The 57,294-nt window shown below is 58.9% G+C and carries 55 protein-coding genes and 1 tRNA gene (1 of these 56 only partly in view); 24 read left to right on the top strand and 32 right to left on the bottom strand.

Annotated elements, in window-relative coordinates; translation table 11 throughout:
• From IE188_RS15320 to IE188_RS15275, 10 genes are all read right to left on the bottom strand, one after another.
• Window positions 1-431 carry the 5' portion of a beta-ketoacyl-ACP synthase III gene (locus tag IE188_RS15320; protein ID WP_191287395.1) on the bottom strand. It extends 697 nt beyond the left edge of the window, so only the first 431 of its 1,128 coding nucleotides appear in the window; its start codon is at window positions 429-431; its stop codon lies off the left edge, out of view.
• 78 nt (window positions 432-509) lie between these two features.
• Window positions 510-1,157 (bottom strand): RluA family pseudouridine synthase, encoded by a 648-nt coding sequence (locus tag IE188_RS15315; protein WP_191287394.1) that lies wholly within the window; start codon window positions 1,155-1,157, stop codon window positions 510-512.
• 38 nt (window positions 1,158-1,195) lie between these two features.
• Window positions 1,196-2,095 (bottom strand): EamA family transporter RarD, encoded by a 900-nt coding sequence (gene rarD, locus IE188_RS15310; protein ID WP_191287393.1) that lies wholly within the window; start codon window positions 2,093-2,095, stop codon window positions 1,196-1,198.
• Between the two features lie 98 nt (window positions 2,096-2,193).
• The gene (locus tag IE188_RS15305) at window positions 2,194-4,641 is read right to left on the bottom strand and encodes a GcvT family protein (protein WP_407648256.1); all 2,448 of its coding nucleotides are present in this window, start codon (window positions 4,639-4,641) and stop codon (window positions 2,194-2,196) included.
• A 117-nt stretch (window positions 4,642-4,758) separates the two neighbouring features.
• On the bottom strand, window positions 4,759-5,721 hold the full coding sequence (locus IE188_RS15300; RefSeq protein ID WP_229836915.1) for a GlxA family transcriptional regulator: 963 nt from the start codon (window positions 5,719-5,721) through the stop codon (window positions 4,759-4,761).
• Window positions 5,718-8,171 (bottom strand): GcvT family protein, encoded by a 2,454-nt coding sequence (locus tag IE188_RS15295; RefSeq protein WP_191287391.1) that lies wholly within the window; start codon window positions 8,169-8,171, stop codon window positions 5,718-5,720. Before IE188_RS15295 ends, IE188_RS15300 begins: the two co-directional genes overlap by 4 nt.
• Window positions 8,172-8,194: 23 nt before the next feature.
• Window positions 8,195-8,569, bottom strand: coding sequence for a GFA family protein (locus tag IE188_RS15290; RefSeq protein ID WP_191287390.1), 375 nt, complete (start codon window positions 8,567-8,569; stop codon window positions 8,195-8,197).
• A 10-nt stretch (window positions 8,570-8,579) separates the two neighbouring features.
• Window positions 8,580-9,152, bottom strand: a complete 573-nt coding sequence (locus tag IE188_RS15285) for a helix-turn-helix domain-containing protein (RefSeq protein WP_229836913.1) — start codon at window positions 9,150-9,152, stop codon at window positions 8,580-8,582.
• A 102-nt stretch (window positions 9,153-9,254) separates the two neighbouring features.
• The gene (locus tag IE188_RS15280; protein ID WP_191287388.1) at window positions 9,255-9,710 is read right to left on the bottom strand and encodes a GAF domain-containing protein; all 456 of its coding nucleotides are present in this window, start codon (window positions 9,708-9,710) and stop codon (window positions 9,255-9,257) included.
• A 60-nt stretch (window positions 9,711-9,770) separates the two neighbouring features.
• Window positions 9,771-10,949, bottom strand: a complete 1,179-nt coding sequence (locus IE188_RS15275; RefSeq protein ID WP_191287387.1) for a thiolase family protein — start codon at window positions 10,947-10,949, stop codon at window positions 9,771-9,773.
• A gap of 100 nt (window positions 10,950-11,049) precedes the next feature.
• Here IE188_RS15275 and IE188_RS15270 point away from each other — a divergent pair, with 100 nt between their 5' ends.
• The 3 genes from IE188_RS15270 (at window position 11,050) to IE188_RS15260 (ending at window position 13,587) form a co-directional block, all read left to right on the top strand.
• Window positions 11,050-11,397 (top strand): STAS domain-containing protein, encoded by a 348-nt coding sequence (locus IE188_RS15270; RefSeq protein WP_191287386.1) that lies wholly within the window; start codon window positions 11,050-11,052, stop codon window positions 11,395-11,397.
• Window positions 11,398-11,464: 67 nt separating this feature from the next.
• Complete coding sequence (locus tag IE188_RS15265; RefSeq protein ID WP_191287385.1) at window positions 11,465-11,893, top strand: ATP-binding protein; 429 nt, start codon at window positions 11,465-11,467, stop codon at window positions 11,891-11,893.
• Window positions 11,894-12,000: 107 nt separating this feature from the next.
• Window positions 12,001-13,587, top strand: a complete 1,587-nt coding sequence (locus tag IE188_RS15260; protein WP_191287384.1) for a gamma-glutamyltransferase family protein — start codon at window positions 12,001-12,003, stop codon at window positions 13,585-13,587.
• A gap of 21 nt (window positions 13,588-13,608) precedes the next feature.
• On the opposite strand, the gene hspQ is transcribed toward IE188_RS15260, so the two are convergent.
• Window positions 13,609-13,935: a heat shock protein HspQ gene (gene hspQ, locus IE188_RS15255; protein WP_191287383.1), complete on the bottom strand. Its 327-nt coding sequence runs from the start codon at window positions 13,933-13,935 to the stop codon at window positions 13,609-13,611.
• Window positions 13,936-14,156: 221 nt separating this feature from the next.
• Here hspQ and IE188_RS15250 point away from each other — a divergent pair, with 221 nt between their 5' ends.
• The gene (locus IE188_RS15250) at window positions 14,157-14,738 is read left to right on the top strand and encodes a transglycosylase SLT domain-containing protein (protein WP_191287382.1); all 582 of its coding nucleotides are present in this window, start codon (window positions 14,157-14,159) and stop codon (window positions 14,736-14,738) included.
• Window positions 14,739-14,745: 7 nt separating this feature from the next.
• Here IE188_RS15250 and IE188_RS15245 read toward each other — a convergent pair whose 3' ends face one another.
• The 5 genes from IE188_RS15245 to IE188_RS15225 form a co-directional block, all read right to left on the bottom strand.
• Window positions 14,746-15,348: a LolA family protein gene (locus IE188_RS15245; RefSeq protein WP_191287381.1), complete on the bottom strand. Its 603-nt coding sequence runs from the start codon at window positions 15,346-15,348 to the stop codon at window positions 14,746-14,748.
• Window positions 15,349-15,452: 104 nt separating this feature from the next.
• Entirely contained in the window at window positions 15,453-15,800 is a 348-nt protein-coding gene (locus IE188_RS15240; protein ID WP_191287380.1) for a RidA family protein, read from the bottom strand.
• Between the two features lie 55 nt (window positions 15,801-15,855).
• Entirely contained in the window at window positions 15,856-18,744 is a 2,889-nt protein-coding gene (locus IE188_RS15235) for a DNA translocase FtsK (protein ID WP_191287379.1), read from the bottom strand.
• 12 nt (window positions 18,745-18,756) lie between these two features.
• Window positions 18,757-19,941 carry an aminotransferase class I/II-fold pyridoxal phosphate-dependent enzyme gene (locus IE188_RS15230; protein ID WP_191287378.1) on the bottom strand — a complete coding sequence of 395 codons (1,185 nt, stop codon included), beginning with the start codon at window positions 19,939-19,941 and terminating at the stop codon, window positions 18,757-18,759.
• A 130-nt stretch (window positions 19,942-20,071) separates the two neighbouring features.
• Entirely contained in the window at window positions 20,072-21,400 is a 1,329-nt protein-coding gene (locus tag IE188_RS15225) for an amidase (protein ID WP_229836911.1), read from the bottom strand.
• A gap of 85 nt (window positions 21,401-21,485) precedes the next feature.
• Between IE188_RS15225 and IE188_RS15220 the strand changes: the two genes are divergently transcribed.
• Window positions 21,486-22,712: an FAD-dependent monooxygenase gene (locus IE188_RS15220; protein WP_191287377.1), complete on the top strand. Its 1,227-nt coding sequence runs from the start codon at window positions 21,486-21,488 to the stop codon at window positions 22,710-22,712.
• Window positions 22,713-22,716: 4 nt separating this feature from the next.
• Here the strand turns inward: IE188_RS15220 and IE188_RS15215 are convergent, their stop codons facing one another.
• The 5 genes from IE188_RS15215 to IE188_RS15195 all read right to left on the bottom strand — a co-directional run bounded on the left by IE188_RS15215 (window position 22,717) and on the right by IE188_RS15195 (window position 25,793).
• Complete coding sequence (locus tag IE188_RS15215) at window positions 22,717-22,908, bottom strand: Trm112 family protein (protein ID WP_191287376.1); 192 nt, start codon at window positions 22,906-22,908, stop codon at window positions 22,717-22,719.
• A complete protein-coding gene (locus IE188_RS15210; protein WP_191287375.1) occupies window positions 22,905-23,549 on the bottom strand; it encodes an LON peptidase substrate-binding domain-containing protein in 645 nt (214 codons plus the stop codon). Before IE188_RS15210 ends, IE188_RS15215 begins: the two co-directional genes overlap by 4 nt.
• A gap of 27 nt (window positions 23,550-23,576) precedes the next feature.
• Window positions 23,577-24,485, bottom strand: coding sequence for a thioredoxin family protein (locus IE188_RS15205; RefSeq protein ID WP_191287374.1), 909 nt, complete (start codon window positions 24,483-24,485; stop codon window positions 23,577-23,579).
• 54 nt (window positions 24,486-24,539) lie between these two features.
• Window positions 24,540-25,328: an exodeoxyribonuclease III gene (locus IE188_RS15200; RefSeq protein WP_191287373.1), complete on the bottom strand. Its 789-nt coding sequence runs from the start codon at window positions 25,326-25,328 to the stop codon at window positions 24,540-24,542.
• A gap of 87 nt (window positions 25,329-25,415) precedes the next feature.
• On the bottom strand, window positions 25,416-25,793 hold the full coding sequence (locus tag IE188_RS15195; protein ID WP_191287372.1) for a VOC family protein: 378 nt from the start codon (window positions 25,791-25,793) through the stop codon (window positions 25,416-25,418).
• Window positions 25,794-25,876: 83 nt separating this feature from the next.
• On the opposite strand from IE188_RS15195, the gene soxR reads away from it, so the two are divergent.
• From soxR to IE188_RS15180, 3 genes are all read left to right on the top strand, one after another.
• Window positions 25,877-26,341, top strand: a complete 465-nt coding sequence (soxR, locus tag IE188_RS15190) for a redox-sensitive transcriptional activator SoxR (RefSeq protein ID WP_191287371.1) — start codon at window positions 25,877-25,879, stop codon at window positions 26,339-26,341.
• 80 nt (window positions 26,342-26,421) lie between these two features.
• Window positions 26,422-27,132, top strand: a complete 711-nt coding sequence (locus tag IE188_RS15185) for a VIT1/CCC1 transporter family protein (RefSeq protein WP_191287370.1) — start codon at window positions 26,422-26,424, stop codon at window positions 27,130-27,132.
• 151 nt (window positions 27,133-27,283) lie between these two features.
• Complete coding sequence (locus IE188_RS15180; RefSeq protein ID WP_191287369.1) at window positions 27,284-27,655, top strand: 4a-hydroxytetrahydrobiopterin dehydratase; 372 nt, start codon at window positions 27,284-27,286, stop codon at window positions 27,653-27,655.
• A gap of 104 nt (window positions 27,656-27,759) precedes the next feature.
• On the opposite strand, the gene IE188_RS15175 is transcribed toward IE188_RS15180, so the two are convergent.
• A complete protein-coding gene (locus IE188_RS15175; RefSeq protein ID WP_191287368.1) occupies window positions 27,760-28,446 on the bottom strand; it encodes a response regulator transcription factor in 687 nt (228 codons plus the stop codon).
• Between the two features lie 153 nt (window positions 28,447-28,599).
• On the opposite strand from IE188_RS15175, the gene ribA reads away from it, so the two are divergent.
• A complete protein-coding gene (gene ribA / locus IE188_RS15170) occupies window positions 28,600-29,679 on the top strand; it encodes a GTP cyclohydrolase II (protein ID WP_191287367.1) in 1,080 nt (359 codons plus the stop codon).
• Window positions 29,680-29,696: 17 nt separating this feature from the next.
• Entirely contained in the window at window positions 29,697-30,182 is a 486-nt protein-coding gene (locus tag IE188_RS15165; protein WP_191287441.1) for a L,D-transpeptidase family protein, read from the top strand.
• A 58-nt stretch (window positions 30,183-30,240) separates the two neighbouring features.
• Here IE188_RS15165 and IE188_RS15160 read toward each other — a convergent pair whose 3' ends face one another.
• The gene (locus IE188_RS15160) at window positions 30,241-30,894 is read right to left on the bottom strand and encodes a YggS family pyridoxal phosphate-dependent enzyme (protein ID WP_191287366.1); all 654 of its coding nucleotides are present in this window, start codon (window positions 30,892-30,894) and stop codon (window positions 30,241-30,243) included.
• Window positions 30,895-30,989: 95 nt separating this feature from the next.
• On the bottom strand, window positions 30,990-31,829 hold the full coding sequence (locus IE188_RS15155; RefSeq protein WP_191287365.1) for a porin: 840 nt from the start codon (window positions 31,827-31,829) through the stop codon (window positions 30,990-30,992).
• A 295-nt stretch (window positions 31,830-32,124) separates the two neighbouring features.
• Here IE188_RS15155 and IE188_RS15150 point away from each other — a divergent pair, with 295 nt between their 5' ends.
• The 5 genes from IE188_RS15150 (at window position 32,125) to IE188_RS15130 (ending at window position 37,339) form a co-directional block, all read left to right on the top strand.
• Window positions 32,125-32,628, top strand: a complete 504-nt coding sequence (locus IE188_RS15150; protein ID WP_191287364.1) for a DUF3576 domain-containing protein — start codon at window positions 32,125-32,127, stop codon at window positions 32,626-32,628.
• Between the two features lie 74 nt (window positions 32,629-32,702).
• Window positions 32,703-35,246, top strand: coding sequence for a leucine--tRNA ligase (leuS, locus tag IE188_RS15145; protein ID WP_191287363.1), 2,544 nt, complete (start codon window positions 32,703-32,705; stop codon window positions 35,244-35,246).
• Window positions 35,233-35,730, top strand: coding sequence for an LPS assembly lipoprotein LptE (gene lptE / locus IE188_RS15140; RefSeq protein WP_191287362.1), 498 nt, complete (start codon window positions 35,233-35,235; stop codon window positions 35,728-35,730). The genes leuS and lptE overlap by 14 nt, the downstream gene beginning before the upstream one ends.
• On the top strand, window positions 35,727-36,752 hold the full coding sequence (gene holA, locus IE188_RS15135; RefSeq protein WP_191287361.1) for a DNA polymerase III subunit delta: 1,026 nt from the start codon (window positions 35,727-35,729) through the stop codon (window positions 36,750-36,752). The genes lptE and holA overlap by 4 nt, the downstream gene beginning before the upstream one ends.
• A complete protein-coding gene (locus IE188_RS15130; protein WP_191287360.1) occupies window positions 36,749-37,339 on the top strand; it encodes a glutathione S-transferase family protein in 591 nt (196 codons plus the stop codon). Before holA ends, IE188_RS15130 begins: the two co-directional genes overlap by 4 nt.
• On the opposite strand, the gene IE188_RS15125 is transcribed toward IE188_RS15130, so the two are convergent.
• Complete coding sequence (locus tag IE188_RS15125; RefSeq protein ID WP_191287359.1) at window positions 37,315-38,511, bottom strand: TIGR03862 family flavoprotein; 1,197 nt, start codon at window positions 38,509-38,511, stop codon at window positions 37,315-37,317. The two genes, IE188_RS15130 and IE188_RS15125, sit on opposite strands and share 25 nt — an antisense overlap.
• Window positions 38,508-39,833, bottom strand: a complete 1,326-nt coding sequence (locus IE188_RS15120; RefSeq protein WP_191287358.1) for a mechanosensitive ion channel family protein — start codon at window positions 39,831-39,833, stop codon at window positions 38,508-38,510. The genes IE188_RS15125 and IE188_RS15120 overlap by 4 nt, the downstream gene beginning before the upstream one ends.
• Before the next feature lie 45 nt (window positions 39,834-39,878).
• Between IE188_RS15120 and IE188_RS15115 the strand changes: the two genes are divergently transcribed.
• Complete coding sequence (locus IE188_RS15115) at window positions 39,879-40,211, top strand: HNH endonuclease family protein (protein WP_191287357.1); 333 nt, start codon at window positions 39,879-39,881, stop codon at window positions 40,209-40,211.
• On the opposite strand, the gene IE188_RS15110 is transcribed toward IE188_RS15115, so the two are convergent.
• Both IE188_RS15110 and IE188_RS15105 read right to left on the bottom strand, forming a co-directional pair.
• Window positions 40,208-40,840 (bottom strand): enoyl-CoA hydratase/isomerase family protein, encoded by a 633-nt coding sequence (locus tag IE188_RS15110; protein ID WP_191287356.1) that lies wholly within the window; start codon window positions 40,838-40,840, stop codon window positions 40,208-40,210. The two genes, IE188_RS15115 and IE188_RS15110, sit on opposite strands and share 4 nt — an antisense overlap.
• Window positions 40,837-41,592: an SDR family oxidoreductase gene (locus IE188_RS15105; RefSeq protein ID WP_191287355.1), complete on the bottom strand. Its 756-nt coding sequence runs from the start codon at window positions 41,590-41,592 to the stop codon at window positions 40,837-40,839. Before IE188_RS15105 ends, IE188_RS15110 begins: the two co-directional genes overlap by 4 nt.
• 117 nt (window positions 41,593-41,709) lie before the next feature.
• Here IE188_RS15105 and IE188_RS15100 point away from each other — a divergent pair, with 117 nt between their 5' ends.
• The 7 genes from IE188_RS15100 (at window position 41,710) to IE188_RS15070 (ending at window position 48,115) form a co-directional block, all read left to right on the top strand.
• Window positions 41,710-43,056, top strand: coding sequence for a TldD/PmbA family protein (locus tag IE188_RS15100; protein ID WP_191287354.1), 1,347 nt, complete (start codon window positions 41,710-41,712; stop codon window positions 43,054-43,056).
• Complete coding sequence (locus IE188_RS15095) at window positions 43,043-43,822, top strand: inositol monophosphatase family protein (RefSeq protein WP_191287353.1); 780 nt, start codon at window positions 43,043-43,045, stop codon at window positions 43,820-43,822. Before IE188_RS15100 ends, IE188_RS15095 begins: the two co-directional genes overlap by 14 nt.
• 95 nt (window positions 43,823-43,917) lie before the next feature.
• Complete coding sequence (locus tag IE188_RS15090) at window positions 43,918-44,958, top strand: LacI family DNA-binding transcriptional regulator (protein WP_229836908.1); 1,041 nt, start codon at window positions 43,918-43,920, stop codon at window positions 44,956-44,958.
• A gap of 44 nt (window positions 44,959-45,002) precedes the next feature.
• Window positions 45,003-45,079, top strand: a tRNA-Arg gene (locus IE188_RS15085).
• Between the two features lie 155 nt (window positions 45,080-45,234).
• Window positions 45,235-46,092 (top strand): hypothetical protein, encoded by an 858-nt coding sequence (locus IE188_RS15080; protein WP_191287352.1) that lies wholly within the window; start codon window positions 45,235-45,237, stop codon window positions 46,090-46,092.
• Entirely contained in the window at window positions 46,089-46,562 is a 474-nt protein-coding gene (locus tag IE188_RS16795; protein WP_229836906.1) for a plasmid mobilization protein, read from the top strand. Before IE188_RS15080 ends, IE188_RS16795 begins: the two co-directional genes overlap by 4 nt.
• The gene (locus IE188_RS15070) at window positions 46,559-48,115 is read left to right on the top strand and encodes a relaxase family protein (protein WP_191287351.1); all 1,557 of its coding nucleotides are present in this window, start codon (window positions 46,559-46,561) and stop codon (window positions 48,113-48,115) included. Before IE188_RS16795 ends, IE188_RS15070 begins: the two co-directional genes overlap by 4 nt.
• A 60-nt stretch (window positions 48,116-48,175) precedes the next feature.
• On the opposite strand, the gene IE188_RS15065 is transcribed toward IE188_RS15070, so the two are convergent.
• From IE188_RS15065 to IE188_RS15050, 4 genes are all read right to left on the bottom strand, one after another.
• Window positions 48,176-49,702 (bottom strand): hypothetical protein, encoded by a 1,527-nt coding sequence (locus IE188_RS15065; protein ID WP_191287350.1) that lies wholly within the window; start codon window positions 49,700-49,702, stop codon window positions 48,176-48,178.
• Window positions 49,699-54,645 (bottom strand): AAA domain-containing protein, encoded by a 4,947-nt coding sequence (locus IE188_RS15060; RefSeq protein ID WP_191287349.1) that lies wholly within the window; start codon window positions 54,643-54,645, stop codon window positions 49,699-49,701. The genes IE188_RS15065 and IE188_RS15060 overlap by 4 nt, the downstream gene beginning before the upstream one ends.
• Window positions 54,646-54,760: 115 nt before the next feature.
• Window positions 54,761-55,057: a hypothetical protein gene (locus IE188_RS15055; RefSeq protein ID WP_191287348.1), complete on the bottom strand. Its 297-nt coding sequence runs from the start codon at window positions 55,055-55,057 to the stop codon at window positions 54,761-54,763.
• 4 nt (window positions 55,058-55,061) lie between these two features.
• Window positions 55,062-55,484 (bottom strand): helix-turn-helix domain-containing protein, encoded by a 423-nt coding sequence (locus IE188_RS15050; protein ID WP_191287347.1) that lies wholly within the window; start codon window positions 55,482-55,484, stop codon window positions 55,062-55,064.
• A 365-nt stretch (window positions 55,485-55,849) separates the two neighbouring features.
• On the opposite strand from IE188_RS15050, the gene IE188_RS15045 reads away from it, so the two are divergent.
• A complete protein-coding gene (locus tag IE188_RS15045; RefSeq protein WP_191287346.1) occupies window positions 55,850-56,944 on the top strand; it encodes a tyrosine-type recombinase/integrase in 1,095 nt (364 codons plus the stop codon).
• The last annotated feature ends 350 nt before the right edge of the window (window positions 56,945-57,294 follow it).

Here is a 57,294-nt window from a genome sequence, read left to right as displayed (position 1 = left end):
CCCAGCGCCTGCTGTATTTCAATCGCAATCGCCGGGTAGGCGCGTTCATGGTTTGACGCGGCACAGATGACCAGATCAACCTCGCTTGCCTCTCGTCCCGCCTGCGCCAAGGCCTTCTTGCAGGCATCCACGCCCATCTCGGTCATGATGCCCGGTTCATCATCGCTGCGTTCACGCAAGGTTGGATGCATGATATCGGGGTTCAGCACCCCCGACTTGTCCATCACATAACGCTGATGGATGCCCGAGGCCGAGACGATGAACTCTTCACTGGAATGCCCGATCGGTTCCGCCTCGCCCGCAGCAATGGCGTCCGCATTTTTGGCGTTCTGTTTGTCGGCATAGGCGTTGAACGCTTCAACCAGTTCGGCATTGGTGATGGTCTGCGTGGGTGTGAACACCCCGGTGCCAGAGATAACAGGCTGGATCATGTGAGACTCCTCAAACGTTGGGTCAGTCAATCAGGAAGCACTCGGGGCGGCAAGGGGAACTGACCTTTCGTCATCCCGTCAGAACGGGCACTTGGCCTTGAAGGTCAGCCCCTTTCCGCCATCCGGGTGACGCAAACGCAGGCTTTCGGCATGCAGCATCAGGCGCGGGGCATTGCGCGCCTCACCCTCGGCATAGAAAGGATCCCCCAGAATGGGATGCCCGATTTCCTTCATATGCACCCGCAACTGGTGACTGCGTCCGGTTTGCGGCAACAGACGGACACGGGTGGCTTGTTCCTCGTATTTCAGGACTTTCCAGTCGGTGATCGCGGGCTTTCCGTTCTCGTAATCCACATGCTGCTTCGGCCGGTTCGGCCAATCGACGATCAAAGGCAGATCGACAGTGCCTTCGCGGTCGGCCACGCGACCCCAGACGCGGGCGACATAGGCCTTCTTGACCTGCCGTTTTTCAAACTGAAGCCCCAAATGGCGCTGCGCATGGGGGGTCATCGCAAACACCATGATACCCGACGTGTCCCGATCCAGCCGGTGCACCAGAAGCGCGTCGGGAAATACCGCCTGAATGCGAGACAAGAGGCAATCGGCCAGATGCGCGCCCTTGCCCGGCACTGACAAAAGGCCCGCCGGTTTGTCGACCAGCAACAATTCGTGATCCTGATGGACGATCTTCAGCGGATCATCGGGCGGGGTATATTCATCTGACATGGGCGCCAGATAGCCTGTGTGGCGCAGCCGGGCAAGGCTCAGCGGCGGCGCATCCCGCGCAGCATCGAGGTGGTATAGATCACCAGCGCCAGCCAGATCAGCGGAAAGGCAATCAGCTTTGCACCCTCAAACGGTTCGTCAAACACGAACACAGCGACCAAAAAAATCATCGTCGGCGCGATATATTGCAGGATCGCGATGGTCGACAGCCGCAACAGTTTCGCGCCATTGGCATAAAGCATCAACGGCACCGCCGTCACCACGCCACATCCCAGAAGCAATGCCGTATCCATCCCTGTCAGCAGGAAATGGCTTTGCCCCTGTGCCGTCAGCCACGCCGCAAAACCCAAAGCGGGAAGCAGAAGGATCAGGACCTCCAGCATGAACCCCTGATTGGGGCCAATCGGCAGCGACTTCTTGCACAGCGCATAAAGCCCCCAGGTCAGTGTCAGCCCGACAGCAACGACGGGCAACCGGCCTGCGTCGACGGTCAGAATCACGACCGCAGCAAAGGCCAGCGCCACAGCCACCATCTGCGCCCGGGTCATTCGCTCACCCAAAAGGATGGTGCCCAGAAAGATCGAGAACAGCGGGTTGATGTAATAGCCCAGCGCGGCCTCCAACGCCTGTTCATGCGCAATGGCCCAGACATAGATGCCCCAGTTCACGGAAATCAGCGCAGCAGTCAGCACACCCAGAAGCAGAGTTCGCGGATTTGCAAGGGCCTCGCGCAGTGCGCCGGTGCGCCCGGACGCGATCAGGATGACGCCGGCCACCGGCACAGACCAGATGACACGATGGGCGACCACCTCGGCGGCGGGCATGTGAGCCACGGCTTTCATATAGAGCGGCAGGAACCCCCACAGGAAATAGGCCGAAATAGCCAGCGCCAACCCTTGTGGCGTATCTTCATTCTTTGGTTTGCTCATGTCCGTCATCGCGCGCTCCTTATCCCGCCTTTATGGCAGTTGGAGCGGGAAACGGTAGTCAGATTTCCGTGGGCGATCGCATCAAGAAAAGTGATGCTGTGCGCCGGTCACATTCGAACCCGCTCTGATTTCGGATCATACATGGGCTTCAGTGACGCCTCGGCTTTCACCCGTGTGCCCGCCACGTCGATTTCATAGGTCGAGGCCAGAACCTCGGCCGACGTCTCGCCCTTGCACGGCACGTATCCCATGCCGATGGCCGCCCCAAGGTGATGCCCGTAACCGCCGGAGCTCAGGTATCCGACGATTTCACCGTCGCGGATCAATGGCTCGTTGTGATAAAGCTGGGGTTCCGGATCAGTCAGCTTGAACTGCACAAGGCGCTGAGACAGGCCTGCCTCTTTCTTGGCAAGTACCGCATCACGCCCGATGAAGTCCGGTTTGTCGGCTTTCACCGCAAAACCCAGCCCCGCTTCCAGCACGTGATCTTCACAGGTGATGTCGTGGCCGAAATGGCGGAACGCCTTCTCGATCCGGCAACTGTCCATCATATGCATCCCGCAAAGGGTCAGCCCCATGTCCTGTCCCGCTTCAAAGATCGTTTCGAACGCGTGGGCGGCCATGTCTGAGGAGACATAGACCTCCCACCCCAGCTCGCCCACATATGACACGCGATGGGCGCGGGCCAGACCCATGCCCAGTTCGATCTCTTGCGCGGTTCCGAACGGGTTTGCGTCATTGCTGAAATCCGCCGGGCTGACGCGTTGCAACAGCGCGCGGGAATTTGGCCCCATCACGGCCAACACACCCTCGCCCGCCGTGACATCGGTGATCACAACGCGGGCGTCACCCATATGGCGGCGCATCCAAGTCTCATCCGCCAGACGCGTACCTGACGGCGTGACCACCAGATAGGCGGTTTCCGACAGGCGGGTGACGGTCACATCCGCCTCGATCCCGCCGCGGGGGTTCAGGAACTGGGTATAGACGATCTTGCCGACCGGCACCGACATGTCAGCCCCGCAAACCCGGTTCAAAAACGCCTCGGCATCCGGGCCTTCGACGCGGATCTTACCGAAGGATGACATGTCATACATGCCGACATTCTCGCGCACCGCCCCGTGTTCGGCGGCAGCATTTTCGAACCAGTTGGGGCGGCCCCAAGTGTATTCGTATTCCCGCGCCTGCCCCTCATTGGCAAACCAGTTGGCACGTTCCCATCCAGCGGTTTCGCCCATGACGGCGCCCCGGTCCAGCAGGTGCTGGTGGAATGGCGTGCGCCGGACGCCGCGCGCGGTGGCTTTCTGGCGAAACGGGAAGTGGTCGGCATAAAGCAGGCCCAGCGTTTCCTTGGACCGTTCATAAAGATAGGTCTTGTTGCCCTGAAACGGCTGCATCCGATTTATGTCCACATCACCCAGATCAAAGGGTTTCTCGCCCTTATCCATCCACTCGGCCAGCGCCATACCCGCCCCACCGGCGGACTGGATGCCGATCGAGTTGAACCCCGCCGCAACCCAGACATTGTCCATCTCGGGTGACAAGCCAAGGTGATAGGCATCGTCCGGCGTGAAACTTTCCGGGCCGTTGAAGAAGGTGTGAATGCCTGCCTCGGCCAGCATCGGCATCCGGTTGCAGGCGGCTTTCAGAATGGGTTCGAAATGGTCGAAATCCTCGGGAAGCTGGTCAAATTCAAAGCTGTCGGGAATGCCGTCCATCGCCCAGGGCTTGGCGTTCGGTTCAAACGCGCCCAACAGGATCTTGCCGGCGTCTTCCTTGTAATAGGCGCATTCGTCCGGCACCCGCAGCACTGGCATCTGGGTCAGGCCCGTGATCCCCTCGGTCACGATATAGAAATGCTCGCACGCGTGCAGCGGCACGTTCACGCCTGCCATTTTGCCAACCTCGCGACCCCACATGCCCGCGCAATTGACGATCATGTCGCAGGTGATTGAGCCCTGATCCGATCCATCATCCGATGTCCAGTTGACACCCGTGACCCGACGACCATCCCGGACAATGCCCGTCACCTTGGTGCGTTCCTTGATCACCGCGCCGCGTTGCCGTGCCCCTTTTGCCAAAGCCAGCGCGATGTTGGCAGGATCGGCCTGCCCATCGGTGGGCAGCCAGATGCCCCCGGTGACGCCATCCAGGTTGATATGCTGATAACGCTCTTTCACCTCGGCAGGCGACAGTTCTTCGCAGGGGACGCCGAAGGCGCGCGCCATGGCGGCGCTGCGATACAACTCCTCCCGCCGTTCATCCGTCAATGCGACCGAAACCGAACCGACCTGCCGCATCCCGGTCGCCACGCCGGTTTCCGCCTCTAGCCCCAGATACAAATCCGCCGAGTATTTGGCGAGCTTCGTCATGTTCGACGACGACCGCAATTGCCCGATCAGGCCAGCGGCATGCCACGTGGTGCCGGAGGTCAGTTGTTTGCGCTCTAACAGCACAACATCTTTCCAGCCCAGTTTGGTCAGGTGATAGGCGACAGAACATCCGATGACACCGCCGCCGATGATGACGACACGGGCATGATTGGGAAGGCTCATGATCTCTCACTCCATGCAGGTTTGGCCATGTGGGTTTGGCCATGTGGGTTTGATGTGACGGTGGCATGATCTTCAGGAGCGGAACCTTTCTGATCCGTCACATTTGTCGGAAATCTGTCATCCTGCGGGGCCTCGCGCGCGCCTGAGGGCGGTGGGCGTGACCCCGAAATGCCGCCCGAACAAGGTCGAGAACCCGTTGGAAAAGCCGCAGGCCAACCCGACGTCGCGCACGCTCATCGAAGTTTTCAACAGAAGCGTATTGGCTTGGTTGAGCCGTAGCTCGCGATAGTAGGCGTTCGGCGAGGTGCCGAAATGTTTGCGGAACTGACGTTCCAATGACCTTTCGGAAATATTCAGATACCCGGCAAGCTCTGAAATTCGCAAAGGTTCCTCCAGATTGGCCTGCATCAATTCGATACACTGATCGAGCGTACGATTGCCGCTGCGCGACAGCTCCTTTCCCCCGAACGGCTGCAGCGTCGACGAGGTGCGGATGGTTTCATGCAAGAAAATGTCGGTGACCGTCGCCACCGCCGCTGCACTGAGATGGTCGCCCAGGATTCCCAGAACCAGATCATAGGTCGCCCCCATGCCCGCGCTTGTGGTGATCTGCCCGTCATCAGCGGCAAGGGCATTTGACCCCATGCCGGGCGTGCCGCGTTCATTCAACAGCGCCCGGTTTTCCCAGTGGGTGGTGTGGCTCATCAGTTGTTCACCGGTTTCGGAGATATAACGACTGGCGGCTTCCGACAGCAAAATCACACGCGCACCGGCCCATTGATACGCCTTGATCGTCTTGCGCATCGACAGGTCCGGGGCATCGGGGTCCGAGTTGCCCAGCACAAAAACATACTGTGCCGTATGCTTGTTGTCGAAGGGGTGAGTGTCGATGGTGATCCCGGCACGGCAGCCCACCACGCCACCGCGCTTTGACAGCCAGCGCCATCGAAACGCCTCTTTCGCGGTCACGCGGTTGGCAGTGCGCAGAAGTTCGACGATGGCCGTGAACTCGGTCAGGACGAACCCGTCCGCCACCACGATATCCACAAGGATGGGGGATTGACTTGCGCAATCCGTCACGCGCGCAACCGCTCGTTGCGGGGATCCCATAGCGGCTGGTCTGGCTGCACGATGGCGGGACACCGTTCGCCGTAAATCTCGACCTCGACCTTTGTGCCCGGCACGGCCAGATCGGCCCGAACCATGCCCAAGGCGATCGAGGCATCGGCACGATAACCCCACCCGCCCGACGTGGTTTCGCCGACGATCTGGCCGTCATGCCAGATGCAGGACATGTAAGGCGCATCCGCATCACCAGCGTCGATCGTCAAGGTGACAAACCGCTTCTTTGGTCCGGCTTTCGCTTCTGCCTGCAGCGCCGCCTTGCCGGGAAAGTCTTGTAGTTTGTCCAGATGCAGGAACCGCTCAAGACCCAGTTCCAACAACGTGTAATCCGTCGACAGATCGCCCTTCCACGCCTTGTATCCCTTCTCAATTCTCAGCGCGTCCAACGCATACATGCCGAAGGGTTTGACGCCTTCTTCAACAAGCGCGTCCCAGATCGCGGGCATCGCATCGGGGGCAGCATGGATTTCCCATCCAAGTTCGCCGGCAAAGGACACCCGCAGCAATGCCGCCTCTTGCCCCGCGACCTGACCATCGAAACTGGCCGACAACCACGGCAGGGTCAGGTCATGCCCCACGACCAGCTTGCCAAGAATTTCGCGGGATTTCGGGCCTGTCACCAACAGGCATTCAACGTCCTTGGAATGATCGGTTACGGTGATCCCATCCGGCGCCTGCCGCGTGAATATCTCGGCATCATGCCATTGCGCGACCGAGGCAGTGATCAACCCGACCTCATCCGGGCCATGCACCATGACAGACATTTCTGTCAGGCATCGTCCACGCGCATCCGGGAAATAGGCCAGACTGACGCGCCCCTCTTTCGGCAGGCGAGAGGCGGTCAAGCTGTCCACGAAATCACGCGCACCCGGCCCTTTAACTTTCAGCCGCGTGAACCCGGTGATCGGCAGCATCCCGCAATGGTCGCGCACGGCTTCGCACTCTTCGCGGATGCGCGCCTCCCACGGCCCGGATCGGCCCCATGTATGGGTTGCCTCAAGCGATGTGTCATCCCCCGGCTTTGCGAACCAGTTGGCCCGCTCCCACCCGTTATATGCCCCGAACACGGCGCCAGCCTTTTTCAGGCGTGAATGCAAGGGTGAGAGTTTCTTATCGCGCCCCGCAGGCCATTCGTGGCGCGGAAAGTGCATGGCGTACTCGTTGCCATACACCTCCATCCCTTTCTGCACGCAATAGTCGTGATCGGTGTAATCAGTGTAACGGCGCGGGTCGCAGGCCCACATATCCCATTCGGTTTGCCCATCGACGACCCATTCCGCCAGCACCTTGCCCGCGCCACCACCTTGCGCGATGCCGAAGGTGAACACACAGGCCTCGAACGCGTTTTTCACACCCGGCATGGGGCCGATCAAGGGAAGCCCATCGGGAGCATAGGGGATCGGGCCGTTGATCACGCGGCTGACGCCTGCTGTGCCCAGCGCGGGCACACGTTCCATCGCATCCGTGACGATATCCTCGATCCGGTCCAGATCGTCATTCCAAAGCTGGAAGCTGAAATCGTCCGGCATCGGGTCGTCGTCGGTGTGCCAATGGGCGCGGCAATTGGGTTCATAGGGGCCAAGGTTGAACCCGTGTTTCTCCTGCCGCAGGTAATAGGACACATCCACATCGCGCAGCAGGGGCAGCTTCTTGCCCGTTTCCTTGGTGAAGGCCTCAATCTCGGGGATTTCTTCGGACAGCAGATATTGATGGCTCATCACCATCATCGGCACGGTGCGTCCGCCATAGGGCTTGAACCACTCGCCCACCCGCTGTGCGTAATACCCGGCGGCATTGACGACGTAGTCGCAAGCGATGTCACCCTTGGGCGTGTGGACGGTCCAGGTGCCGTCATCGTGTTGCGTGACCCCTTCGGCGGGGCAGAAGCGCAGGACCTTCGCCCCCATGTCTCGCGCGCCCTTGGCAAGCGCCTGCGTCAACTGTGCGGGGTCGATATCTCCGTCATGCGGATCATAAAGCGAGCCAACAATGTCATGGGTTTCAAGAAACGGATAACGCGCCTTGGTTTCTTCGGGCGACAGGATCTCGATATCCATCCCCTGATAACGCCCCATGCTGGCGGCGCGTTGAAACTCCTGCATTCGTTCCCTGGAATGCGCCAGCCGGATCGACCCGGTGACGTGGTAGTTCATCGGGTAATCCACCTCGTCCCCCAACTGCGCGTAAAGCTCGGTCGAATAGCGCTGCATGTTCATCACCGCCCACGAGGTCGAGAAAGTCGGCACATTCCCCGCCGCGTGCCAGGTTGACCCGGCGGTCAGTTCGTTCTTTTCCAGAAGCACGCAATCGGTCCAACCCTTCTTGGCCAGATGATACAGGGACGAGGCACCGACCACACCGCCGCCGATGATGACGACGCGGGCTTTTGTGGGGAAATCGGACATAGCAGGCTCCGTCTTTTTAGGGGTTAGGTGTCGCTTTGCGGAACGCCGTCCGCGATGTCGTAGTAGTCGCCCTTGTCGGCAACGAAGATATGCTTTTCCAAGGTCAGACCTGTCGGCCCATCAATGGCACCCAGCGAGAAGCTGATCGTGTCCTCGTCATGGGCTTTCCAGAACAGAAACGATCCACAGGTCGGGCAGAAGCCCCGCTTCGCGGTTTGGCTTGAGGCAAACCACTTCACCGCACCCTCGATGTGAAGCTCACGCTCCGGCACATAGGCCGACGACCATAAGCCACCGGATTGTTTTCGACACTGGCCGCAATGGCACATCGACACGCCTTTTGGTGGGGCTGCGGTTTCAAATCTGATCGCACCACACAGGCAGCTTCCCTGCAGCATCTCGGCCTCCTCAATACACCGGCGGCGCGATCACCCAGATCGCAACGGCGGGTTCATCATAGGGGTTCGCCCATTCGTGCAACTCGCCCCGGATGCGAAAGCTGTCGCCCTGCGCCACGGTGAACCGGCGGCCCCCGATGGTCAGGTCCAGCCTGCCGGACACCATGTACCCCACCTCCTGCGTTGGTCGGAGCGCCGGGGTCTGCATTTTCGAGCGGGGTTTGAAAGTGGAATGCACCACTTCAAAATCATCGGTCAGGTCAGGGGACAGGAGTTCCTCGATCAACCCTTCGTCACCCGAGCCCATCGGGCGGCGCGCGCCAGCCCGCACCACATACCCTTGTTCGCCCGCCGGGGCCGAAGCATGGGCGAACAGCAGCGACATCGGCACCCCAAGCGCCTGCGCCACCGCGCGCAGGTCAGAGATTGACGGATCGGACATATCCCGCTCGACCTGGCTGAGCCATCCGACCGATCGCCCCAATCCCGCCGCCAGTTCAGACAGCGTCAGCCCGCGCGACTTTCGCAACGCACGAATGTCGGCACCCAGGCTGCGTGGTGAAACCGGATCGCTGTGCAACATACGAGGCATCCCCTGCGTGATATGAAACAGGTCGTGAAATTTTCACGTATAATTTCACGATTGCGCAGAAGCATGATTCGACGCAAGCGCAATCTGTCGGTGCTATTTTACGAAAGTGGCGGACAGGATCACCGCCAGTTGGTCTGCATCGTCCTGCGTGAACGCGTCCGGCTGATCGCTGTCGATGTCAAACACCCCGATCAATGCGCCCTTCCGGTTCCAGACCGGCAAGACAAGCTCGGACCGCGTCGAGGACGCACAGGCGATGTGGCCGGGAAAGGCATCGACATCCGGCACAAGCTGCACCTGCCCCGTGCGTGCCGCCGCCCCGCAGACCCCGCGCGAAAACGGGATCTGCAAACAGCCATGCCCGCCCTGATAAGGACCGATTTTCAAAAGGTCAGGGGCAACGACGCGGTAAAACCCGGTCCAGTCGAAACGGTCATCGGCGTGATGCACCTCGCAGGTGAGCGTGGCCATCAGGGCCACTTCGTCCTGTTCGCCTTCGGTCAGGGATGCGACCACCTGTGCAAGTTCGGCATAATTGACGCGCGCCATGGGGGCTCCGATCGGAAAAGGGCGCGGATGATCCGCGCCCCTCTGTCTATAATCTCAGGCTCAGACGCGTTCAATCGCGATGGCGGTGCCTTCGCCGCCGCCAATGCAGATCGCCGCCACACCGCGTTTTAGCCCACGTTTTTCCAGAGCGTTCAGCAGGGTCACGATGATCCGCGCACCTGATGCGCCGATGGGATGGCCCAGCGCACAGGCGCCACCGTTCACGTTCACCTTGTCGCGCGGCAGACCCAGTTCATGCATGAACGCCATGGGAACGACGGCAAACGCTTCGTTGACTTCCCACAGGTCCACGTCGTCGGTTGTCCAACCCAGCCGGTCCAACAGCTTTTTCGCGGCAGGAACGGGGGCGGTCGGGAACAGGTTGGGTTCCTGTGCGTGACTGGCGTGACCCAGAACGCGGGCCCGGATCTTCAGCCCATTGGCCTTGGCGGCCTCTTCGGATGCGACGACCAGCGCCGCCGCTCCGTCCGAGATGGACGAGCTGTTCGCGGGCGTCACCGTGCCATCCTTGCGGAATGCCGGTTTCAGGGTCGGGATTTTCTCGGGACGCGCATTGCCGGGCTGTTCATCCTCGGACACCACGACATCGCCCTTGCGGGTCTTGATCGTAACCGGTGTGATCTCGCCTTCGAATGCGCCGGACTTCTGCGCATCAAGTGCGTTTGACAGGGATTTCAATGCGTAATCGTCCTGCGCCTCGCGGGTGAATTGGAAGCTTTCGGCGCAATCTTCGGCAAAGGTGCCCATCAGGCGACCCTTGTCATAGGCATCCTCAAGCCCGTCCAGGAACATATGGTCGACCACGGCCCCATGGCCGATGCGCGCACCGCTGCGCATCTTCGGCAACAGGTAAGGCGCTTCGGTCATGCTTTCCATACCGCCCGCGACCATGATGTCCGTGCCGCCAAGGGTCACCTGATCAAAAGCGATCATCGTTGTCTTCATGCCCGATCCGCACATTTTGTTCAGCGTGGTCGCAGGCACTTCCTTGCCCAAACCGGCGGCAAACCCGGCCTGACGCGCCGGGGCCTGACCCTGACCTGCGGGCAGAACGCAGCCCATCAACAGCTCTTCGATCTGGGCAGGTACCGCGCCCGCATCTTCCAGCGCAGCCTTGATCGCGGCCCCCCCAAGATCGGCGGCAGCTACACCCGAAAACGCCCCCTGAAACCCGGCCATCGGCGTGCGCGCCGCGCCTGCGATTACGACATTCTTCATCGTTCTCTCCATCCCTAAGCAATTTCCCGACCACGCTTACCGAATGGTAACGATCGCCGTCTAGACTGTAGTTCTACCAATCGCGGGAAGGAGAATACAGTTGGAACTTGCCCATTTCGACACCGCCGGGGCGCGGGTGATCACAGTGAATGAACACCGGATCGACGCAGCCATCGCAATCAGCTTCAAGGACCGAATGCGCGAACTGACTGACCAGGGGCCAGATCGCATCGTCGTCGACATGACGCAGGTCGATTTCATCGATTCCAGCGGGCTGGGTGCCATCGTGGCGGCCATGAAACAGGTCGGGCCGTCAAAGTCCTTTGAACTGGCCGGGCTTTCCGGCACGGTGCAGAAGGTGTTCAAACTGACCCGCATGGATACCGTGTTCACGATCCACGCCACACTCGAAACCGCGCTGGGCGGCCCCATCGCCGATGCCGGCTGAGGCGTTTTGCTTCATGGGGCAAGCTCACCAGCGGCATAATTCTGCGCTTTCGCCAGAAACGGACGAGATGAGCCTGGTATTCCCCGCCCGCCCGATGGCCGTGCGCCGGGCGTTGCGCGCGTCGATGACTGGATTTTCTCGTCTGAGCCTGACGTCGGACGAAAGCGGCGTCATCGAAATTGTGTTGGCGGAGGTTCTGAACAATGTGGTGGAACATGCCTATGCCCACCACAAGGACGGCGTGGTTGAGCTGCGCGTGAAGCGGCGGAAAGACAGTCTGGAGTTCACCGTGCTTGACGATGGTGTGCCCCTGCCCAATGGCGCCCTGCCGAAAAGGTCAGAGCACTGCTTGAACGTCCCCGTCGAAGACCTGCCCGAAGGCGGTTTTGGCTGGTCGCTTATTCAGGAACTGACGCGGGATCTGCGCTATCACCGCAGCAATGTCCGCAACAAGTTGGAGTTTACCATCAAGTTGGCGGACACGCAGATCATCTGACCTGTGTGGCGCTCGTCACACTTTTGTTCCAGCCTGTCAGGGAACCTGCATGTTGGAAAAATCCGCGTCTACTCGTAGGCTTCGCAAAACCCCGACCGAGAGGGACCATGCGAGACTTTCACCTGCCGGGACGCTCACCGGTTTATGCCACGAACGGGATCTGCGCCACATCTCACCCGCTGGCAGCGCAGGTCGCCGTCCAGATCCTGAACGGGGGTGGGAATGCCGTGGATGCGGCAATTGCCGCTGGCGTCCTGCTTGGGATCTGCGAACCTCACATGACCGGGATCGGCGGCGATTGCTTTGTCCTGCTGGATGCCCCGAACCGGAAAGACATCATCGCCCTGAACGGATCAGGCCGGGCACCTGCCGGGTTGTCCGCAGATGCGTTGCGAAACGATGGCTTCACCCGAATACCGGAACGATCCGTCCACGCCGTGACACTTCCCGGTGCGGTCGATGCGTTCTGCATCTTGTCGGAAGATTGGGGCCGATTGTCCCTGGCCGAAACGCTTGCCCCGGCGATCCACTACGCAGAAACGGGCGTTCCCGTTGCCCCTCGCGTCGCGCTGGATTGGGCCAGTGCTGCGCGTGAAGGGAACCTGTCCGGTGTCGCGCGTGATTTCTATCTGCACAACGGCGCCGCTCCGCAGGTCGGCGATATCTTTCGCGCACCGAAACAGGCCGAGCTCTTGCGCATGATCGCGCAAAAGGGCCGCGCCGGGTTCTATGAAGGCACGGTGGCCGAGGATATGGTCACCAGCCTGAAAGCCATGGGTGGCACCCATGAACGGGATGACCTCGCCCAGCCGCAGGCGTTCTATACAGATCCGATATATGGCACCTACAAGGGGATCGACCTGGTCGAGCATCCACCGAACGGGCAAGGCGCGACGGCCATACTGATGGCAAAGATCCTGTCGCATTTCGACCTGACGGATCTGGACCCGGTGGGGGCTGATCGTACCCATCTTGAAGCCGAAGCGGCCAAGCTGGCCTATGACGCGCGCAACCGGTTCATCGCCGACCCCGATAACACCACGCGACTGTCCCATATGCTGTCGGATGACACTGCCGAGAAACTGGCCACCCTGATCGATCCGCGCCGCGCGAGGGACATACCCAACTGGATCAGCGAAGCGGTGCACCGCGATACGGTCTATCTGACGGTGGTGGATCGTGACCGGATGGCGGTTTCGCTGATCTATTCGATCTTTCATGCCTTTGGATCCGGATTGGCATCGGACAAGTTCGGCATTCTGTTTCAGAACCGGGGCGCCGGGTTCAACCTGACGCCGGGCCACCCGAACGAAGCGGGAGGCAACAAGCGCCCGATGCACACGATCATTCCCGGAATGCTGCGCGAAAACGGGCAGGTTACGATGCCGTTCGGGGTGATGGGCGGGGCATATCAACCCAATGGCCATGTGCGGTTTCTGAGCAATATGGTGGACTTCGGGATCGATGCGCAGACCGCGATCGACACGCCCCGTTGCTTTGCCGATCAGGGCGTGCTGCGACTGGAGCGCGGTTATCATCCCGAGGTACAGGCGCAACTGGCCGCGATGGGGCACAAGATCGTTCTGACCGAGACGCCGATTGGTGGCGGACAGGCGATTCGCATAGATCATGAGCGCGGGATCCTGATCGGGGCGTCGGACCCGCGCAAGGATGGCTGCGCCATCGGATACTGATGCAGAAGGGTCGGGGGTTTGTCAGTTCAGCTGAACATGCAGCGGATACTGGCCATCTTCCAAATCACCGAAAAACTCCGGCAGGTCCGGGTGGCCCACAGGTTCACCGGAATAATCCGCAACCAGATTCTGCTCGGACACATAGGCCACATAGTAGCTTTGGTCGTTCTCGGCCAGCAAATGATAGAACGGCTGGTCCTTCTGAGGGCGACTGTCTTCGGGGATCGCGTCATACCATTCCTCGGTGTTCGAGAACATGGCATCCACATCAAACACCACACCGCGGAAGGGATGCTTCCGGTGACGGACAATCTGCCCAAGTGCATATTTGGCGCGCGTCTTTAACATTAATTAAAGCTCCTGACCTTTTACCTAACGCCTCCGAAGGGTGTTTGTCCATGGAATCGGACTTGTTTTCTGCGAAACAAATTGTGTAATCCGGGGTCGCGAGATCACCGAAAATGGGTGTGCGCGGGTCGCTGCTGGTCACGAAAAATCGCCATTCTTGGAATTCCCAGCCACAACAGTTTCGGCTATAGTCACAAAAAACATAAGATTGCGAGAGGCAGATGAGCAGACTTCTTCGCGCAGCAGTGATCCTTTTGTTCGTGGCGTCTTGTGGTGGTACCGACACCAAAGCACCACGGAACCTGGACAATGCGTGCAGCATTATCAAGCAGCGCCCGAAAATACATAAGGCGATGAAACGAACCCAGCGCAAATGGGGCGTTCCGGTGCCCGTGCAAATGGCGATGATTTATCAGGAATCGAAATTTATCGGAAACGCGCGCACGCCGGTGAAATACGCATTGGGCGTGTTGCCCATGGGGCGCCAAAGCTCGGCCTATGGCTATGCACAAGTGCTGGATGCAACCTGGAAGGAATACCAGCGTGACGAGGGCGGGCGCGGTGCGCGGCGCACCGACATCAAGGACGCCACGGATTTCATGGGTTGGTACATGAATGAAACACGCGCCAAGACGGGGATCCCCCTGACCGACGCGCGCAATCAGTATCTGGCCTATCACGAGGGGCGCTCTGGGTATCTGCGCGGCAGCCACAACTCCAAGTCATGGCTGCTTCGCATCGCGTCCGAGGTGCAAGCCCGCGCCATTCTGTATCAGCACCAACTGGCAAGTTGCCGTCGGTGATCCGGCGTTAGCGCGACCGCTGATTGATCGCCGCCGTGATCGAGAACAGTGAGCTTTTCAGCGGCGCGCCTTTCGTCATCTCGCCCAGGATGACGGTGGTCTTCGACCCGGCATTGTCGGTGATGATCCACTGGCGCAGCTCGGTCGGGTTGGCGGTGAACTTCAGCTCGATCGTACCGATTTCGGGGTTTTGGGGATCCTGGGCCAGCACCGTGGTTGCCGTGCCGTCATACCCGTGCCCCTTGACCATCTGCGCCTGGTTCAGGTTGACATTGCGTTCCAGGATCAGGTTCAGCGGTGTGCGTTTCAGCGGGTATTGCTGCGGCCCGGCATTGGACTTTCCATCAAAGATCGCCACCTGCGACCCGCCAGCCACCACCAGCGCATCGGTCGGCGGGTTGTATTCGAACCGCGCCCGGCCCGGTCGTTTCAGGTAGATCGTCCCGGTCGAGATCGTGCCGTCATCATTGATCTGCGTGAACGCAGCCTTGGCCGTATCAAGCCCATTCAGATACTTTGAGATCGCGTTCAGCGACAGTTTTTCCGCCATCGCCGGAGCCGCGCTTGCAGCGATGGCCACGGCGGCAAGCGTCATTCGAAAAAGGGTCATTCATCCTACCTTTGCTGATCGGGCACAGTTTATCCCGTTACATATGGGAAGTTTAAGCCCGATCAGAAGGTGATAGGCGATAACGTGCCGTTCAATTCAAGGTGTTATTCCGCGACAGCCGCGGTCACGATGATCTCGACCCTGTAATCCGGGGTTGCCAGGTCAGCCGATCCGGTGGCGCGCGCCGGTGCGTGCCCCTTGGGCACCCAGGCATCCCACACGTCGTTCATCGCGGCAAAATCCTTCATGTCCGCCAACCAGATCACCGCCTGAAGCATGTGTTTCTTGGAAGACCCGGCTTCGTTAAGCAGGTTTTCAACGCGAACCAGACATTCGCGCGTCTGGTCTGCCACGCTGTCCCCGGCATTGCCCACTTGGCCCGCCAGATAGACAACCCCTTTATGGGTCACGCTTTGGCTCATCCGGTCGGTTGTATGGCGTCGTTGGATCATCTTTTGCCTCAATTCTGTTGAAAATGAACCGCGCTACTTGCGCGTGCGGCGGTTCTTATTGTTCGGGGATCAGGATCTCGCGCTTGCCGACATGGTTCGACGCGGACACGAGGCCTTCGTCCTCCATTTGCTCGACCAGTCGCGCGGCCTTGTTATAGCCGATGCCCAGTTTGCGCTGGATGTAGGACGTCGAACACTTGCGATCCTTGATCACAATCGCCACGGCCTGATCGTATTGCGCATCTTCGCCGGTTGTGTTGCCGCCCGTATTCAGGCCCAGCACCGCGTCGATATTGTCCGCCTTGTCATCCGACGGTCCTTCGACCACGCCGCCCACATATTCGGGTGCGCCGAACCCTTTCAGATAGGTGACGATTTCCTCGACCTCTTCATCTGAAACAAAGGGTCCGTGCACGCGCGTGATCTTTGATCCGCCCGCCATGTACAGCATATCGCCCATGCCCAGAAGCTGTTCGGCCCCTTGTTCACCCAGAATGGTGCGGCTGTCGATTTTCGACGTGACCTGGAAGCTGATGCGGGTGGGGAAGTTCGCCTTGATCGTGCCGGTGATCACATCCACCGACGGGCGCTGTGTGGCCATGATCAGGTGAATGCCCGACGCCCGCGCCATCTGCGCAAGCCGCTGAATACATGCCTCGATTTCTTTACCTGCCACCATCATCAGGTCGGCCATCTCGTCCACGACCACCACGATATAGGGCAGTTTCTCGGGGGCAAATTCCTCGGTCTCGAAAATGGGCTCGCCGGTGTCATCGTCGAAACCCGTCTGCACGGTGCGTTCAAACATCTCGCCTTTGGCCAGCGTGTCAGCGACGCGGCCATTGTAACCTTCGATATTGCGCACACCCATCTTGGACATCTTGCGATAGCGGTCCTCCATCTCGCCCACGACCCATTTCAGGGCGACGACCGCCTTTTTCGGATCGGTCACAACGGGGGACAGCAGATGCGGGATGCCGTCATAGACGGAAAGCTCCAGCATTTTCGGGTCGATCATGATCATCCGGCAATCTTCCGGCGTCAGCCGATACAGAAGCGACAGGATCATCGTGTTGATCGCGACGGATTTACCAGACCCGGTGGTCCCTGCGATCAAAAGGTGAGGCATCTTCGCCAGGTTCGCGACAATCGGATCGCCGCCGATATCCTTGCCCAGCGCCAGCGGCAAGCCATTGCCGTCACCGAAATCGCGCGTGGACAGGATTTCGCGGAATGACACCATTTCGCGTTTTTCATTGGGCAGTTCAATGCCGATCACCGACCGGCCCGGCACGGTCGAGACACGTGCCGACAGCGCCGACATGGACCGGGCAATGTCATCGGCCAGGCCAATCACGCGGCTGGCTTTCAGGCCCGGTGCGGGTTCCAGTTCGTACATGGTGACGACGGGGCCGGGGCGGACCGACACGATCTCGCCCTTCACGCCGTAATCATCCAGCACGGTTTCCAGCATCCGCGCGTTTTCCTCCAACGCTTCGTCCGACAGATGATGGCGTTCGATCGTCACCGGATTTGCCAGCAGGTTCAAAGGCGGCAGTTCATAGCCGGGATGCGTGTCTTCGAAGCTTAGCGACGGTTGCGCTTCGGCCTTTGCGCGGGTCGAGGGTGGCGTGGGTTTCGGCACGGGATGCTGCACGACCTTCTTGGCCGGCTGCGCCAACCCGGCATGCGCCGGAGTATAGACGCGCGGCTCGGCCGGTGGGGCGTCGGGTGCCATCAGGTCTTCGACCACCATGTCATCATCGTCCACCAACTCAGGCGCTGCCATCAACGGCGTTTCGGCATGTTCAACCGGCGGCGCCGCGTTCAGGATCATCGGATCAGGCCCGCGCCGGTGACGGGCAACCGCGCGCGCCAGAGGGGGCTCGGCCCGCGTGGGGTCGGACAATGTCGGCTGATGCGCCCGGTTCTTCAGAGCCGATGCAATCTTGGCCCGGATACGGTCCTCACCGCCCAGACCTTCGGGAATCTCGCCATCGAAGGTGGGGGATTCAACCAGTTCGGGCTCGGGGTCCGTGTTGCGACGGAACAGCGCGTTCAACAGCCCCGGCTTCGACGGTGCGGGCGCTGGGTCTTCGATGACCACCTCGGGTGCGCTGCCGTGCACGGGCGGCTCCGGTCGCATCACGCGGGCCGCGCGCAACGGGGGTGGGGCGGTGAACTCTTCGTCATAGACATCATCGGCCTGGGTCTGCGCGCGCCGTTCGTCGCGGCGTGCAGCCTGGCGGGCCTGCATCTGACGGGCCGTGGCAACCGCTCCATGGGCCGCCCCTTTCGCGCCTTTACCCAATAGCGACACGACACCAGCATAGCTCATCACGATACCGACGATCAGGAAGTGGCCAAAGCGCTGAAGTTCGAACCGGTCCACGCCGATCACGAACAGGACGGCCAGCAGGGCGGCAAACGCCGACAGCACCGACATGACCTTCAGCCCCAGACCGGCACCCACCGGCAAACCGGCCAAAAGCGCGCCCAGAACAGTGTCACCGAACAGCCCGCCCAGCCCGAAAGAGTGGGTCCAGCCCGCCCCCGGAACCAGCGTTGATGCATAGATCGAACACAAGGCAACCGCGATCGGCGCAAAGATCATCCGACCCATTACGCGTTCCTCGCCGATGTGGAAGGTCAGACGCAGCCCCCAGACAGCAAGGATCACGGAAAGCGACCAGGACCCCAGCCCGGAAATCACCGCCAGAGGCGAGGCAACAAAGGCACCAATCCGGCCCAAAGCGTTCTGCGCGGGCGTATCGGTCGCCGACATCCAGCCGGGATCTTCGGGCGAATAACTGCCAAGGATCAGCGCGACAATGACGCCAAGGGCGATCAGCCCAAGGCCCAGAAGTTCTTTCCCGCGTCGTTCCAGCACCGCCTGGGTGTTGCTGTCAAAGATGGGATCCCGTTGTTTCGCCTGATACGCCATACCACCACGTCCTCACTTAAAGAGACAGTCGCGGATTTTTTCCAACCCGCGCTGCATTTCTTGTTTTGGGGCCACCATGGCGACCCGGATATACCCCTTGCCGGGGTTTTCGTTGTTCACGTCCCGCGACAGATACGCGCCGGGCAAAACCCGCACGCCAGTCTTGGTCCACAGCTTCATCGCCGCCGCTTCGCCATCGTCGACGGGCAGCCACAGGAAGAACCCCGCCTCGGGCCCCTGATAGCCATCGACACCCGCGAACACGTCGTCCGCCAACGCGTATTTGTCCTGATAGAGCGCACGGTTCTCAGCCACATGCGCTTCGTCCTTCCAGGCCCGCTCGGCCACGCGCTGCAAGGGCAGCGGCAGGGGCGCACCGGCAAATGATCGCAACTGACGCACGCGACGCAGGCTTTCCGGCCCACCCGCTACAAAACCCGACCGCAACCCCGGCAGGTTTGACCGTTTGGACAGCGAATGAAACACCACCACGCGTTCCGGGTCCGCCCCGCCTTCGCGGGCGACCTCAAGCGCGCCGGGGGGCGGCGTGTCGCGATAGATCTCGGAATAGCATTCGTCGGCGAAAATCCGGAAATCGTATTTCTCGGCCAAAGCGATCAGGTTCGCCCAGTAGTCGCGATCCGCCACTGCCCCTTGCGGGTTCGTCGGAGAGCAGACATAGGCAACCTCGGTCCGGTTCAAAATATCCGGCGTCAGCGCCGAATAATTCGGCAGAAAGCCAGTTTCGGCCGTCGTCGGCAGAAACACCGGTTCAGCCCCGACCGTCATCGCGGCCACGGCATAGACCTGATAAAACGGGTTCGGGATCAGCACCACGGGTCGCTCGCCGCGCGCGGTTTGCTCCGGGCACAGGGCCAGCAACGTATTGAACAAACCTTCGCGGGTGCCGTTCAGCGCCATGATCTGGGTGGCAGGGTCCATCTGCACGCCATATCGGCGCAACAGCCAGCCCGCGATTGCGTCCAACAGTTCGGGTGATCCGTCATTGGGCGGATATTGCCCGAATTCTTGCGAATGCTCGGCAATGACCTGCGGCACCCAGTCCGGGAAAGGATGCTTCGGCTCGCCAATGGTCATATGCATCACCTCGCCGCCCGGCGCATGGGCGTCAAGAAGGCTCCGCAGGCGCGGAAATGCATATTCGGGCAAGCTGGAATACCGCTCGGGAAACGTCATTGGAACGTCACTATACTGCCTCAGGTCTCGGGATCATGTCGCCCCGTTTGATCCAAGGATAGCTTGCAAACCGCGGCGGGTCCAGAAAAACGCCGCGATTTTCGATGGTTGATCGCGCAGGTTGTGGCTTTTAGGCCAACACGGCCTCGCAGGCTGCCCCAAGGCGCAGCAATCGTTCCTCGGCCATCGGGGCGCCCAGAAGCATGATCCCGGTCGAGGGCAAGCCGGTCGGCAGGCTCAGCCCGCACGATCCCATCAGGTTGCCAATGCGAGTGTTGCGCAGTGCCCACAGGTTCTCTTCGACGTAATAGTCGTGATCGTTCATCAGCCGTGTGACAATCGGCGGCATGATCGGCGATGTCGGCATCACCACGGCGTCATAGCCTGCAACGGCGCTATGATAAGCCTCGCGGATCTGGTCCAGCCGCTGCCACGCCCGAACATAGTCAACGCCCGAGAATTGCCCCCCGGCGCGGAAGCGTTCCAGGATTTCGGCGAACATCAGGTCCGGTTTTGCCTCGATCTCGTTTTGCCAGGTGGCATAGGCTTCGGTGGTGAACAGCACGCCGGACATCGCCAGCGCCTCGTCCACAATGGGGGAATGGACACGCCGGACAACCGCACCGTTGTCCATCAGGCGCCCGATGGCGCTTTCAAACCCGGACAAAGGCTCGCCCCGCGCGCCTTCCAGTCCGTTTTCCAGAACCAGCAACCGCGTGCCCTTCAGGCTGGCGCCCCGCAGGTCCACTGCTGATCGCCCCTCCAGTGCGGACAGCATCAGGGCAGCATCCTCAACCGTGCGACACAGCGGGCCGACCGTGTCAAAGCGTGCTGCCAGTGGCACGACGCCTTTGGACGACAAACGGCCCGAGGTCGTTTTCAACCCCACAAGATCGTTCCATGCGGCCGGGATGCGCACCGATCCGCCCGTATCCGACCCGACCGCCCCCGCTGCCAGATGAAACGCCACCGACGTGGCTGCGCCCGAGCTTGAGCCACCCGACACCGCATCATAATCGTTCACACAGGGGCTGGTGGCCGTCACCGGGTTCAGGCCAAGCCCGGAAAAGGCCAGTTCGCTCATATGCGTTTTGCCCAGACAGACAAGCCCCTGCGCGGTGGCGTTGCGCAACACTTCGGCGTCGCGCTCGGGCACGCGGTCCTTCAACAATGCGGACCCTGCTTCTGTCGCCACGCCGGCGGTATCGAACAGGTCTTTCCAACTGATCGGCACCCCGTCGAGCAACCCTAGACGGTGCCCGGAAGCGGCGCGTCTGGACGATGCGGCAGCCTCGGTCAATGCGCGGTCTTCCGTCAGACGGGCATAGATCCGGTCCTGAAATTTGTGGGCCTTGATCGCGTTCAGATAGGTTTCGGTCAGGGCTACCGGATCAATCCTGCCCGCGCCAATTCCCCGGCCCAGATCGCCCATGCTCATGGTCAGCCAATCGTTGCTCATCGGACCTCTCCTGTCAGGTGTCCCGGTGACGGTAGCGGCGCTTGCGCACATGGACAATCCCCGACAAGGGGTTCAAAAAGGCGATATGAAACTTGATGCCGATATTCTGATCGTAGGTGGCGGGTTGAACGGTCCGGCGCTGGCGCTTGCGCTGGGTGACACCGGGTTCGATGTGACCATCATTGACGCGTTGCCAAAAGGGGCGCGCGGTGGGGATGATTTCGACGGGCGCGGCTATGCCCTGGCGCTGGCGTCGCAGCGCCTGTTGTCGGCGCTTGGCGTCTGGCCGACGGTTTCCCCCAACGCCCAGCCCCTGCTGGATATCCGCATTTCGGACGGCCGACCCGGTGAAGGCCCCGGCCCCTTCGTGCTGGAGTTCGATCACGCAGAAATCGACGAAGGTCCGATGGGTTATATGGTCGAGGATCGGTTCCTGTCCCGCGCCCTGATCGACGCGGTCGAGGCTCATCCGAAGGTGACACTTCTGGATCAGGAAACCGTGGTCGAACAGACGGTCGATGCGGCCTCGGTCACGCTGGAGCTTGCCTCGGGCAAGCGTCTGACAGGTCGTGTCGTCGTGGGATGCGACGGGCGACGGTCGGGCACGGCAGAGCGGGCCGGGATCGGACGGTTCGGCCACGATTATGGCCAGACCTCGCTGGTATGCGCGATTGACCATGAATTGCCGCATCACGGTGTGGCGCACCAGTTTTTCATGCCCGCTGGCCCCTTGGCGATCCTGCCGCTTCCGGGCAACCAAAGCTCGATCGTCTGGACCGAATCCCACGCCGAGGCCGCGCGCATTCACGCGCTGGACGACGCGGGGTATCTGGACGAGCTGCGCCCGCGCTTCGGATCCTTTCTGGGGCAGATCAGCCTTGCGGGCAAACGCTTCACCTATCCGCTGAACCTGACCGTCGCGAATGCCTTTTTCGCGGATCGTCTGGCGCTGGTCGGTGATGCGGCGCATGGGTTGCACCCGATTGCCGGGCAAGGTCTGAACGCCGGGCTGAAGGACGTGGCGGCTCTGGCCGAGGTGCTGACCCTTGCCCGCCGTCGCGGGGAAGATATCGGGCGGCTGGACGTGCTGGAGCGTTACCAACAATGGCGCCGCTTTGATGTGGCCCAGATGGTCGCCGTGACGGAAGCCACCAACAGGTTGTTTTCCAACGACAACCCCATCCTGCGCACTGTGCGTGAACTGGGATTGGGCGCTGTGAATGCGATACCGGGCCTGCGCCGAGGCTTCATCCGAGAAGCTGCCGGGCTGACCGGCGATCTGCCCCGGCTTCTGCAAGGGCGGCAAATCTAGCGCCTCAATCCTCGATCTTACGGGCTTCGTCGACCAGCATCACAGGGATACCACCGCGGATCGGGAACGCCAGCCTCGCGGCTTTGGACACCAGTTCCTGTTTGTCGGCATCATAGCTCAGCACCGTTTGGGTGACGGGGCAGACCAGTGCCTCGATCATGCGACGGTCAAATTCCGGGGTGGGCGCTTCGGTCATTGCACTTGCTCCTCGCCCACGCCTTTGCGCAAGGTAAATTCCATCAGTGTCACCAAGGTCTCGCGGCGGGTGCTGAGGTACGGCGCCTCAAGCAGCGCCTGCTTATCCTCGGGGTCGAAGGGGCACAACATCGACAAGGCGTTGATCATCAACTCGTCTTCGGCGGTTTGCAGGCTGTCCCAATCGGTTTGCAGCTCTTCCAGTTCAAAATATCGTTCAAGCAGTTTGAAGAATGCCTCGCGATCCAGGCCGGGATCATGCTCGGGCTGGCCCAGATCACGGTCAAAACCGCGCCAATCGGCCTCGGTCCGCAGATAGGGGGTGAACCCTTCCTGCACCGCGCCAAGACGGAAACGCGAAATCCCGGTCAGCGTAAGCATATACCGCCCATCCTCGGTTTCCGTGAACGAGGTGATGCGCCCGGCACATCCGATCGCATGCAGGCGGGTCGCGTCCTGATCGCTGTCGCCCATCGGCTGGATCATCCCGATCAGCCGTTCGGGCGTTTTCAGCGCATCGTCGACCATCGCCAGATAGCGCGGTTCGAACACATGCAACGGCAACCGTCCGCGCGGCAACAAAAGCGCGCCCGGCAACGGGAACAACGGCAGAAAATCAGGCAGGTCGGCGGCGGACATCATATGACCACTGTAGCGCGGCTTGCCCGTTCACACAAAGATCATCGACGACAGCTTGCGCCGACCGGTCAATGCAATCGGGTCTTTCGCATCCAGCGCGTCGAAAATCGTGAACAGTTGTGCCTTGGCCGCCCCGTCGTTCCAGTCTCTATCCCTGCGGAACAGCTCCAACAACTCGTCCACGGCCGCCTGAGCGTCGCCTGACGCGTTCAAGGCAACAGCCAGGTCGAACCGGGCCTGATGGTCGTCCGGATTTGCGTCCACAGCGGCGCGCAGCTCGGCCACCGGTCCGGCGCTTTCGGCCTGCCGGGCCAGTTCGATTTTGGCACGCACGGCTTCGATTTCGGGCGCTTGCGAGATTTCGGCGGGCGCACCGTTCAGCGTGGCTTCGGCATCATCGACCTTGCCCGCCGCCAGATGGCAGCGCGCCAGACCGGCAAACGCCGCGGCCGAGTTCGGGTCTTCCTCAAGGATTGCGGCAAAGGTCTGCGCGGCGTCGTCGATCGCGCCAGCCTCCAACATCTCGTCGGCGGCGGCGATGGCATCCGCCAGTCCGTTGTCTGCGTCACCCCCAAAGGCGGCAACACGCTTGACGAATTCTTTCACCTCGGACGCAGGCAGGGCGCCCTGAAACCCATCCGCCGGCTGACCCTGCCAGAACGCGTAAACGGTCGGGATGGACTGCACACGCAACTGGCCCGCAATCATCTGGTTTTCGTCCACGTTGACCTTCACCATGCGCACCTTGCCGCCCGCTTCGGTCACGGCGGCTTCCAGCGCCGGGCCAAGCTGCTTGCAGGGGCCGCACCATGGCGCCCAGAAATCGACGATGATCGGCACCTCTTGCGAGGCGTCAACCACGTCCTGCATGAAGGTTGCCTCGCTTACATCCTTGATCAGATCAGTAGCGGCCGGTGCGCCACCCAGTTCGAGTTCCATTGCTCAAGCTCCTTCAAATGCGTTGAGGTTTATATGCCCCCTGCCCCGCCGGTTTTAAAGGTCGAAAGTCGCAAAGACCGGCGCGTGATCGGATGGCTTTTCCCATCCGCGCGCGTCCCGCAGGATGCGCGAGGCATGACCGGCATTTGAAATATCGGGCGTGGCCCAGACATGATCCAACCGCCGCCCCTTGTCCGCCGCGTTCCAATCCTTCGCGCGATAAGACCACCAGGAATAAAGCTGGCCTTCGGGAATGTCCTGCCGCGTGATGTCGACCCAGTTGGCGGCGTCCTGCACCTGCGCCAACGCCTCGACCTCGACGGGCGTGTGGCTGACCACTTTCAAAAGCTGTTTGTGCGACCAGACATCATCCTCGCGCGGCGCGATGTTCAGATCGCCCACAAGGATCGACTTGCCCGGCTTCTCGGCAAAGAAGTGGTCGCGCATATCGGTGAGGTAGTCGAGCTTCTGGCCAAACTTCTCGTTCACGTCGCGATCCGGCACATCACCCCCTGCGGGGACATAGAAATTGTGGATCGTGACGCCGTTTTCCAATTGCCCCGCGATATGGCGGGCATGGCCCAGCGCGGCGAAATCGAAACTTGTCACCTCTTTCATCGGCAGACGCGACAGGATCGCAACGCCGTTGTATCCCTTCTGCCCGCGCGCGATCATGTGGGTATAGCCAAGGGCGGCGAAGCCTTCCATCGGGATCTTTTCGACCGGGCTTTTGCATTCCTGAAGGCACAGCACATCGGGGGCTTCTTCCATGAGCAGCTTCTGCACGATCGGTTCGCGCAAACGGACCGAGTTGATATTCCAGGTGGCAAGGGTGAAGCTCATGGTGTCCTCCGATTGTCGCGCATTTGCGGGGACCATAGAGGACGGATCAAAAAGTGAACAGGGGCGAGTTTTCACCGCCCCCGACCATCAGGCATAAGACACCACTTCCCATTCAACCCCGTCATGGTCGTCAAAATAAAAGCGCCGCCCCGGTTCGTAGTCCGCGTGGTTTTGAGGCTGAAACCCGGCAGCTTTCACCCGGCTTTCAGTCGCGTCAATGTCATCGACGACGACACCCACATGGTTCAACCCTGCGCGGGTGGTATAGGAATGCTGCGGGTCGTCCATCGGCCTTTTGGGCGTATACAGAGCCACATAGCTGTCTTCATCGCCCACATGCGCGGTATATCCGCCCGAGATCGCGTCGCCCTCCCACCGGGTCTTCCACCCAAACACGGCCCCGAGCCAGGCGGTTGTCGCTTTCGGGTCGCTGACCGTCACATTCACATGTTCCAGATGTGCCATTTTGGCCTCCTTGATCTTCGTTGCGAGTCGGGTTCTAATTCCTAAAGCTAACTTTAGATCAAGGTTTTTCTTTCGAGGCTTCCATGGAACGCAGGAACGAGATTTCTATCGGCACATTGGCCAAACGCACTGGCTTGGCTGTGTCGGCAATCCGGTATTACGAAACCCAGGGACTGGTTGCGCCAGAACGCAACGCGGGCGGGCAACGGCGGTTCCTGCGCTCGGATATACGACGCCTGAGCTTCGTGATGATCGCGCAGAAGTTCGGCTTCACGCTTGACCGCATCCGTGACCTTCTGGGTCGCCTGCCCCAGAGCCGCACCCCAACCGCCAAAGACTGGGCCGGAATATCGCAAGACTTCCGTGCGGAACTGGACGAGCAGATCGCAGCCCTCACCCGGTTGCGCGACAAACTTGATGGCTGCATCGGTTGCGGCTGCCTGTCTTTGGACCGCTGCGCGCTGTACAACCCCGATGATATCGCCGCCGAAAAAGGGGCTGGACCCCGATATCTGCTTGGGGACGAGGCTGTCAGACCAGAAGGATGAATGTGACCCTGTCTCACCTTGATCTGTCTTAAGGCGATCCGCACAATCCCGCTGCACACTGACCTGAACGGAGGTCAGCCATGTCCGATCACGGTCACAGCCCACAAGAAATCACCGCCCGCATTGGCGCGCCGCCCGGCAAAGGTGTGTTGCGCGATGCAGTCTATGGGGCCATCGACGGGTCCGTGACCACCTTTGCCATCGTGGCGGGTGTGGCGGGGGCCGGGTTGTCACCATTCATCATCGTCATCCTGGGGCTGGCCAACGTGCTGGCCGACGGGTTTTCGATGGCCGCTGCCGCCTATTCCGGCACCAAGGCGGAACAAGACAATTTCCAGCGCATTCGCAAGATCGAAGAAAGCCACATCGAACGCTATCCCGAAGGGGAATGGCGCGAGGTTCGGGAAATTCTATCCCAGAAAGGCTTGTCCGACCGCATTCTGGACGAGGCCACAAATGCCATCACCAAGGACAAAGAGAACTGGATTGCGATGATGATGGAAGGCGAATACGGGTTGGGCGGAATAGACCCTAACCCACTGCGATCCGCCACCACGACCTTTCTGGCGTTCCTGGTCGCGGGCATGATCCCGCTTCTGCCGTTCATCCTGAAACTCGACAACGCCTTCACAATTTCCGCCTGGATGACCATGGCCAGCTTTTTCGCCATCGGCGCGCTGAAAAGCCACTGGTCCCTCAGCCCATGGTGGCGATCCGCAGTTGAAACCCTGCTGATCGGCGGGGCGGCGGCGGGCCTGGCCTATGGGGTCGGGACGTTGTTTAATATCTAAGGGAACCGGATTGCCAACGACGTCCGGTTGCGATCATGGCTGAAGGGGCTGCTCGTTTCGCACAGGAACGTGCGTTCACGGCGCGGATAAAGCGCAAATACCGACCGGCTGTTCGCCGGATTGCATTCTCGGACAAGGAGGAAAGCACATAATGGCAGACCTTTTGACACGCGAAGAGCGTCAAGAACACCTCATCCCGTTGGGAGAAGCCGGCTGGGGCGCCGTCCCTGACCGTGATGCCATCCGAAAGGTATATATCTTTCCCAATTTTATAGAGGCATGGGGCTGGATGTCCCGCGTCGCGATCTGGTGTGAGAAGTGGAATCATCACCCGGAATGGCGCAACGTATATCGAACCGTCGACGTCACGCTTGCGACACACGACGCCGACGGCCTCACGAGCCTGGATATCAAGCTGGCCAGGAAAATGGACGCACTCGCGAGCGCTTCGACCGCTGCACGCTATCAATCAGACATTTCGGAGCCAATCGCCTGTTTGTGTGAACCGGACCCACGCAGGTAAGAGCAACGCGTTCCGGCACCGTTCGCGCCAACCTGAACCGGGTTTGCAACAGATTGTCTAATTGGCAGCGCTGGTCGTTGCAAACCCATCCATCGTCACCGTTTTCAAGCGTTCAACCGATACCCGCCGCTTTCCGTCACCAACAGCCGAGCGTTCGACGGATCAGGCTCGATCTTCTGGCGTAGGCGGTAAATATGTGTCTCTAACGTGTGGGTTGTGACCCCTGCGTTATAGCCCCAGACCTCATGCAGCAGCACATCGCGCGCCACCACACCATCGTTCGAACGATAGAGGAACTTCAGGATATTGGTCTCTTTCTCGGTCAGGCGAACCTTGCGGTCGTCCTCGGTGATCAGCATCTTCATCGACGGCTTGAACGTGTACGGCCCAAGCTGGAACACCGCGTCTTCGCTTTGTTCATGCTGGCGCAACTGAGCGCGAATACGGGCCAGAAGCACCGGGAATTTAAACGGCTTGGACACATAATCATTGGCCCCTGCATCAAGCCCCAGAATGGTGTCCGCGTCGGTATCATGACCCGTCAGCATCACGATCGGGCATTTCACACCCTGCTTGCGCATCACACGGCACAGCTCGCGCCCATCCGTGTCGGGCAGCCCCACATCCAGGATCACAAGGTCATAGATCGCCTCTTTCGACTTGGTCAGCGCCTCGGCCCCGTTGCCTGCTTCGAAAACGTCGAAATCCTCGGTCATCAGAAGCTGTTCGGCCAGCGCGTCGCGTAGATCCTCGTCATCGTCGACCAGCAGTATCTTTTTCAGCGTAGACATCTTGCCCTCCTCGGTGATGTTGTGAAACAGATGTTCGCCCCTCACGGGATTGGCAAGATTTGCAACAAGCGGCTCACGGCCTCGTGTCCGGTTGCCGGTAAATGTTTCATATCGTGACAGATCGTCCTAATGATGGGGCGTGAAAGGATGCCGATGACACTCGCCCCCAACCAGACCGAGCTTTTGGCCCGCGCCCGCGTTGACCTGCGCATGGGGGTGCCGATTGTGCTGACCCATCACGGACGCACGGTGATGGTCGCCGCGGCAGAGACCCTGTCATCCGGACGGCTGAATGACATGCGCGGCGTGGGTGCCCCGGTTTTGGCCATCACCCCTCGGCGTGCCGAAACGCTGAAGGCGCGCGCCTATTCCGACCGCGTGGCCCGTATCGAACTGCCGCGCGATGCCGGAACCGAATGGATCGCGTCGGTCGCTGATCCTTCGGATGATCTGACGCGCCCGATGAAGGGCCCGTTTCGCACGCGTCGCGGCGGTGACGACGGGCTTGAAGCGCAATCCATTGCCTTGTGCAAATCTGCGCGCCTTCTGCCCGCGACCGTGGTCGTTGATGTCTCTAACACAGCCGAAATCGCCGCTGACAAGAACCTGACCATCGTTTCGCTGGATCAGAAAATGATCGACATGCTGTCCCTGGAACCCGTCGCCCACGCCCGCCTGCCCCTTACCGTCAGCGAGGCCGGACGCCTGCATATCTTTCGTCCCGATGATGGCAGCGAAGAACATTACGCCGTGGAAATCGGCCGTCCAGCGCGTAACGAACCGGTGCTCGCACGCCTGCATTCAGCCTGTTTCACCGGCGATGTGCTGGGCAGCCTGAAATGCGATTGCGGCCCACAGCTGCACACTGCCCTGAACATGATCGGGCAGGAAGGGCATGGCGTGCTGCTTTATCTGAATCAGGAAGGCCGCGGCATCGGGCTGGCCAACAAGATGCGCGCCTATTCCCTGCAAGATCAGGGGTTCGACACGGTCGAGGCCAACCACCGCCTGGGCTTTGAGGATGACGAGCGCGATTTCCGCATCGGTGCGATGATCCTGAAATCCCTCGGCTTTTCTGCGGTGCGTCTGATGACCAACAACCCGCGCAAGGTCGCCAGGATGAACGAAACCGGAATCCACGTGACCGAACGTGTCCCGTTGCGGGTCGGCAAAGGTGCCCATAACCAAGCCTATCTCGCCACCAAGGCCCGCAAATCCGGTCATCTGCTGTGATCCCGCGCCGCTGCGACATGATCGTCACCCGATGGGGCGCGCGCTTCATGGGGCGCAGATTTCCCGTGTCCATCGGGCGCGGAGGATTGACTGACCACAAACGCGAAGGCGACGGCGCAACCCCGCGCGGCACATGGCGCGTTGTCGGGGGGTATTATCGCCCGGATCGGACCATTCCCCCAAGGGCAATAACACTGGATCGAATCGGCCCGCGCGACATCTGGTCAGATGACCCGGAAGATCCCGCCTACAACCACCCGCTGCGCACAACGACCCATCCGTTCAGCCATGAACGCCTGCGCATGACCGCCCGCCTCTACGACATCGTTCTGATCAGCGACTGGAACTATCCCTACCCCACGCCCGGCAAGGGATCGGCCATCTTCATCCACCACTGGCGCAAACCGCGCCACCCAACGGCCGGTTGCCTGGCCTTCGCGCCCAAAGACCTGCGCTGGATCCTCGATCGTTGGACCGAACACAGCCGAATCATCGTCCGCTAGGTTTTTTCTTGTCTGAAATATCCTGGGGTGAGCGGCTGCGCCGCGAGGGGCAAGGCCCCTAACCATAATCCCTCTCGCCGAAAATTGCCGATCCGACCCGCACATGGGTCGCGCCTTGCGCGATCGCGCGCTCGAAATCGCTGCTCATCCCCATCGACAATTGGTCCAGCCCGTTGCGCGCAGCCATTTTGGCCAACAGGGCAAAATGCAGGGTGGGTTCTTCATCGACCGGAGGAATGCACATCAGGCCGACAATCGGCAGGCCCAGATCTCGGCATTCGGCAACGAATCCGTCCAGATCATCGGGCATGATCCCGGCTTTCTGGGGCTCTTCCCCCGTGTTGACTTGAATGAACAGGGTCGGGCAATGGCCTTCCTCTTTTGCGATGCGGGCGATGGCGCGGGCCAGTTTGGGACGGTCCAAGGAATGGATCACGTCAAACAGCCTCATCGCCTGCCGTGTCTTGTTGGATTGCAACGGGCCGATCAGGTGCAATTCGACATCTGAAAAACGCTCTTTCAGATCGGGCCACTTTCCCGCCGCCTCTTGCACCTTGTTTTCACCGAAAACACGGTGGCCTTCTTCCAGAACGGCCACAACGCGCTCCAATGGTTGAACCTTGGACACGGCGATCAACTTGGTTGAACCGGGGGCACGCCCTGCGCGCGCCTCTTCCTTGGCGATGCGATCCTGAATGTCGGAAAGTGGCATGGGGCACCTGTTTGCTAGACTCTTCAATGACAGGTGTCCCAAAAGAAAAGAGCGGGCACAAGGCCCGCTCTTCCCTGAGTAAAAATCCGTTAGGATTAGAACAGCATGATGATGCCGAGGTCGGCTTTGGTCACGCCACCAACTTCGCCAACACCGGCGTTGAAGGTTGCGCCGCCACCCAGGTCGTATGCAACGCCCAAGCCGTATGCGTCAGCCGAAACGCCTGCGACATCGGTTTCCGAGTAAGCAGCCGAGACGGTTGCCGCGCCCATGGTGTAGGCAGCGTGGATACCGTAGGAGGTGATGTCGTTGTCGTCGTTGCGCGAGTACAGGGCGTTGACCGAGAAGTCAGCGATGTCTGCGCCAGCTTTGACGTGAACGGTGCTGGAGGTGTCGATGTTGCCCCAGTCGTCGTAACCCAGACCAACGTTGAAGTCACCCATCGAGTAGGTGGCTGCAACCGAGGTGATCTCGGTGCCGTTGAAGTCGTGCGAGATTGCGATCCCGAAGTCACCGAAGGTGCCTTCGTACATCATGTTGCCCGAGTCAGCCAGGTCAACCAGGAACTCAGCTACGTTGTCGGTGCCGATGCCGCCATAACCGATGTCCGACAGACCCAGTTTTGCGTCAACTGCCGAACCAACGTCACCGACCGAGAACTTGCCGAAGCCGCCTTCGATGTATGCCGACGAACCGTCAACACCACCGCCAGCAGTGGTCGAGGTGATGTCGACTTCTGCGCCGAAGCCCAGGCCGCCATCGGTTTCACCGGTCATCGAGACCGACAGAGTCAGGTAGTGGTCCAGCGTCCATTCGTCAGCAGCGCCGTCCATGTACTCGAAGCCTGCGCCGACTTCACCCGAGAAGCTGATGTCAGCGGCAGCGAAGCCTGCCGAAGCAACCAACGCGGTCGAAGCGAAGAGAATCTTTTTCATTTCGTTTTCCCTCATGTGTTTCAATAGTGCACCTCAATTCAGGGAAATCCGAATTGAGTATGATGGTTCAATCCACCTTTCCGCCGGGGTTTGCAAGAAATGCGGAACGAGAAATCGGATTGTGGCCGGAATTGGTGCTTCTATGTCACAGTTTTCCGGACCGCGTGATGCGGATGGTGATATCGCCGCCATGCGACCCTCGGTCTGGCCTGCAAATGCGGCTTTTGGGAAAACGCTTGCCCGCCTGAATGGCCTTATATACTAACAAGAGGAAATTGAGGAAACGGGGCTTTTTATGCGCATGTTCAGGTCTGTCGCATTCGGGATTTCAGTGATTGGTGTGCTGGGGCTTGCGGCCTGTGGCGGTGGACGCGGATCTTTGGGGATCAGCGGTGGTCAACAGCAGCAGCAACAAGCGAACACCGTCCGACATACGCCCCAGGCGGAAGAGCGGCGCGAAACCATCTGGGATCTGTTCACCAATGTGGATGATCCCAACACCACGGTCGAAGTGAACCGCTATATCTGGAATGCCTCGTTGGATGTGCTGAGCTTCATGCCGGTCAAGGCGGCTGACCCGTTCTCGGGCATCATCGTCTTTGACTATGGCCGCCCGCCGGGTGGCGGCACCGCTTACAAGGCCACCGTTTATGTCCGCGACCCCGCGCTGGACGCGCGGTCGTTGTCGGTTGCGCTCTATACGCGGGGCGGCCCGGCCAGCGCAGAAGCCGTGCGCAAGGTCGAGGACGCGATCCTGACCCGCGCGCGTCAGCTACGTATTCGTGACGGCAAGCTCTAGACCCGGACCGACCAGAGGATTAATACAAGCGCCGGGCCACACGCCCGGCGTTTTCACATCAAGGATCAAGCCGCATGTCGCGATACACAGCCGCCGATATCGAACCGAAATGGCAAGACGCCTGGGACAAGGCCGGGATTTTCACCGCCAAGCGCGATGAAACCAAGCCCAAATATTATGTGCTTGAGATGTTTCCCTATCCGTCGGGCCGTATCCATATGGGACACGTGCGCAACTACACCATGGGCGACGTGATCTCGCGTTACAAATCTTCCTGTGGTTTCAGTGTGTTACACCCGATGGGCTGGGATGCCTTCGGGATGCCCGCCGAAAACGCCGCGATGGCACAGGGCGGTCATCCGGGCACCTGGACCTATGACAACATCAAGACGATGAAGGGGCAGATGAAGCCCTTGGGTCTGTCCATCGACTGGTCCCGCGAATTCGCCACCTGCGACCCGGAATATTACGGCCAGCAACAGGCGATGTTCATCGACTTCATGGAAAAGGGTCTGGTTTATCGCAAGAACGCCACGGTGAACTGGGATCCGGTCGACATGACGGTTCTGGCCAATGAACAGGTGATCGACGGATGCGGCTGGCGGTCCGGTGCCCCGGTGGAGCGTCGCGAGTTGACTCAATGGTTCTTCAAGATCTCGGATTACTCCGCCGAATTGCTGGAGGCGCTGGACGGGCTGGACAACTGGCCCGAGAAGGTGCGCACCATGCAGGCCAACTGGATCGGCCGCAGCCAAGGTCTGCAATTCAGCTTTGAACGCACCGATGGCGGCGAGATCGAGGTCTATACGACCCGCCCCGACACGCTGATGGGGGCGTCCTTCATCGGTATCTCGCCCGACCACCCAATTTCGAAAGAGTTGGAGGCTGAGAATCCTGAAGTTGCCGCCAAACTGGCTGAAATGCGCAAGGGCGGCACCACGGAAGAGGCGATCGAAACCGCCGAGAAGCTGGGCTATGACACTGGTATCCGCGTGAAACATCCGCTGGACCCGAATTGGGAACTGCCGGTCTGGATCGCCAACTTCATCCTGATGGACTATGGCACCGGCGCGATCTTCGCCTGCCCGGCCCATGACCAGCGCGACCTTGATTTCTGCCGCAAGTATGATTTGCCGGTGGTGGACACATTCCTGTCGCTTGACGACCCCTCGCCCGTCGAAAAAGAAGCCTTCGTGCCGCCAAAAACCGAAAAAGTGAAATGGATCAATCACTTCGCCGGATTGGACGAAGCCACGGGTGACGAAGCGATCGAGGCGACGATCAAATTCGCTGAAAAGGCCGGATGGGGCACGGGCGTCGAGAAATTCCGCCTGCGCGACTGGGGGCTGAGCCGCCAACGCTATTGGGGCTGCCCTATCCCCGTTGTGCATTGCCCAGATTGCGGCGTTGTGCCTGAAAAGAAAGAGAATTTGCCGATCAAACTGCCCGAGGACGTCACGTTCGACGTGCCCGGCAACCCGCTGGACCGTCACCCGACATGGCGCGACTGCGCCTGCCCGTCCTGCGGCAAGCCCGCCCAGCGCGAAACCGACACGATGGACACATTTGTTGATTCGTCGTGGTATTTCGCGCGCTTTACCTCTCCGAACGCGGCAACGCCCACGGATCTGGACGACGCCAGCTATTGGATGAATGTCGACCAGTATATCGGCGGCATTGAGCACGCGATTCTGCACCTGCTCTATTCCCGCTTCTTTGCGCGTGCGATGAACATCTGCGGCCACCTGCCCGACGAGGCGATCGAGCCGTTCAATGCGCTGTTCACGCAGGGCATGGTGACACATGAAATCTATGTCACGCGGGATGAGAACGACCGGCCGGTGTATCACCTGCCGGAAGACATCGAGTGGACCGAGAACGGCGCGCGACTGGGTGCCTGTGGCACCGAGGTCGAGGTTATCCCCTCGGCCAAAATGTCGAAATCCAAGAAGAACGTGGTCGATCCGGCGCATATCATCTCGTCCTTCGGGGCCGACACCGCCCGCTGGTTCGTGCTGAGCGATTCGCCGCCCGAGCGTGATGTGGAATGGACGGCCTCAGGCGCAGAAGCCGCGGCCAAACATTTGGCCCGCGTCCACGCGACCGCAGTGAAAATTGCCGCAATGGATGATGCGGAAGGCGACGACACCGATCTTCTGCGTGCCATGCATAAGGCCATTCACGATGTGACGATGGGGATTGAAAGTTTCGGCTTCAACGCCGCCATCGCCAAGCTGTATGCGTTCCAGAACACGATTTCGAAATCCAGGGCCGGGGGCGCTGCCCAGAAACTTGCGATGCGCACCTTGGCGCAACTGATGTCGCCCATGACCCCGCACCTGTCCGAAGAAATCTGGTCGATGCTGGGCGGTGACGGGCTGATCGCGCAAGCCCCATGGCCTAAAGCGGACGAGGCGATGCTGGTCGACGATACCGTGACCATGCCCATCCAGATCAACGGCAAACGCCGCGCAGAAATCAGCGTGCCCAAAGATATGGACAAGGCCGAGGTTGAAAAACTGGCGCTGGCCGAGGATGCTGTCGTCAGGGCGCTGAATGGCAAGTCGCCCAAGAAAGTCATCGTGGTTCCGGGGCGCATTGTGAATGTCGTGGTCTGATCGCCGGTCTATGCTGTTGTCTTTCGCTGCCGTGGCGGCGATGTCGGCCTGCGGGTTCACCCCGGTCTATGCGCCGGGCGGCTCGGCCGAAGGGCTGCGTGGCGCCGTGACCGTCGCCGCGCCATCGGACGCCAACAGCTATGAGCTGGTGAAGCGACTGGAAGAACGCCTGGGCCGCAACCTGTCGGCCGCGTATGCGCTGAGCTACACGATCACCACCCGGTCCGAAGATGTCGGTGTCACCCCAAGGCAGGAAATCACCCGCACGCAAATCCTTGGTGCGGTTGAGTTTTCCGTGACATCCGTTGCAAGCGGGGACGTGGTGGAAAGCGGCAGCCTGTCCAATTTCACCTCATATTCGACCGAAGGGTCCACGGTCTCGACCGCTTCGGTTGAACGGGATGCGAATCGACGCCTGATGGTGATGCTGGCCGACATGATGGTGACGCGCTTCACCGCCACATTCTCAGGCTGGGGCGAATGAAGCTCGCGCCCCGCGATGCGGCCAGGTATTTTGCCAAGCCTGACCCGACACGTGCGGGAGTTCTGATTTTTGGGCAAGACGCGATGCGCGTCGCCCTGAAACGGCAGGAGCTGATCGCCAACCTGATCGGCCCGGGCGGCGAAGAGGAAATGCGCCTGTCCCGTCTGCAGGCCGGGGATCTGCGCAAGGATCCGGCGATGCTGTCCGTTGCGGTCAAATCTCAAGGTTTCTTTCCCGGCCCCCGCGTGGCGTTTGTCGAAGACGCCACGGAAACCTCCGCCCCCGTGATCACCGCCGCCCTGACGGACTGGCAGGAAGGTGACGCGCAAATCGTCGTCACGGCAGGAAACCTGAAACCCCGTGGGGCGTTGCGCAAGCTGTTCGAATCGCATTCGAATGCCTTTGCCGTCGGCATCTATGACGACCCCCCCACCCGCGACGAGATCGAGGCTGATCTGAAACGCGCCGGGGTCAAAGATATTTCACCCGAAGCCATGACCGATCTGACCGGATTGTCGCGCGAGCTTGATCCAGGTGATTTCCGGCAAACCATGGAAAAGCTGGGCCTTTACAAATTGGGCGACCCATCGCCTGTCATCCCCGATGATGTGCTGGCGGTGTCTCCCACCTCGACCGAGGCCGGGTTGGATGACCTGCTGCACGCCACCGCCGAGGGGCGTTCAGGTGAGATAGGGCCCGTTTTGGCCCGACTTCAGGCGCAGGGTGCCGATCCCGTCGGCCTGTGCATCGCGGCCACCCGCCATTTCCGCGCGCTGCATGCGGCGTCGGCTGATCCGGGTGGGCCGGGCCAGGGCATCAATCGCCTGCGCCCGCCCGTGCATTTCAAAAGCCGCGACCGCATGGTTCGACAGGCGCAGCACTGGGGGCTGTCGCGGCTGGAACAGGCGCTGGAAATTCTGGTCGACACTGATCTGACCTTGCGGTCCACACAGAAGGCGCCGGTTATGGCGCTGATGGAACGCACATTGATCCGGCTGGCCATGTTGGGGGGACGCAGATGAGCTATACCGTGATCGGGCCGACCGTGACCCGCACCTTTCGGGTGCTGTGGATGTTGGAAGAGTTGGGGCAAAGCTATGACCACCTGCCTCATGCACCGCGGTCCGAGGCGCTTCGCGCGCTCAACCCGGCGGGCAAGGTGCCGGTGCTTCTGGACGGCGACGCAGCCCTGACCGACAGCACCGCGATCATGCAGTATCTTGCCGACAAGCACGGGGCGCTGACCTACCGCGCAGGCACGCTTGATCGCGCGCGCCAGGACGGCTTCACCCATTTCATTCTGGACGAGATGGACGCGACCTTGTGGACCGCTGCGCGTCACACCTTCGTCCTGCCCGAAGAAAAACGCGTTCCCCAGGTGAAACAGAGCCTGAAATGGGAATTTGCCCGCGCGGTGGACGAGTTGATGCGGCGCAAGGGGGACGCGCCGTTTTTGATGGGCGAGACAATGACCGTGCCGGACATCATCGCCACCCATTGCGGAAGCTGGGCCATCGCGGCGGGCTTCCCACTGGAAAACGCCGCCTTTCGCGCCTATGCCAAACCGCTGCGCGGTCGGGCGGCTTATCTGCGCGCTTCCGGCGCGTGATCCCGCGCCCAGCGCGCGGCGGCCTGCCCAGCATGACGCCCGGTGGCAAGGCAGGTGGTCAACAGATACCCCCCTGTCGGCGCATCCCAATCCAGCATCTCGCCCGCGGCAAAAACACCGGGCAGGGCCTTGATCATCAATCCGGCGTCCAACGCATCGAAGGATAAGCCACCTGCGGTCGAAATCGCCTCGTCGATCGGGCGCGGGCCTTGGTGCCGGATCGGCAACGCCTTGATCAGCGCCGCCAGCGTGGCCGGGTCATGCGGCAGGGGACGTGTAAATTCTTGCAACAGCGCGATCTTGGCCGGGTCCAGCTTCAGTGACTTGCGCAGGTGGTTTGTTATGCTTGACTTGCCACGCGGTTTTGCCAGCCGGGCGGTGACATCTTCAACGCTGCGATCAGGCGTCAGATCGACCGTCAGGGGCGCACCGTCGCGCGTCGCCCGGCTGACGGCGTAGACCGCCGACCCTTCGATCCCCCGGGACGATACAACGAACTCCCCCACCACCGACTCCCCGCCGGCTTGCAGCCGCGCAGGCTTGATGGGCGACCCGAAATGGCGGCTCATATGGGCGGTCCAATCCACCCTGAACCCCATGTTCGACGGCTGAAACGGCACGCAGGCAACGCCGCTTTCCGCAAGGATAGAGACCCATTTTCCGTCTGACCCCAATCGTGACCAGCTGCCGCCGCCTAACGCCAGAACGGTAACGCAGGGGGTCAGCACCTCTGCGCCTTCGGGCGTCTGGAACGCCATCTCGCGGTCCTTGATCCCGGTCCAACGCCAGTTGCGGCGCAAGACAACGCCCAAATGGTCAAGCCGCGCCAGCCATGCCCGCAACAGGGGCGAGGCTTTCATGGCCACCGGAAAGACCCGGCCCGAACTTCCGGTGAACACATCCTGTCCCAATTCACGCGCCCAGTCTTGCACCGCCTCTGGCCCGAACCCGGCAACGATGTCGCGCAGCAGATCGGGGCCGTCGATCTGGTTCAGGAAAGTGGCAAGTGGTTCGGACTTGGTCAGGTTCAGTCCCGATTTGCCGGCCATCAGGAACTTGCGCGCCGGCGATGGTTTGGCATCGGCCACGGTGACGGACAAGCCCGCCTGCGCCAGCATCTCGGCCGCCATCAGCCCGGCAGGCCCGGCACCGATGACCAAAGCCTGTGTCACGCGCCGTCCTGCGCCGGGGCCTTCATCTCAACCACGCGATGCGGATAGGGGATTTCGATGCTATTGGCCTTGAGCGTTTTCCACACCTGCATCATCACGCGCGGAGTGAACTTGTTGCGCCCATCGTCGATGCCGTTCACCCAGAACTCCACCGCGAAATCCACGCCACTGTCGCCAAAGGCGCGCAGTTCACAGTCGGGTTTGCATTCTTCGGGGTCATTCAGCACGAAATCCAGCTCGGCCACCGCCTTTTCGATCAGCTCTGGGATCGCCTCGATATCGCTGTCATAGCTCACGGAAAACGGCGCTTCATAGCGGTTGGCGCTGCCCGCGTCCGAATAGTTCACCACGCGGGTGGTGATGAAATGTTCGTTGGGCACAACGATCCAGCGACCGTCAAACGTCTCTAATATGGCCGCGCGGGCGGTCATCTTGACGATCGTGCCCGCCTCGCCCCCGTCCAGTTCGACATAATCGCCAACCGTCGCCTGTCCTTCCAGCAGAAGGATCACGCCCGAGATGAAGTTCGACGCAATCTGTTGCAGGCCAAACCCCAGCCCGACACCAATGGCACCCCCCAGAACAGCAAGCGAGGTCAGGTTGATGCCCATGATGTTCATCAAGACCAGAAACGCTACGCCGAAGATCGCGATTTCAGCGGCCTTGGCGGCCAATTCACGCGTGGCAGGGCGCATTTCCTTCTGTTTCTTGATCGCCTGCCGGGTCTGATCGTTCGACCACCGACCCAACCAGAAAATCGCACCGCTGATCACCACGAATTTCACCGCAAACAGAAGCGAAAAGCTCATATTGCCCAGCGGCACGATGGTTTCGTCCAGCTTGGTCGTCACCGGCTCCAGCAGCCCGAAAAGGTAAAGTGCCGCGACGGGGATCAGCACGTAACGTCCCAACAGCTTCAGGAACGGATCCTTGATGATCTGCTTGACGAAGGCACGGACGGCAAGGAACAGGAAAAGCCGCTTGCCGAACGCAATCACCGCGCCGGAGCCAAACAGCGATCGTGTCACCTGTTCGCCGATCCCGGTGAAGGCCCAGGCCAAAAGCGGCAAGAGCAAGGGCAGAAACATCAAAAGGAACAGACGCGCCTTGGCCAACGGGTTCGTTTGGCTACCGGTGGGGGTTAGAACACGAGTAATGACCGGGCCAAGTTTGCGCGCCACCAACCGGGCAGCCAGATAGGCCAGAACCAGCAATCCGAACTGAGACCACGCCGCGGGGGACAACAGCCAGCTTTCCGCCAGATCCCAAGCCTGATTGAAATAGTCGATGGCCTGATCCACGATTTCCGGGCGGTTCTCCATGCGTGTCCCCTTGTCAAACCCTGAATGCTTGCAAAACTGTGCAGCATGGATAGCGAACTGACCTCAAAGGGCAAGGATTCTGTGCCCCTCTGCGCCCTGTGTGGCAGGCCCATTCCGCCTGACGTAGCGCAAAGCAAACATCATCTTGTGCCCAAGCTGCGGGGCGGCAAGGGTGGGCCGGTGGTGCTGTTGCATCAGATCTGTCACAACCAGATCCACCTTGAACTGAGCGAGGCTGATCTGGCGCGGCAGTTCAACACGGTCGCGGCGTTGAAATCCCATCCAGGCTTGGCACGGTTCATCACCTGGGTGGCGAAGCGGCCCCCGGAATTCTATGCAGTGACAAAGGGGGCACGACGGCGGCGCGGGCGATTTTAAGGTGTATCAGAGCCTGTTTCAGGGATCATTTGCTTCATCTGGGCCACATGGTCAGCCTGTTGCGCACGGGCCGCATCCGCAAGGTCCAGCGCGGCAGTCATCAACGCGTCACGCGGAACCAACCGGTCCACCAGCCCCCATTGCAGCGCCTCGTCGGCCTGCACTTTCTGCCCGGACATCAGAATGATCTTGGTGCGCGCCGGGCCGATCAGCCCCACCATGCGGCGCGGGTCGGACGGTTGCGGCAGGAACCCCAGTTTCATCACCGGATAGAAGAACGACGCCTCGGGCACCGCGATGCGGATGTCACAGGCCAGCGCCATGCCGAACGCGCCACCCGCCAGCGTGCCGTTCAGCGCCGCAATGGTCAGGCAGGGCGCGGCCGAGACCGCGTTTGACAGCCGTTCCCACACCCCGTCCACCGCAAGGCCCGAACGCGCTTCGTCCAGATCTGCCCCGGCCGAGAAGACCTTGCCTGCACCGGTCAGGATCAGCACCCGTGCCTCGCCTGCGGCGTCCATGGCAATCTGCGCCAATTCCTCTAGCATCGCCTTGGTCAGTGAATTGGCCTTGTCGGGGCGGTTCAGGGTCACAATCCAGACCCCGTCCTGCTTGGCAAGGTCAATCATCCACGCACCTGCGCGCGATCACGGATCGCCTCGTCCCTGAGCGATATCTCTTCGCCAAGGAACTCGTTTGCATCGTCGGAGCACATCCACAGAAGGGCGCGCGCCACCCATTCCGGCGGAATGTGATCCGCCCAGGAAAGCTGTGCGACCGCATTGATCCCTGAATGCTTGATCTCACGCTGCATCTGGGTGGCAACGGTGCCAGGCGACAGGCCCATCGCGCGAATGCCCCGCCCCGCCCCTTCCTTGTGCAGCGATTTGGTCAACATATGCACCCCGGCCTTTGATGCGCAGTAATGCGCCCACCCCTCCAATGCGGTATGCGCGGCACCGGAACTGATGGTCAGGACCGAGCCACCCCCTTGCGCCGCCATGATCGGCATCACCGCGCGCATTCCATAATAGACACCCTTCAGATTCACGTCGATCACATGGCCCCATTGGGCGGGATCAGAGTCTATCAGCGGCCCGATCGGCTCGATCACGCCTGCGTTGTTGATCAGCACATCGACCGTCCCGAATTTCGCAACGGCCGCATCGACGGCAGCTTTCACATCGTCCCATTTCGACACATCGCAGGGCACGGAAAGGGCGCGGTTGCCAATGGCGGCGGCGATCGCGTCGATCTGGGATTTTCCGCGCGCCGTCAGCACCACGTTGGCCCCGGCCTGGGCAAAGATATGGGCCGCAGCCTCGCCGATGCCACGGCTGGCGCCGGTGATCAGCACGGTTTTTCCGGTCATGTCTGTCATACTCACTCCTCCTGTCTTCTCAGTGCTAGCCCAGCAAAGTGGTTTAGGCCAGAGTCACATCTTGCGACCACGCGTCCCTGACGTTACCTCAGAGACACGACCGGGAAAGGGATCGATATGACAAACGCGCTTGACCAACTGACACAGCAGTTGCTGGATGCTGCCCGAAAGGCTGGTGCCGATGGCGCGGATGCGCTGGCAGTCGACGGGACGTCAGTGTCGATCGACGTGCTGCACGGCAAACTGGAACATGCCGAACGGTCGGAAGGCATCGACATCGGGTTGCGTGTGCTGGTCGGGAAGCGGCAAGCTTGTGTCTCGGCCTCGGACATCTCGGCGCAGACCATCGAAACCATGGCCGAACGCGCGGTGACCATGGCCCGCGAAGCACCCGAGGACGCTCATATCGCACTGGCAAGCCCTGACATGCTGGCCCGCGACTGGGATTTGGCGGCGCTGGAGCTGCAAGACCCAACACCCGAGCCAGACCCAGCTGATCTGGAACGCGACGCCGCCAAGGCCGAAGCCGCCGCATTGGCCGTCAAGGGCGTTTCGCAGGTGTCCAGCAGCTCCGCGGGCTACGGGCGGCACCAGTTCCACCTTGCAACCAGCACTGGGTTTTCCGGCGGCTATGGGCGCACCCACAGGGCCATTTCCACGGTCGCCATCACTGGCGAAGGCGCGTCGATGGAACGTGACTATGCCGGCGAAATGCGGACCTTTCAGTGCGACTTGCCGTCGGCGCATGAGGTCGGCACCAAAGCCGGTGACCGCACCGTAGCACGTGCAGGCGCCCGCAAACCCCCGACCGGTGCCTTTCCGGTGCTGTACGACGAACGGATTTCTTCCTCACTGATCGGGCATCTTTTGTCGGCGGTCAACGGGGCGATGATTGCGCGCGGGTCATCCTGGTTGCGCGATGCGCTGGGCGAACAGGTCTTGCCGGACGGCATTGATCTGATCGAAGATCCGCATCGCCCGCGCATCTCGGGCTCGCGCCCGTTCGATGGCGAAGGTCTCGCAACACAGATGCGCAAGATTATTGATGGTGGGACGCTCACCGGTTGGACACTCGACATCGCGACGGCCGGGAAACTGGGGCTGCGCAGCACCGCGAATGCGTCGCGCGGCACCTCTGCACCGCCGTCGCCGTCAATCTCGAATGTGACCCTGACACAGGGCGATTTGTCCCGCGACGATCTAATAAAGCAGATGGGCACCGGGCTGCTCGTCACCTCAATGATCGGATCCACCATCAATCCGACCACCGGAGATTACTCGCGCGGTGCCTCTGGCTTCTGGGTCGAGAACGGGCAGATCGCTTATCCGGTCAACGAATGCACCATCGCGGGAAACCTGCGCGATATGCTGCGCCGGATCATCCCCGCCAATGACGCCGAAGCCCATCTGAGCCGCATGGTCCCCAGCCTGCTGGTCGAAGGAATGACCATTGCCGGTGACTGACGACCTGTCCCTGCTGATCGAGGCCGCACAGGATGCCGGAAGAATCGCGGCGCGCTTTTTCCACGGGTTTGCCGACCGTTGGGACAAACCCGACGGGTTAGGCCCCGTGACCGAAGCCGACCTGGCCGTGGACCAGATGCTGCGCGAGGAACTGACTGCCGCCCGGCCCGACTATGGCTGGCTGTCCGAGGAAACCGAGGATGGCGCAGAGCGGCTGAAGGCCGAGCACGTGTTCATCGTTGACCCGATTGACGGCACACGCTCCTTCATCGAAGGATCCACCACCTGGGCGCATTCGCTGGCCATAGCTCGACAAGGCCGCGTCGAAGCGGCAGTGGTGTATCTTCCCTTGCGTGACAAGCTCTATGCAGCCGCCCACGGCAAGGGGGCGACGCTGAACGGCAATACGCTGGCCGTCAGCCCGCGCCGCGACCTTGACGGTGCCACGGTCCTTGCCGCCAAGCCGAATTTCAATCCTTCGTGCTGGACAAATGCCACAGTGCCGCCGATCACCCGCGCCTTCCGATCCTCGTTGGCCTATCGGTTGTCGCTTGTGGGCGAAGGGCGGTTCGACGCGATGATGACCCTGCATCCGACATGGGAATGGGACGTGGCTGCCGGTAGCCTGATCGTCGAAGAAGCGGGTGGCGCGGTCAGCGACCCGGCCCGTCGACCTGCACGCTTCAACAACCCGGTGCCCCAGCTGTCGGGCATGATTGCTGGAGCGCCAGAGATCCACGACGCGCTTCTGACACATCTGGCCTGAAAATGTTAGGCTAACATCGGTGTGAAAAGAGGCCATTGCCAAGAATGACTTTATCGCTAACATGAGCGCATTCCCCTTTGTACAAGGATGCCATCGTGACCGATTCAGCCCCTGCCCGCCACCGACGCCCGCTAACGCTTCGTGATGTTTCCGAAGCCTCTGGCGTCAGCGAAATGACGGTCAGTCGCGTGTTGCGCAACCGGGGCGATGTCAGCCAGGCCACGCGCGAACGCGTGTTGGAGGCGGCCAAAGACCTGGGCTATGTGCCGAACAAGATCGCGGGTGCGCTCGCCTCGCAACGGGTCAACCTTGTCGCGGTCATCATCCCCTCGCTCAGCAATATGGTGTTTCCCGAGGTGATGACCGGCATCAACGAGGTGCTGGATGAAACGTCGCTGCAACCGGTCGTGGGCGTCACCAACTACAACCCCGAGCGCGAAGAAAAAGTGCTGTATGAAATGCTGTCCTGGCGCCCGTCCGGGGTGATCATCGCGGGTCTGGAACATTCCGACGCGGCCAAGGCGATGCTGAAGGCTGCCGGCATACCGGTGGTCGAGATCATGGATACCGACGGCCTGGCCATCGACGCCTGTGTCGGCATTTCGCACAGGCGGGCGGGCCGCAAGATGGCCAATGCCATCCTGAAAGCGGGTTATCGCAATATCGGTTTTCTGGGCACCAAGATGCCGTTGGACCATCGCGCCCGCAAGCGGTTCGAAGGCTTCACCGAGGCGCTGGCCAAGGAAGGCGTCGAGATCGTGGACCGAGAATTCTACGAGGGCGGCTCGGCGCTGGCCAAGGGGCGCGAAATGACCGAAGCAATGTTGAAGCGCACACCGGAAATAGATTTCCTGTACTATTCCAACGACATGATTGGCGCGGGTGGGCTGCTGTATTGTCTTGATCAGGGAATCAAAGTGCCGGGTCAGGTCGGTCTTGCTGGTTTTAACGGTGTTGAACTGCTGGACGGTCTGCCCCGGCAGCTTGCCACGATGGATGCCTGCCGGATCGAAATCGGCCGCGCCGCCGCCCAGATCATCGCAAATCGCAGTACGGAAAAAGGTGACAGCGGCGGCGGAGAGCGGATTGAACTGACACCCAAGATCCAACCCGGAGACACACTCCGCCGACGCTAAACCCCGCTGGACAAGCCGGGGACCGGACACTATTCCACCCAAACGGCCCCGTGGCTCAACTGGATAGAGCAGCCCCCTCCTAAGGGGCAGGTTGCAGGTTCGAATCCTGCCGGGGTCGCCAAAAACACCTGAAAAATATGGCTTATTTACAGGACGTTGTGCGGAAGCCTGCAAAAAGGCCCGTGAGCTTTCAGGCCGAAATCGGCTGAAACGGCCGATTTCTCGTACAAAACCTGTACAAAATTCGCACGTTTGTGCGTATTTCGGGGGTCAATCATGAGCCGCCATAGCTTTGATCCCGAAATCGCCAGACGTGTCGGCCTCAATGCGGCGGTGATTTTCCAGAACATCATGTTCTGGATCGAGAAGAACCAAGCCAATCGCCGGAACCTTCGCGACGGGCGGTATTGGACTTACAATTCGATCTCGGCCTTTGGTGAGTTGTTCCCATATCTGAGCGAAAAGCAGATCCGTACAGCGCTCAAAAAGCTGGTGAGTGCGGAGCTGATCATCAAGGGTAATTTCAGCGATGATCGCTATGACCGGACCTGTTGGTATGCCCTGGTCAACTCCATTTGCCCAAATGGGCAAATCGATCCGACCGAAAGAGAAAATGATGCATTTGCCCCTGAGGGCAAGCCATCTGCCCCAGAGGGCAAATCCTATAAGAACAGATATAAACCATATCAAAAACCAAATCCTTCGCACGCGAAGGTGGCGGTGGAGGATGAAGTTTCTGAAAAGATTTTGTCCGCCTATCCCGAGGATCGCGTTCGCGGCAAAGCGGTTTGCCTTTCGCAGATCTGCCAAGCGCTGGCCGATGGTGTGGATGCCAAAGACCTCGAGGACGCCGTCCAAGCCTATGCATCCGAAAGCGAAGGCTTCACCCGCTCCAAAGTGTGCTTCTCCGACAATTGGTTCACGTCTGGCCGTTGGTTGAAATACCTTCACGATGTTGAGGAGGCGCAAGAAGCAGGCAAAGCCAAAGAAGCCGAACTGCTGAAAGGCTTGGCCGACTGGGTCACGGACAAGCACCCCCTTTGCCGCCATATCACGCCCGGCCAAGTAACCGCTTTGCTGGCCGCAAACCTGGTCAGCCCTGCTGAAATCGAGGCTGCGGGGCTCAGAGCATGAGTGCGACCGATCCCCCCGAAGAGCAGAGAGCAAGGTTACCCACCGATTACATCGGCGGGACTTGTGAGGGGTGGCAAGCCTCCCCTTCAAACCCCAACCAGACGCGCGCAAGCGGCGTCAAAGAGGGCCTTTCCGAGAGTGTGATCTTTCGATGCACCCCGTCGGAAAAGGCAGCGCTTGTGGCCAAGGCGCGCGCCGCTGGCCTGCCCAATGCCACGTTGATGCGTGAGGCCTTGGGGCTGACTGAGGCACGTCGGCGCAAGCCCGTCCCCCGTGTTGACCCGAAGCTGACCTTTGCGATTGCCCGTGTCGGCGGCAACCTCAACCAGCTCTCCCGTTGGATCAACGGCGCGGTCAAATCTGGCCGCGCGAGCCAGATCGATGCGCTCAAGGTCGCGGCTCAGCTGGTGGTCATCGAACGGCAGTTGGCGCAGATCGTGGCGGCACACACAGGCGGGAGCAGCGAATGATCATTTCGTTCTTCTCCACCGGCACTGGTGGCGGTGCAGCTCCCGTGGACTACCTGACCGCGCGCGAAGTTCTGGCCTATGACGAGAACCGCAATCTGATCCGTGATGACAACGGCCAGCCGCAAACCAAGATCCGCGACCCTCTGCCCGAGGTGCTGCACGGCAATCCCGATCAGACCCGCGACCTGATTGATGCGAGCCCCAACAAGTGGAGCTACACGGCAGGTGTGATCAGCTTTGCCGACAGCGACGATCCCAGTCTCGCCGCCCAGCAAGAGGCCATTGAGCTATTTGAGGCTCTGGCCTTTTCTGGGCTGGACAGGGATCAATACGATTGTCTCTGGGTGCGCCACTCGCATGAGAGCAACGTCGAGCTGCACTTCTGCGCGCCACGCCTTGAGCTCGGCACGGGCAAGGCGCTGAACATCGCTCCGCCGGGACATGAGAACGCCTTTTCCAGCCTGCGTGATTTGATGAACAAAACGCACGGTTGGGCAGACCCTTTGGACCCAGAGCGCGCCCGCGAAGTGAGGGCGACGATTGAAGCGCCGACGCGGGCTCAGGGTCGCGAAGCGATCCACGATTGGATCCTCGATCAGATTAGTGTCGGCACCATCAGCGACCGCGCCAGCATGATCGATGCGCTCACAGACGCGGGCTTCGAGATCCCCCGTGCCAGCAAAAATTACATCACCACTAAAGATCCCGACACCGGCGAGCGCTGGCGATTGAAAGGAGAAATTTTCCATGACGACTGGCAAGCCGAACCGCCTCGCCGAGAAATTGAACGCGGACCTGGAGACAGTACGCAGCGACCACGCCGCCTTGATGGCATCTCAACTGGAGAGCTTCAGGAGCGATTTCAGCAGCATTGCGACCAGCGCGCTGCATACAATCGAGGCCGATATCAGGTTCTTTCTGAGCGACAGCAGGAGCGAGTTGGAGAGGCGGAGCGAGACGATCAGGCGTTGGTTGACGATCTCACCCTGGGTGGTCGTGGTGATGGTCTCATCCTGGATCGCGACAGTGCTGATCGCGAGTTGGTTTTGGACGGGCGTGATCACGCGCTCGGAGATGACGAGGCTTGGCCTGACACGGGTCGAACAGGCTGGGCAGACATGGGTAACGCTGGACCCCGAGCGGACCGAATTGAAGACCTGCACCATGGCCGGGACGCCGGTCATCTGTATCGAGATCAAGGAACCCTAGATGACACAGACCCTGACAGCATTGGAACGCGAATTGCTCGCATCCGTCGAGCGGTTGGTGACGGCCTGCGAGAGTTCAGCCAAGGAATTGCACGCTTTGGAGAAGCGCTCGACCAGCAGGATCGAAAGCAAGGTGAATGGCTTGGCGCATTGCGTGGCGCTATTGATGAAATCACATCTCACGTCCGTCACCACATTGGCCGACTTGCTGCGCGAGGAGCAGAACTACGAGACGCTGCAGACAGGATTGGAGACCAGCTGGAAACTAGCGAAAGACGCCGAGAAGCTGCTGAACGAGTGCTAGAGGCCCGTGATAACCACCGCAGCTCCGGGCACTCGATTTGAGCGAATCGTGTGGATCCTGTACTCTGGTTTAGGCATTTTAGATCCGGATTCTGTTCTTTCTTACGGCGTGCCGGCGGTTTGGGCCTGCAATTGTATAAGATACTGGCGCGCGAGATTCACAACTTTCTCTGAGGACGAAATCACTCCGACTGGCGTTAGCATAGCTGAACCGCGCGTTGGTGGGAGGTGAATTGCTATCAAAACTGCTGCATCAGAACAGACAAGCACTTCGACAAGATTGTTTGAAATTGAAAGCTCGTGCCCAACCTTTTTGTAAGGTGCAAACGCTGCCTCTGTGTGCCGTTCAAGAGAGCCAGAGTAGAACCATTCGAGCGCAGGCGAGCTTGCCGCTCTTTCTGATTTAAGTGCTTGTTCTTCCTGGGAAGCTTCGATTGTACCATCATCAGTCAAAAAACTAAATTCTTCAAAAACGCCTTCGATCAGAGATGGTAGGTTCGCCGTCATGCCCCATGCCGGAGCGTTCGGGAGTAACCAGGCTACGTTTGAGGTGCACTGTCTTTTAGATTGCCCATCTCTTATCGCCGCGATCAACTGCGTCCCAATTTCCGGTAGGAACGGAGACCCTATGAACGCGCTGTTTCCCTCTGCGGAATTTACAGCATCAAGTAGTTCCTGTGCCATAGATTTCGGAGACTGCAACTTTCCAACCGCTTGACTTCTCGGCGTTGTTAAAGCTCCTTCGATCAAAGCTTTAAACAAGTCCAGTGACACCTGATCCGTCTCTCTTTTGGTTCTACACTGTCGGCCCAAAAAGGAAGAAACGCTTTCAAAAATTTCATTTCTTGATGCTGCATCTTGATCGGCTCTCGGACCTGCCAATGAGTAGTCAGGCTGACCTACGCCCCGTTCGTCCAGCCGAATATTCACAGTCACCAATGCGCTGAAGCGGTCACCGGAAGAGATCTTGTCGATTGAGTACAAACCCTTCCGTTCGCGCTCAAGCCGTGAGTCCGAAATCATGATGTCGAAATAATTCTTTCGGAATACCGCAGGAATATCTTTGCTTCCGCCCTCTACGAAGCTCGTATGCATGACCTCTAGCTCCGGCAAAGAACGTTCAAAATAGGACAAATGCCCTCTGTGTTCGAACCCAAGTGACAAGAGGTCGAAGCCAACTCGTTTCGAGAATGACTGAAGCTCAAGTGAGAAGGGGATATTTTGCCCGGAGGAGAACAATGCTCGTCCAACATTGTTTAGTTCAACTTCGCCGTTTCGCCATGCTACGTAGTCACGCTCCTTTGCTTCAGATAGCACGAATTCGAGTTCTTTTCGTGAGTAGTTAAAAAACTCTGCAAGCTCCTCCTCAGTAAGTCGACCTAGAAGTTTCAATAATCTCAGAAGGTACTCTAAGGTGATTGAGAGTCTCTTCGTATCAGCGACCTTAAAATCGACAACATAGTCCCTGCAAGGCAACAAAAAGTCGATAGTCCCAACTAGAGGTGGCTCCTGGTCTTGAGGTTTTTCGTTTGTATCAAAACCTCTACTCTCCCCTCTTAAGTGAATAGAAGTATCTGCTTTTCGTTTGCCGAGCGTAAGTGTCTTCCGTTTTTTGTCGGGGTTGGTCATTTTTCGGTCTCGCCACGCATTAGAGAGGCCTGAATTTCATTCGGCGTCACTACGCCAACAGCCTGATTTTCTAGCTTTCGACTAAATATTTCACGAATTCGTCCAAGAGGCCCCTTAGTAGGCCAACCATCTCGCGCTCCCACAATTATTAAATTGTCCATAGCGCGGCTGAAGGCAACGTTAACTCTATTATCTCTAGCCATAAAACCTTCTTTAATCGTTGGGACGCCATCTTGCTTGACGCCATGTTGATTGTTTCTGACTAGCGAAAGTAGGACGATAAGATTCTGTTTTCCTTGGTAGCTATCCACGGTGTCGACCCTAATCATTCTTCGCATCTTGGCGCTGATATCGGTTTTCATTAGTGTCGATTTGATCAAATTTCTCTGGGCGGAATACATGCAAATGATGCCAATTGGAAACTCCAGATCAGTACTCTCAATCGCAGAAATAAGTGAGGTAGAGTTACTCCACAACCTCAACAGATTAGCGATAACGTCTGCTTCAGCTTGGTTCTCCAAACTGGTTCCCGATTTTCGCTGCTGAGCATTTTTGCCCTCACCATCTGTTGTTACCCAATACGCAGGACGGTCCAGGCATATTGGTTTCGACTGTAGTTTAAGGATTGGTTCCTCACGCCCGTTAATCAGTCGCCCATCATAGAATGCTTGAGAGACGATGTCGCCGATTGGCGGAAGCATTCGATACTGGGTCGCAAGGAGACTTGCAGCCTCACTTCCGTAGCTGGAACGGAATAGTCGCTCAAAGTCTGAAATTTGCGCTTGCTTTTCTTCGATTCCAAGCTGCCTCGAGACGCCTCGCACAATGTTTTGGTCGTGAAGAGGTTCGAGTTGGGCCTGGTCGCCCACCAAGACTATCCACCTGCCTGCCTGCATCGGAACAGCCAACTCACTGGAGGCACACCTTGCTGCCTCGTCAATAACAACTAGATCAAAAGGCGTCTTTGTTAACCCTAGAGAAGATCTACCTAGCCCAACGCATGTGCCTGCTACGACCTGACGCGTACCTGCAAAAAAAGCGTCAAAATTTCGGTCACCAGTAGAAACACTGTTTTTGATGTCTCGAATGAGCTCCGCAACGTCTGCCAGTATCTGATATTTGTTCAAGCTAAGGTCAATTTGCTTCGCAATACTGGCTCGAAGTTCGAGCAAAAATGCAGCCTCTCCATCGGTGAAATTAAATTCGCTCAGGGAGTTCGGGTCGAACCTTGCGAGAGCTCTTTCTAGGTGCTGAATAGTTCGATCTTTTATTCTACTATCCGGCTCGTTGGGACCCGACCTTGTTCCTCGCTCACGTTCAAGGCCGAACAGCTTTTCGACGAGCGGTTTAATTGAGATTTCTAAGTTTATTACTTCCCTTGCCTTTTCTACCGAAACATCCGTCATGGCAGCCGCAATTTTTATTTTGGGGTCGATCGTAGCCGAGAATTTTTCACGTTTCTGTCCCTCAAGGCTTCTTGTGCTATAGTGCCGAAGCTTTCCAGAGATATGTCCTTCGTGCCCTACCCTTAGCAGCAAAGGAGAGTCATCATCGTCATAGCATTCCAAGATCGCATCGGCAGCATTGTTTACGGCCTCATGAGATTGGCTGGCCACAAGAACATTCGATGCAATGCCTGCGTCCAGTGCACATTGCACAAGCGCGGCTATAAACTTGGTTTTTCCGGTGCCAGGAGGGCCCTGAAGGATGCCTACAGGTCTATTTGTGAGTACGTTCTTTAAAGCAGTGATTTGCGAGGGATTGAGATTATGTTTCTTCTGAACGTGTTCAAAATTCAGGTTTGGAAGGGATGCATTCGTTGGAGACACTAAATCTCCGCAAAACACATCGCGCAAATTTGGGTTCTCGGAACGTCTCGAAAGGACTCTTTCTGTTGCTTCGCGACGCCGAAGTCGGCTCGTCTCTTCAAAGTGACTAAGAAGTCTTATGATTTGGTTGTCGCGAACAACGGTTCGGCCGTTTCTTCTAGATCGTGTTCCCTGACCAAAACGACCGTCCAGAACCAACACCTCAGAATTTGATTGTTCTAGATCCAGTTGGCCAATTCTATGCCAAGTACTTCGCTTTTGGTCGAGCACTTCGACAGAGATCGTGTCATTAGACGGAAAATCGAGAGTTCCCGTTCGCATCTCGTATGGGATATGAACGCTATTATCTTTCGAGTTAACAAAGGCTTCGTCTGTAGTCGTCGCTGTGACCTGTTGCTCAAGTTCAAGCTTCAAAAATTTCTGCCAAAGACGATCTACGTAAGAAAAATCAAGATTGCTATGTTGAGCGGCAATAATCTCCCCCAAGGCGTCAAGCTCTTCTTCAGTACTTGAGCTATTTTCTGCATCCTCCTCGGGAATTTCTGTGTTGGTTTGATCCTCTTCAGAATGCTCCAACTCTAAGTCGACAAGTTCGTCGCCGAAGGCATCTCGTATGGATTCAAGTTGGATTAATTGATTGACCGAGCTTTTTTTGATCCGGATCTGTCCCGTGAATGCACCAACCTCAAACCTCCCAAAACGTGCGATTTGCCCCTGAGAGACTGAACGTAGAATAGCGTTAGAAACTTTTCCCTTATCGTCGCAGAAGACAATAATCTGCTCAGTTGCGCCTCTAACTGCCCAGCCACGTCCTTTGTCGAGCGGTCTTACAAAATACTGGCCTTCATCAGTCGCAAGTTTATGGGTTTCAACGTCCCGCATTCCGACTTCGATTGTCATTTCATTTTGATCAATGTCAGTTTCGGCAGGTTTGTTCAGAAGTTCTAAAACCCGCCCCAAGTCGAAGAGATTGTTTTCCGGGTCAGTAAGTTCTGGGACATCTGTCAGCACACGCTTTGTGACTTCAATGTCGGAAAAGAACTCAGCGAGCTCACAAACAATCTTAGAAACAGCATAGCCGTCTCGCTGAAATGCGTCCTGTCCTTCTCGGCTGTACTCAGAGTTAAGGATCTCGCCGTCATCGGCGTGACCAAAATCAACAATATCAATCAATTGTACAGATCGAAGACCGTCTTCGGGCAAGAGAATATTTGAAGGTTTCAAGTCCCCGTGACCAATGCCTTTTTCGTGCAACCTGATGATCGAATCGGTAATCTGCGCGGCAACTTCAGCGTAGTTGCTCTCGGACGCCGCCTGCTTTTGCGTACGCTCTGAAAGTGTTTCTCCTTCAACCCATTCTTGCACCAAGCCGATGTGATCGCCCATCCAATGGACCGATCTTATTTTGGGAACGAAGGGTAACTCAGACGCTCGAAGGTCGTCTAAGCTGTTCAGGTGTCGCAGGATCCGAAGAGCGTCTTTCTTGAAATCACTCCAACAAGCGCTTTTCCAAAGTTTGACTAGAAATTGCCCTTCCTCTGTAACTGATTTCCATATTGCTTTTTCGGATGAGTCCAACAAACGTTCGGACATTGGGAACTGGGAAATCAACTCAAAAACCGAGCTGAACTCCTTGCCGTAGCTTTCCAGGCTTTTTGCAACCTCAGTATTCCAGCCAGCATCCAATGATGCTTCTCCAAACCTCTCTAGCGCTTCGACTGCGGAGGAAAAGCGATCCGATGGATTGAGCTCAAGGCAGGTACTCAACCACCAGTGTAGGTGCGTAAACTCTTGATCAGTATCGACAGATGCATTCCAAGACATTGTCTCGTCGCTAGTGTCCTTCTCTGGATAAGCCCCGAACAATAATCGATGAACCACCAAACCAAGAAGGTATATGTCTTTACGTTGTCCAGTTGACTCTTCTCCGTAGATGTCCTCCGGAGTTTGCGCAGACGACAAAAAATGAAACCTTGAAGCCCCTAGGGTTTCTTCGTCTGGAATTGCAGCAGACATGAAATGCGATAGCCGCACGGTATGGGGTTCCTGAACCCAGATCGAGTGCTCGCCAAGGTCTAAGTGAGAAGTGCTATGCCTATGCAAAATCGCTACTTTATGAACAGCTTGCCGCGCTAGCTCAATTCTATCGGGCACGCTTTTTCGCTGCAGTGCGACAGAGGGGATTTCAGATAAGCGTTTAAGGTCATTTCGCCGTTCATAGACTTCCCAATAATCTGGGGCGAAGTCGAGGTCCTCCACCCTGGTTCGGAGTGAAACACTTGGAAAATCTTCTGTTGCCTCGGTAAGGAAATCGCAAACTCTGCGTTCTCGACCAGCTATTTCGCGCCGCGCATCCTTGTTCTGGAAACGTGCTTCAGCACGGGTAAAATCCCAAAGTCTTAGGGTGCCAGCAGTTGATTTTGCAATTGTGCTTGAAGCTTCGTACTCAGAGAAAACGCCCGTCGAATGGCTGAACTCCGGAACTTGCGCTGACGAAATAAATTCACCAAAACGGCGGCGCCCTGGTTCAAAGTGGCTGGTTCTTACATTGAAGAACTTGCTAAGTCGACTTTTCCAATCTTGGGATGAGAGCTTAAACCTATAAAATGCGTCGCGGGGCTTTCCGAAGACCTCTTCGCGTTTCTTTTCGTTCGTAAGCTTCTTTAAAAAATCGTCAATCGTATGGACCATCCCGAGCTCGCTTGGTGCAATTCCCTGAATCTCCGCGTTGCCGGTCATCACTACCGCGCCATGTACGAATGGGCTCGAAATGCGCTGGCCACCACTATTCTTTCGAACGAAGCTAGTCAGAACAGTACCAATTTGCCGCGCGTTTTCAGACACTTTTGGTACTGGAGATGGCCCGTGATCTCGGCCATCTTTCACCCATCGGCCATTGCTGGCCTCGATCCTTCCATTCCAGTCTTTCAGGTCGACCACGAAAATTCGTTCAGGAGCAACGATCACCAAGTCGATCTCACGTGTCGCACCAGCACTGATGACAAACTCAAGATTGGTGTAAGCATACCAGTCTCTGGGCAAGGCTTTCTGGAGTATTTCGACTCCTTTGATTTCGCGTTGGTGAATGCCTTCACCGAGGTTAGTTACTTTCATGTTTTTCCTATTTGGGTACCGCCCTGCTAATGTCCGCGTTACTGAATTGTTTTAGATGAATTCTTCGCGGCGAAGGCTGAATATTTTATGTTAGGCTAACACCTTCAATTTTAGGCTAATCGCGTTGTAGGCGTTCCAATTTTCGATCGGCCGCGTGTAGGGTCAGCACCGCACCTGTCAAAAATGGAAGTGCGAAGCCAGCTGCGGCGATGGCCAAAATCAAGATGGCGGCCATAACCGAGTATTCGGTAGGCTGTTGTACCAATGATAGTCGGCTCAAGCCGATCAAGTAGAACACGCTGGTTCCCAGGAAGATCAGATAAAGCGGCCCTAAGGGTTCAATCACCTCACGACGGGTGCGCTCCAAGACCGAATGTCGCAATATGTTCCAGCGTTTGCTTGCCTTGTTCACCAGATTACTCCCTTACCAATTCAATCCACGTGTGCACATCGTCGTCACTGACTTCACGGCCTTCGACGTGTGACTGATACCAGCGAGCTACGATTGCTCCGCGTTTCTCGCTCTTAATTTTGATGTTTTCGTCTGTGAGGTGTTGATCGAGCGAAATCTCGATCCTCTTTAGCGCCTCAAAGTCATGAGCCGCTCTGACAGATTTTGTGCCCAATAGGATCCATGCTGCGTCCACATCGAACTTGTCGGCAATTGCGACCAAGGCCTCAACGGGAAGGCCGCGCTGGCCTTTTTCGTAGCTGTGATAGGCGCGGTGAGAGACGCCGATCGCGTCCGCCATAGCGGTTTGCGTCAGGCCGACTTCGTTGCGCGCGATCGCAAGTCGCGCACCCATTGCCGAGAAGACAGCCTTCAAATCCCGCGCCATGCAAGGTTCCCATTGACGTGACTGTCAAATTGCGCGAAACTGCACAAAATGACATAAAATTCCAGTTAATCCCATCTGACCACGTCAGAAGGTGCAGAACAAGCGATTCCATGCGTGTCGCCGATTCAACTTATGCGGACAAGGACGACTGAAATGGCAGAGACCAACTATTCAGACAGCTCTCAGATCTTGGGGCTTGGAAAAACGCCCTCCCAGTGGGTCGAAGTCATGGCCGGGATGGGGATCGACATTTCGGAACGCACCTTGCGCGAGCGTGCGAATGAGACGGGTGCTTTTTATCGCCTTGGAAGGACCATGCTGATCACGCCCGCGCAGATTGATACGATTTTTGAAGGAGGCCAGTCATGCCGCTCCAAATTTACAAGAGGGGCCATGTCTACTGGGCCAAGGGGTGGATTGAATACAACGGCAGGCCAATCGCCGGCCCATACCGGCGAAGCACTAAGGCATCTACAGAAGAGGGCGCACGAGACTGGATAAACCATGAGACCGAACGTCAGATCCGTCGCTATGTTGTGGGCGACGAACCGAGCAAGACGTTCTCTGATGCAATCATGCTTTACAACGCGTCCCCTAAAGCGGCAAAGCAGTTGATCCCGATTGTCGAAGCAATCGGCGACCTATCGTTAGGTGCGATTTCTGGCGCGCTATTGAAGAACCTTGGACCAAAGCTGAAACCCAAGGCGTCGACCGATACCTGGTGGCGTGAAATCGTGACGCCCGCGAGTGCGGTCATCAACAATGCGCACGAACTGGAGGGGACGCCGCTGATCCGCGTGAAGCCCTACGACAAGTTCGAGCGGATCGCGCAGGACAAGCGACGCGGGAAGCTTAGCCGCGTGGAGCGTACGCCAGCTGATAAGGAATGGATCGAGGCATTTTGCCGTGTGGCTGATCCCTACAATGCCGCGTTGGTCCGTTTCATGTTCGAGACGGCTGCGCGAATTGATCAGGCCGTATCATTGGAGCCAGACGATTTGCGGCCACACGAAAACAAAGTGCGGGTAAAGGCGCAGAAGGGGCATCCGGAAAGCTGGATCACTGTCTCGCCTCAGATGATGGCCGAGCTTCTCGCACTGAAGCCGAAACGCCCAAAGAACCGGAAGACCGGCAAACTGATGAAGGCGCGCGTTTTTGGCTATGGCAGCTCGACGGGCTACAACACGCGCTGGAAAACGATCTGCAAACGCGCGGGTATTCCGTACCTGTCAGCGCACCCTGCTGGGCGGCATGGCTTTTTCACTGAATTGGTCGTGCGCCAAGGCGTTGATCCAGTCACGGCGGCCAAGGCCGGTCGCTGGTCAGACCCTAATTTGCCCATGCGCATCTATGCCCACGCAGAGACCGATGAGGCCGACATTAGGGCCCGTTTTCGTACAAACCACGTACAGGATGAGGCTGTACAAACACCCAACAGTAAGAAATCACAAAAGGAATAGCGCTATGAACGCATCCCTCCTAAGGGGCAGGTTGCAGGTTCGAATCCTGCCGGGGTCGCCACTCTGAAAAGGTATTGCTGCCAGAGAAACCAGATGTATGCGCAAAAGAAACCAATAGTGTGCGCAAACCGTGCTTGTGATCTGGATCGGCACTTTGTCGAGTGTTAATCTTCCTATATTTTTCTGATACATAACCTGTTGTGGCTGGATTTGACTGAGCGCGGCCCGTATGTGCCGCCCATCGCTGATTTAACAAGTTGCAATCCGCAATCACTGTTTGTTCTCAAGGTTCCGGAACCTTTCTTCAGTAATTGCTCCAGCGCCAATGCGCCGAGGGCCGTCACGCAAGC

Origin of the sequence: Aliiroseovarius zhejiangensis (assembly GCF_014656375.1) — a bacterium.
GTDB lineage: Bacteria > Pseudomonadota > Alphaproteobacteria > Rhodobacterales > Rhodobacteraceae > Aliiroseovarius > Aliiroseovarius zhejiangensis.
Note: the sequence above shows the minus strand (reverse complement) of the source record. Positions and strands in the feature narration are given on the sequence as shown.

Coding starts and splice junctions, on each gene's coding strand:
- IE188_RS15110 (WP_191287356.1), bottom strand. CDS start 40,840: ATGATTGACCTTGCCAAGCAGGACGGGGTCTGGATTGTGACCCTGAAC.
- IE188_RS15155 (WP_191287365.1), bottom strand. CDS start 31,829: ATGAAAAAGATTCTCTTCGCTTCGACCGCGTTGGTTGCTTCGGCAGGC.
- IE188_RS15295 (WP_191287391.1), bottom strand. CDS start 8,171: ATGTCCGATTTCCCCACAAAAGCCCGCGTCGTCATCATCGGCGGCGGT.
- IE188_RS15230 (WP_191287378.1), bottom strand. CDS start 19,941: ATGACGTTTCCCGAGCGGTATTCCAGCTTGCCCGAATATGCATTTCCG.
- IE188_RS15275 (WP_191287387.1), bottom strand. CDS start 10,949: ATGAAGAATGTCGTAATCGCAGGCGCGGCGCGCACGCCGATGGCCGGG.
- hspQ (WP_191287383.1), bottom strand. CDS start 13,935: ATGTTAAAGACGCGCGCCAAATATGCACTTGGGCAGATTGTCCGTCAC.
- IE188_RS15235 (WP_191287379.1), bottom strand. CDS start 18,744: ATGGCGTATCAGGCGAAACAACGGGATCCCATCTTTGACAGCAACACC.
- holA (WP_191287361.1), top strand. CDS start 35,727: ATGAAGCTCGCGCCCCGCGATGCGGCCAGGTATTTTGCCAAGCCTGAC.
- IE188_RS15225 (WP_229836911.1), bottom strand. CDS start 21,400: ATGAGCAACGATTGGCTGACCATGAGCATGGGCGATCTGGGCCGGGGA.
- IE188_RS15315 (WP_191287394.1), bottom strand. CDS start 1,157: ATGTCAGATGAATATACCCCGCCCGATGATCCGCTGAAGATCGTCCAT.
- IE188_RS15045 (WP_191287346.1), top strand. CDS start 55,850: ATGCCGCTCCAAATTTACAAGAGGGGCCATGTCTACTGGGCCAAGGGG.
- IE188_RS15265 (WP_191287385.1), top strand. CDS start 11,465: ATGAGCCTGGTATTCCCCGCCCGCCCGATGGCCGTGCGCCGGGCGTTG.
- leuS (WP_191287363.1), top strand. CDS start 32,703: ATGTCGCGATACACAGCCGCCGATATCGAACCGAAATGGCAAGACGCC.
- IE188_RS15060 (WP_191287349.1), bottom strand. CDS start 54,645: ATGAAAGTAACTAACCTCGGTGAAGGCATTCACCAACGCGAAATCAAA.
- IE188_RS15245 (WP_191287381.1), bottom strand. CDS start 15,348: ATGACCCTTTTTCGAATGACGCTTGCCGCCGTGGCCATCGCTGCAAGC.
- IE188_RS15215 (WP_191287376.1), bottom strand. CDS start 22,908: ATGACCGAAGCGCCCACCCCGGAATTTGACCGTCGCATGATCGAGGCA.
- IE188_RS15100 (WP_191287354.1), top strand. CDS start 41,710: ATGACAAACGCGCTTGACCAACTGACACAGCAGTTGCTGGATGCTGCC.
- IE188_RS15115 (WP_191287357.1), top strand. CDS start 39,879: ATGGATAGCGAACTGACCTCAAAGGGCAAGGATTCTGTGCCCCTCTGC.
- IE188_RS15165 (WP_191287441.1), top strand. CDS start 29,697: ATGATCGTCACCCGATGGGGCGCGCGCTTCATGGGGCGCAGATTTCCC.
- IE188_RS15150 (WP_191287364.1), top strand. CDS start 32,125: ATGCGCATGTTCAGGTCTGTCGCATTCGGGATTTCAGTGATTGGTGTG.
- IE188_RS15280 (WP_191287388.1), bottom strand. CDS start 9,710: ATGGCGCGCGTCAATTATGCCGAACTTGCACAGGTGGTCGCATCCCTG.
- rarD (WP_191287393.1), bottom strand. CDS start 2,095: ATGACGGACATGAGCAAACCAAAGAATGAAGATACGCCACAAGGGTTG.
- ribA (WP_191287367.1), top strand. CDS start 28,600: ATGACACTCGCCCCCAACCAGACCGAGCTTTTGGCCCGCGCCCGCGTT.
- IE188_RS15290 (WP_191287390.1), bottom strand. CDS start 8,569: ATGCTGCAGGGAAGCTGCCTGTGTGGTGCGATCAGATTTGAAACCGCA.
- IE188_RS15210 (WP_191287375.1), bottom strand. CDS start 23,549: ATGATGTCCGCCGCCGACCTGCCTGATTTTCTGCCGTTGTTCCCGTTG.
- IE188_RS15180 (WP_191287369.1), top strand. CDS start 27,284: ATGGCAGACCTTTTGACACGCGAAGAGCGTCAAGAACACCTCATCCCG.
- IE188_RS15205 (WP_191287374.1), bottom strand. CDS start 24,485: ATGGAACTCGAACTGGGTGGCGCACCGGCCGCTACTGATCTGATCAAG.
- IE188_RS15080 (WP_191287352.1), top strand. CDS start 45,235: ATGAGCCGCCATAGCTTTGATCCCGAAATCGCCAGACGTGTCGGCCTC.
- IE188_RS15240 (WP_191287380.1), bottom strand. CDS start 15,800: ATGATCCAACGACGCCATACAACCGACCGGATGAGCCAAAGCGTGACC.
- IE188_RS15120 (WP_191287358.1), bottom strand. CDS start 39,833: ATGGAGAACCGCCCGGAAATCGTGGATCAGGCCATCGACTATTTCAAT.
- lptE (WP_191287362.1), top strand. CDS start 35,233: ATGTCGTGGTCTGATCGCCGGTCTATGCTGTTGTCTTTCGCTGCCGTG.
- IE188_RS15250 (WP_191287382.1), top strand. CDS start 14,157: ATGAGCAGACTTCTTCGCGCAGCAGTGATCCTTTTGTTCGTGGCGTCT.
- IE188_RS15065 (WP_191287350.1), bottom strand. CDS start 49,702: ATGACCAACCCCGACAAAAAACGGAAGACACTTACGCTCGGCAAACGA.
- IE188_RS15195 (WP_191287372.1), bottom strand. CDS start 25,793: ATGGCACATCTGGAACATGTGAATGTGACGGTCAGCGACCCGAAAGCG.
- IE188_RS15285 (WP_229836913.1), bottom strand. CDS start 9,152: ATGTTGCACAGCGATCCGGTTTCACCACGCAGCCTGGGTGCCGACATT.
- IE188_RS15105 (WP_191287355.1), bottom strand. CDS start 41,592: ATGACAGACATGACCGGAAAAACCGTGCTGATCACCGGCGCCAGCCGT.
- IE188_RS15130 (WP_191287360.1), top strand. CDS start 36,749: ATGAGCTATACCGTGATCGGGCCGACCGTGACCCGCACCTTTCGGGTG.
- IE188_RS15175 (WP_191287368.1), bottom strand. CDS start 28,446: ATGTCTACGCTGAAAAAGATACTGCTGGTCGACGATGACGAGGATCTA.
- IE188_RS15220 (WP_191287377.1), top strand. CDS start 21,486: ATGAAACTTGATGCCGATATTCTGATCGTAGGTGGCGGGTTGAACGGT.
- IE188_RS15185 (WP_191287370.1), top strand. CDS start 26,422: ATGTCCGATCACGGTCACAGCCCACAAGAAATCACCGCCCGCATTGGC.
- IE188_RS16795 (WP_229836906.1), top strand. CDS start 46,089: ATGAGTGCGACCGATCCCCCCGAAGAGCAGAGAGCAAGGTTACCCACC.
- IE188_RS15200 (WP_191287373.1), bottom strand. CDS start 25,328: ATGAGCTTCACCCTTGCCACCTGGAATATCAACTCGGTCCGTTTGCGC.
- soxR (WP_191287371.1), top strand. CDS start 25,877: ATGGAACGCAGGAACGAGATTTCTATCGGCACATTGGCCAAACGCACT.
- IE188_RS15260 (WP_191287384.1), top strand. CDS start 12,001: ATGCGAGACTTTCACCTGCCGGGACGCTCACCGGTTTATGCCACGAAC.
- IE188_RS15160 (WP_191287366.1), bottom strand. CDS start 30,894: ATGCCACTTTCCGACATTCAGGATCGCATCGCCAAGGAAGAGGCGCGC.
- IE188_RS15050 (WP_191287347.1), bottom strand. CDS start 55,484: ATGGCGCGGGATTTGAAGGCTGTCTTCTCGGCAATGGGTGCGCGACTT.
- IE188_RS15070 (WP_191287351.1), top strand. CDS start 46,559: ATGATCATTTCGTTCTTCTCCACCGGCACTGGTGGCGGTGCAGCTCCC.
- IE188_RS15305 (WP_407648256.1), bottom strand. CDS start 4,641: ATGAGCCTTCCCAATCATGCCCGTGTCGTCATCATCGGCGGCGGTGTC.